Here is a 54,840-nt window from a genome sequence, read left to right as displayed (position 1 = left end):
GACCTGGACTTCGTCAATCCGCAGACCGGCCCGTTTTATGTGGAGGGTGCAGAACCGGGGGACACCCTCGCGCTGCACATCGTGGACCTCACTCCGGCCCGCTCCTACGGATCGTCCGCCACCATCCCGTTCTTCGGGGGCCTGACCAGCACGGAGCGCACTGCGACCCTGCAGGAGCCGCTGCCGGACATCACCTGGATCTACCACGTCGACACCGCACGGCGGACGGTCGGCTTCCAGGGACGGCTGGGCGACTTCGAGGTCGCACTCCCGCTCGAGCCGATGCTCGGCACCGTGGGGGTCGCTCCACCCGGCGGTGAGGTGCGCTCCTCCCTGGTGCCCGAGCGGTTCGGCGGCAACATGGATGCGCCCGACGTGAAGCCGGGCACCACCGTCTACCTCGGCGTCAACGTGGAGGGCGCCCTGTTCTCCGTCGGGGACGGACACTACCGTCAGGGCGAGGGAGAGGCGTGCGGCACGGCTGTCGAAGGTGCCATGCACTCGACGATCATCGTCGAGCTCATCAAGGGCGGTGCTCCCGCCTGGCCGCGGCTCGAGACCGACTACCACTGGATGGCGGTCGGGTCCTCGCGCCCCATGGAGGACTCCTGGCGCATCGGCCAGCTGGAGATGGTGCGGTGGTTCGGTGATCTCTTCGGGTTGCACCAGCTCGACGCCTATCAGCTCCTGACCCAGACGGCCCTCGCGCCGATCGCGAACGCCGTCGACGTCAACTACAGCGTGGTGGTCAAGGCGCCCAAGGCGCTCTTTCCTGCCGTCGACGCCTATGGCGGACTCCATGCCCACCTCCGCCGGCAGGGCGCCGAGCTCCGCTGAACCACCCGGGGCTGCGCCGGCAGGGCGGGCGCCGGGCCTTCCAGACCACCGAACCGAGCACCGAACCGACCACCGACCCTCACCGGAGGACTTCCATGGACCTGCACCTCGACGGCACCACCGCCCTCGTGACCGGCGGCACGAAGGGTATCGGCCGCGCCGTCGTCGAGTCGTTCGCGCGGGAAGGGGTGAATGTGGCCTTCTGCGCGCGGAATGCCGCAGAGGTGGCGGCGACCGAAGCGGCCTTCGCCTCATCCCCGGTGCGGGTCGCCGGGTACGTCGTCGACGTCGGTGACGGTCTTGCTCTTGCAGCGTGGGTGCAGACCGTGGCGATGGAGTTCGGAGGCATCGACGCCGTGGTCAGTAACGTCAGCGCCCTGGCCATTGAGGACACCGAGGAGAACTGGGAGGCGAGCCTGCGCGTCGACCTGATGGGGACGGTGCGCCTCGTGAAGGCGTCGCTCCCGCATCTCGCACGGAGTGCGACGCCGTCGATCACCGCGATCTCCAGCGTCTCCGGGCGCGAGGTGGACTTCGCCTCGGGGCCCTACGGGACCGTGAAGTCCGCGCTCATCGCCTACATGGCGGGGCTGGCCTTCCAGCTCGCGGAACAGGGTATCCGGGCCAACACCGTCTCGCCGGGCAACACCTACCACGAGGGCGGAGTTTGGGAGAGCATCGAGGGCGGGAACCCGGAGCTGTTCTCCACGGCGATGGGCCTCAACCCGACCGGCCGCATGGGCACGCCGCAGGAGGTGGCGGACGCCGTCGTCTTCCTCGCCAGCCCGCGGTCCAGCCGCACCACGGGAGCCAACCTCCTGATCGACGGCGGACTCACCCGCGGTATCCAGTTCTAGGAGGGACGTCCGGCGACGTCCGCCGCAGGGCGCCTGGCCCTGCGGCGGATGGAATGCTACTTGGCGAGGAAGCGGAGCAGGACCTCGTTGATCTCCGCACCGTGCGTCCAGAGCATGCCGTGCGGTGCATTCTCGACCTCCACGTACTCCGCGGAGGGCAGGCGCTTGGTGAATTCGCGGCCGGTCGCGTCGATCGGCAGGATGCGGTCGCCGGTGCCATGGACGATCAGCGACGGGACGGTCACCTTCTCGACGTCGGACCGGAAGTCGGTCAGCCAGGAGTCGACGACGGCGAAGGATGCGTACCAGGAGGCTCCGGCGGCGACGTTCCAGGCGTTGCGCAGTGCTTCCTCGCTCAGGCGGTTGCCGAGGAAGTCGTCGGTGTTGAAGAAGTCGTTGTAGAAGTTCGTGAACCAGGCATAGCGGTCCACGATGGCGGCGTCACGGATGCCGTCGAAGACGGTCGAGGGGACGCCGGAAGGGTTGTCCTCGGTCTGGAGGAGGAACGGCTCGAGCGAGGCGAGGAACGCGGCCTTGGCGACCCGGGCCTCTCCGTAGGTGCCGATGTAGCGGCCCACTTCACCGGTGCCCATCGAGAAGCCCACGAGGACGACGTCCTGCAGGTCGAGGGTCTCGAGCACCGTGTTGAGGTCGGCAGCGAAGGTGTCGTAGTCGTAGCCCGTGGTGGGCTTGCTCGACTTGCCGAAACCCCGGCGGTCGTAGGTGATGACGCGGTAACCGGCATCGAGGAGAGCTGCGGTCTGCTTCTCCCACGAGCCGCCGTCCAGCGGGTAGCCGTGGATCAGGACGACGGGCTGGCCCGTTCCGTGGTCCTCGTAGTAGAGCTCGATGTCCGTGGTGTTCTCGGTGCCGACTGCGATGAAGCCCATGACCATGTCCTTGTCTCGAAGTAAGAGAACGTTCGTTCTCTCTGGGTGATCCCATCGTATAGAACGATCGTTCTCCCTACAAGTAGAATGGGTGCATGGATATTTCCGAGGCCCGCTCCCGCATCGTGGCGACCGCCGACGAGCTCTACAACGCGAAGGGAATCCAGGCCGTCGGCATGGACGAGCTGCGCACGGCGGCAGGCGTCTCGCTGAAGAAGCTGTACCAGGAGTTCCCGTCGAAGGGCAGCATCGTCCTGGCGGTGCTCGAACGTCGGCACCGGTCCTGGACGGAAGGACTGGATGCGACGGTGCGGCAGGCCTCGACGCCGCGTGCACGGCTCCTCGCGATCTTCGACTTCCTTGCGCAGTGGTTCGACCAGGATTCCTTCCGCGGATGCGGCTTCATCAACAGCTTCGCGGAACTCGGAGCCGTCAGCCCGGACGTCGCGGAGTACGCCCGGAAGCACAAGGCATCCTTCCAGGACTACGTCGGACGCCTGGCGGAGGAGGCAGGGGCGCCGTCGTACCTCGCGGCGCAGCTGTCGATCCTTGCGGAGGGCGCGCAGACGACGGCGGCCATCGCCGGGACCCCGGAAGCGGCAGGGCAGGCGCGTCGGGCGGCCGAGGTGCTCATCGATGTGGCGCTGGGTGAAGGGGCCGGACGCGCGAGCTAGTTCACCAGGTCCTGGTACTCGGGGTGGTCCTCGATGAAGGCCGCCACGAACTCGCACTGCGGGACCACGGTGAGGTGCTGCGCACGGGCGTCGTCGAGCGCGTACCGGATCAGGGTGCTGCCGATGCCATGGCCCTCGACCTCTTCGTCGACCACCGTGTGCGTGAAGACGATGGTGTTCCCGGACCGTTCGTACGCCGCCATGCCTGCAGGGTCGCCGTCGAGGTTCGCGATGTAGCGGCTCTTCGCCTCGTTGTTCGTGACCTGGATCGCGCTGTTCTCGAAGCTCATGCTGTCACCTTCGCATTCACCACGAGAACGGGTCAACGCCCCGTCCCGGCGGTCCTGTGCTAGTCCCGCGACGCCGGTCTCGTAGCCTGTCCGGTCGTGCTGCCATCGAGCAGCCATGCGAGCGCTTCGGTCTCGGAGCAGAAATAGCGAGTGACGGTGGGGGAGCGGTGCGAGAACCCCGACATCACCTCGTCGACGACGTCCTCACCCACGACGGCGACCTTCGAGAACCCGCGGTAGGCAGCCATTCCTACGCGTGCCTCCGGGGTGATCCCGGTGATGCCGTGCATGTGGACCAGGAGCGGCAGTGCGGTGGGACCGTGGAATTCCGCCAGGGCGCGAGCGGCGGCAACGGCATGCGCATAGGTGATCTCGACGCCGCGCTTCCACCGAAGCCTCAGGATTCCCCTGTCGAGGTGCGCGCTGAATGGGTCCATCAAGGTCCTTTGCCGAGCATGAGCAGTAGCTTGACAGCGTAGCAAGGTGGACTTCCTGGTTCTGCCTCTTTTTCGGTTGTCCGATTCCACCCGTGCTCTTCGGGCTCCCGGCGCAATGCGGGCTGTAGCGTCTGATCCATGACACTGAGCATTCTGGTAACCGGCGCGAGCCGCGGGATCGGCGCCGCCATCGCCCATGAGCTGGCCGGACGGGGGCACCGCATCGCCGTGCATGCAGGACGTGATGCGACCGCGGCCCTGGCGGTCCGCGATGCCCTGCCGGGCGCAGGTCACTCCGTCGTCGTCGGCGATGTCGCCGATCCGGAGGAGTGCGTGCGGATCGTCGATGAAACCGTGCGGGAACTCGGTGGGGTCGACGTCCTCGTGAACAATGCGGGGATCTTCGAGGCGCATCCGGTTGCCCGGGCGTCCTTCGACGACTGGCAGCATGCCTGGCGCCGCACCCTCGCCGTCAACCTGCTGGGGCCGGCGAACCTGGCCTGGCTCGTGGCGCGCCACCTGCTGGACCGGCCCTCCGGCCCCGAGGGCGGTCGGCTGATCAGCGTGGGCTCCCGCGGCGCCTACCGGGGTGAGCCCCTCACCCCTGCCTACGGGGCGAGCAAGGCTGCGCTGCACTCCATGACCCAGTCGCTGGCCGTCGCGCTCGCACCCTCCGGCATCCTCTCGGCGGCGGTCGCGCCCGGCTTCGTCGAGACGGACATGGGACGGTCGGTGCTCGACAGTCCGGAGGGCGACGCTGTCCGGGCACAGAGTCCGTTCAACCGCGTGGCGACGCCGGAGGAGGTGGCGCAGACCGCGGCATGGCTCGCCACGGATGCTCCGCTCTGGGTCAGCGGCACCGTGGTCGACGTGAATGGGGCGTCCTACCTCCGCTGATGCTGTGCTGCACGTGAGGCATTGCCGATCGTGACGCACTGTGACGGGTGCATATGGACGCCGGCGCGGATGGGCATCTAGGCTCATTCCCAGAATCAAGAGTTCCAACGTCAAACCCTGGTTTGTTGGACGGCAACCCTCTCGCTGTAGCGGGGTGCCCCAGGTGAGGATTCGGCCCGGCATGCACCATGCGGGCAAGTATGGCGCTTCCCTCATGGCAGTGCCCTGACATGAGGATTTTCCATGCCCGCATCACCGCGCCATATCCGCTTCAATGCCTTCGACATGAACTGCGTGGGCCACCAGTCGCCGGGCCTGTGGCGGCACCCGGACGATCAGTCGTGGCGCTACAAGGACCTGCGGTACTGGGCCGACCTCGCCAAGACCCTGGAGAAGGGCCTGTTCGACGGCATCTTCATCGCCGACGTGCTCGGCACCTACGACGTCTACGGCGGTTCCAACGAGGCCACGCTGCGCCAGGGGACGCAGACCCCGGTCAACGATCCGTTCCTCCTCGTCTCCGCCATGGCCCTCGTCACGGAGCACCTCGGTTTCGGAGTCACGGCGGGCACCGCGTACGAGCACCCCTACCCGTTCGCACGCAGGCTCTCCACGCTCGACCACCTCACCAATGGCAGGGTCGGCTGGAACGTGGTCACCGGCTACCTTCCCTCCGCCGCGCGGAACATGGGCAACGAGGACCAGCTCGAGCACGATGAGCGCTACAACCACGCGGACGAGTACCTCGAGGTGCTCTACAAGCTGCTCGAGGGGTCCTGGGAGGACGACGCCGTGATCCGGGACCGTGAGGCCGGGGTCTTCACCGACCCGGCGAAGGTCCATGACATCAACCACGACGGCAAGTACTTCACCGTCCCGGGGATCCACCTTAGCGAGCCTTCGCCGCAGCGCACCCCGGTCATCTTCCAGGCGGGGGCCTCCTCCCGCGGTATCGCCTTTGCAGCAGGAAACGCCGAGGCGGTCTTCGTGGGTGCACCGTCGAAGGCGATCCTGAAGGACGTCGTGAAGAAGATCCGTGACGCCGTCGAGGCCGAGGGACGTGACCGCTACTCCGTGCGGATCTACACCCTGCTCACCGTCATCACGGACGAGACCGAGGAGAAGGCCCAGGCGAAGCACGCCGAGTACCAGAAGTACGTCAGCTACGAGGGAGCGCTCGTGCTCGTCTCCGGCTGGTTCGGCGTCGACCTGTCCGTCTACGCTCCCGATGAGCCGCTCGGCAACGTGAAGTCCAACGCCATCCACTCGGCCGTCGCCACCTTCCAGAAGGTGAACGACGACGGCAAACCCTGGACCGTGCGGGACATCGCCGAATGGGGCGGGATCGGTGGGCTTGGTCCGCGCATCGTCGGTTCAGGCGCTCAGGTTGCGGACGAGCTTCAGGCGTGGGTCGAGGAGACCGACGTCGACGGCTTCAACCTCGCGTACGCCATCACCCCCGGCTCCTTCGAGGACGTCATCGAGTACGTGGTCCCCGAGCTGCAGAAGCGTGGTGCCTATCCCACGGAGTACGTCGAGGGAACCCTGCGCAACAAGCTGTTCGGCAAGGGCGACCGTCTCCCCGAGGAGCACCGCGGAGCGCGCTACCGGCTCCAGTCCGTCCGCCCCTGACGCCGCACTGATCTGACACGGCCCGCCGGCTTCCCGGCGGCCGAACCTGCAGCGCGCCCATCCCATCGACGTTGCCTCACCGCGTCCTGCCCAAGGAACACCATGATCTCGCTTCGACACCTGACCAAGACCTACGGTCGTGGGCACGCTGCCGTCACCGTGCTCGACCACCTCGATTTCGAGGTGCCCACTGGCCGCATCGCTGCCGTCGTCGGGCCGAGCGGTGCAGGCAAGAGCACCCTCGCCCAGTGCATCAACCTGCTCGAACGTCCCACGTCGGGGGCCGTCGTCGTCAATGGCGAGGAGCTGTCGGGCCTGCCGGAGAAGCGTCTGCGTGAGGCGCGCCGCCGTATCGGCACGGTGTTCCAGTCCTCGAGCCTGCTCAGCCGCCGGACCGCCGCGGAGAACATCGCCCTGCCCCTCGAATACCTCGGCGTCACTCCTGGCGAGGCGCGGGCCCGTGTTGCCGAGTTACTGGACCGCGTGGGGCTGTCGGACAAGGCCGGCCACTACCCGTTCCAGCTCTCCGGCGGCCAGGCGCAGCGCGTGGGAATCGCTCGGGCGCTCGCGCTGCGGCCGTCCATCCTCCTGGCGGACGAGGCGACCTCGGGGCTCGATCCGGAGACCACCCGATCCGTCGTCGGCCTCATCCGTCAGCTGCGCAACGACCTCGACCTCACCGTCGTCTTCATCACCCACGAGATGGACACCGTGCGGCAGGTCGCCGACACGGTGGCGCGGCTGGACCACGGTCGCATCGTCGAGCAGGGCGACCTCGTGGAACTCCTGACCTCGCACGATTCCCTCCTCGGGCGGTCGCTGCAGCCCCGGCGCGGCCATGCCGGACCGGAGGCCGGAACCCGTACCTGGTACGTCACCTACGACTCGACCGATGTGCCCGGAGACTGGATCCAGCGGCTCACCGGGGACCTCGACGCCGTGGTGCACCTTCTGGGTGCCTCCGTCGAGACGGTCCACGGCGTCAACACCGGGAGCGCGACGCTCGGCATCGGAACCGACGACGACGTCCGGGTCCAGGGTGTGCTCGCACGCTACGGACTCAGCGGAACGCCCGACGGCGGTGGAGGCGGCCAGTCGCACCAGCTCCTTCCGGCCGCGGCCGTGCTGGAGGACGTGGCATGAGCGCACTCATTCTTCCCCGCACCGACGTCCCCTTCAACGACCTGCCGGCGCTGCTGCTGCCCGCCTATGGCGAGACCTTGACAATGGTCGGCATCGTCATGGCTGTCGTCATCGTCATCGGTACGCCCCTCGGAGTCCTCCTCCACAACGTCGCGCCCGGTGGCCTCTACGAACGCCCCGCACTCCACGCGGCACTGAGCTGGATCATCAGCATCGGACGATCGCTTCCGTTCCTGATCCTCATGGCGGCCATCGTTCCGTTCACCCGGTTCATCACCGGCACGAACATCGGCATCGCGGCCGCCGTGGTCCCGATGTCCCTGGCCGGTATCGCGTTCTTCACGCGTATCGTCGAGAACTCGCTGCGGTCCGTGCCGCCGTCCATGGTCCAGGTGGCCCGGGCCGCCGGCGGCTCCAACCTGCAGATCATGCGCACGGCGCAGTTCAGCGAGGCTGTCCCGGCAGTCATCGGCGGGCTCACCATCCAGGTGATCGCGATGATCGAGTACTCAGCCATCGCGGGCACCATCGGTGCCGGCGGTATCGGGTACGTGGCCGTCACCTACGGTTACCAGCGCTTCGACAACACCGTCATGCTTGCGACGATCGTGATCCTGGTGGTGACAGTCGCTCTCGTGCAGATCGTCGGAGACCGCCTCGTACGCTTCACGACTCCGCAGAAGCGTCTGCAGCGCGCCTGACGTTCCCGCGCGTCACCCCCCATCCTCTCCGTTTCTTTCATGCTCATCCCACCCCTGCGCTTCCCCGAGCGCGCCCAGAAAGGCATTGCCATGTCCGAAAACACCACTCCTGAGCCAACATCGACGACTTCCTCGCCAGCAGGTGCGGACCATGGATTCACCCTCCGCAAGCGGCGCAAGGCACCATGGATCGCAGGCGGGGCCGTCGCCGTCGTTGCCGCCGGCGCCTTCATTGCCGTGCCACTGCTGAACCCGTCCGAGTCTGCGGCGGAAACGGAAGGCGCAACCCTCCTCGTTGCGACCGCCGAGGGGAACCACGCGGAGCAGGCGCTCATCGAATTCATTGACCGGGACATCGCGCCGAAGTACGGCATCGACATCGAGTTCAAGGGATTGAGCGACAGCAACACCATCAACCGGGCCGTCAGCGAGGGCGAGGTCGCCGCGACGGTGTACCAGCACGAGCTGTGGCTCGGACAGGTGCTGGAGGCCAACCCGGACTTCCGCGAGACGGCAGTGGCGCCCGTCTTCCGTTGGGGATTCGGCATCTGGTCGGACAAGTACACGAGCGTGGACCAGATTCCCGATGGCGGCACCATCTCCCTCTACTCGGACCCGGCGAACGAGGCCCAGGGTCTCTGGCTGCTGGAGCGGGCAGGGCTGATCACGCTCAAGGAGGGCACCGACAAGTGGGAGGCGACGCAGGATGACATCGCCTCGAATCCGAAGAACCTGAAGTTCACCCTCCTCGACTTCGGCGCTCAGTCCAGGGCACTGCCGGACCTGGATGCTGCCGTCGGCTACACCGAGTACTACACGGCCGCCAAGATTCCGCTCGAGAAGCAGATCTTCGCGCCTCCGGCGCCCGACGAGTTCGCCGCACAACTCACGGTCGGCACCGATTACGTCGACACGGACAACATCAAGAAGCTCACCGAGGCGTTCGCCGACCCCGCTGTGCAGGAGTTCCTGCGCACGGATCCCTCGGTGAAGGACCTGCTGCTGCCTATCGAAGCCCCCTAAGCATCCACAGGCGGAACCGGGAATAGGCGTGCGCCGGTGGCTGAACGCTTGCCGGTAGGTGGCCAGCCCTCGGGCAAGGGGACTAGCGTCGAAAGCAAGACAGCCGACGACCTGAAGGAGTTCCCATGTCACGCGTAGCCATCATCGGTGGACACGGAAAAGTAGCTCTGCACCTGACGAAGATCCTCACGAGCCAGGGCCACCGGGTGAGCTCGATCTTCCGCAACCAGGACCACGCTTCCGACGTCGAGCAGGCGGGAGGTACGCCCGTCGTGGCAGACGTCGCGGAGCTGTCGGTGGAGCAGATGGCCGACCTCTTCCGGGGGCATGACGCCGTCGTGTGGTCCGCGGGTGCGGGCGGCAGCAGCCCCGAGGCCACGTACGCGGTCGATCGGGATGCAGCCATCCGGTCTATGGATGCAGCGACGGAAGCTTCGATCGGCCGCTACGTCATGGTTTCCTATCTCGGGGCCAGCAAGGACCACGGGGTGCCGAAGGACAACGGCTTCTTCCACTATGCGGAGGCGAAGGCGGCGGCGGACGAGCACCTGCGGAAGTCGGAACTCGCGTGGACCATCCTGGGACCTGGTTCCCTGACCATCGACCCTGGAACCGGCAAGATCGAGGTATCGGACAAGCCGCAGCGCGACTCCGTTCCCCGGGAGGATGTCGCCCACGTGGCTGCCGTCGTGCTCGGTGATCTCGGGACGGTGGACAAGACCATCCAGTTCAACAGCGGCGAGACGCCGATCGCGGAGGCCATCCAGGGGGCCTTGAGGTCGTAAGAACTACGAAAGGCGGCGCTCTCTGAGCGCCGCCTTTCGCGTGTCCGCTGGGTCAGCGCGGTGTCGCTTTTGCTAACTACGGTGCGCCTCGACGTGGATTCGGATACCAGCGTGTCCTAGATGCCGACTAGCCTTTAGATATCGACCTGCGTTCCGATCCGGACGTGCGTTCGAGCGCAGAGTCCGGGCGGGCCCTCGTGGAATTGGCCGGCTCGGTGCTGGGCTTTGGTCAGGTTTGGTCTGACCTCGCCTGCTCCGGCCAACCCCAGCCAGGACTGGCTGGGCCCGTCTGCTCGGGTCGGTTCCAGCCGGGGCTGGTGGACTCTGACTGTTCGGGCCAATTCCAATTAGGGGTGGCCGGTTCTGTATGTTCCGGTCGGTTCCAGCCAAGGCTCGCCGGCTTTGTCTGTTCGGGCCAATCCCAATTAGGGGTGGCCGGTTTTATGTGTTCCGGTCGGTTCCAACCAGGGATCGTGGGGGCCGGGCGGGATGGATCGTGGAGTGGTTCCTCCTGCAGGATTTCTCCACGTGCCAGCCCTTCGTCGAGTTGGTGGAGTTGGTGGTGGACGGCTTGTCCGGTGTTCCAGTAGGTGTTGGTGCGGGGTGTTCCTGCCCGGCCGGGGTGCCCGGGTGCGTGGAACCAGGGGACACCGTCTCGGGGTTGCACCTTCCAGTGGCCTTGGTGGATGAGGTGGTGGTGTCTCGAGCACAGCAGGACCCCGTTGGTGAGGCCGGTGGTGCCGCCGCGGGACCAGGGGTCGATGTGGTGGGCTTCGCACCAGGGGGCGGGGATAGAACAGTCCGGGAAGGCGCAGCCCTTGTCGCGGGCGACCAGGGCCCGGCGCAGGTGGGGCGGGAAGAGGCGTTGGGCTCGTCCGAGGTCCAGGACCTGACCCGCTCCGCCGAGGATGATCGGGATGATGTCCGCATCACAGGCGATCCGCCGGATGGTCCGGGCGGTGGCCTGCCCGGCGAAGATTCCCTGTCCGGGGTGCTGGGCGTGGCCGAGGAGGTCCTGGTAGTCGATGGTCACCATCACCTGGGGCCGGTGACCGCCGGTCGCGGGAAGACCGCCGGTGCTCAGGGCGATCCTGCACGCGCCGACCAGTCCCTCCAGCAGCAGCTGGGCCCTCGTCGCACCCTCCGGATCACCGATCACACCCGCACCCGAACCCCAGCGGGAGTCGTCGGTGGTGCCTGGCCCGGTATGCGATCCTTCGTCGGCGCCTGTACCCGTGCTGGTGCCTGACCCTGAGCCTGTGTCGTTGCTGGATCCTGCGCCGCTCGGGGCGGTGGTGGCGCTGTCGCAGCTATCGGTGCTAGCAGCAGCACCCGCAGCACTAGTGGAGCCGGGTTGTGTGCGGGGGTTGGTGGCGGTGTTCATGACGGTGGCGAGGTGTTCGAACTGCTCGTCGGTGGCGCCGATTTCCAGGACGTGCAGGCCGTGGCGGCGGCCCTTGAGGAACACGCCCTGCCTCGCGCGGAGGACCTTCTCTGATGGTTCCTGCCCGTCCTGATCGAGGACTCCTTCCCAGCGGTGGGCCAGGACCCGCAGGATGTCCTCGTCGGACTCCACCGCCTGCCGGGTGAGATGGGACTCCATGGAGTCGAGTTGCTCCGGGGTGGCGAAGGACTGGACCCGGTGCACGGCCTGGGACACGATCGTCGCGGCCCGCCCACTGACCTGGGCCGCCTTAGTCGCCGCACCGAGGGTTTCTAGTCGGGCCGGCAGCGGGGCTCCCGTAGGAGAGGTGCGGGGCAGCACCAGCTCCGCCAGCGCCAGCCGGCGGCGGGCCTCGGCACGGCTGATCCCCAAGGTGCCGCGCAGGAAATCCGCGCAATCCCTGAACCCATCCGCTGCCGCACCCGCCCCCGCACCCCACGCGGATGACAGGGCGCCGTGACGGTCGGACAATTCGGGATCCGAGGAAGCGGTGCCCGAGGAAGCGGGGCCGGAATCGGCCAGCGACGGGGCATCGGCGCGGACCGTCTGTTCCGCTCGGGCTAGCAGCGACCCAGCACCGGACGTACTGCCGGGATCAGGCTCGTCGACCCGGTAGTGCTCCTCCGCCAGGCGGGCGGCGAGTACCTGCAGATGATCCACGATCCTCGAGGCCTGTTCGACGTCGACGATGAGCTGCAGCGCCTCCGGCCGGGACAGAACGCCGCCCTGCAGGCTCACCTCCCGGGCACACTCCGCGAGGGCAACGCACGCCGACTCGACAGAGGTCGGGGTCTGCGGGGGACGCTCGAGCGGGGCGATGGCCATACCCCAAATTTATCGAACACACGTACTACTCCAGCGGCCCCGGGAGCCTATGTGGACAACTAGAGGACGCTCCTTCTCCTTTTAACAAGGGCATGTAAATCCCATACCTTACGAAGACCAGGGGCGACCTGCCCGGCATCGCTCGCCCGCACGAACCCGGGACGATCACCCGCACCGGCCCGTGCTACACCCCCACGAGCCCCGCGCTACGCGCCCGCGCCGGTCTCCGCCGTCGTCGTCCGCGGTGCATTGCCTGCCCGCCACACGAATTCCGGCACGGTCCCGTTGATCTCCCAGTCGCCGACGATCCTCGACTTGTAGATCACGGGGTTGTGCGACGAGATGGTGCGGGCGTTCCGCCAGTGCCGGTCGAGCTGGAGGCCCTTCCGGGTCGACGATGCGCCGAGAGCGTTGAAGATCGTCGAAGCAGCACGCTGGACCTGCTCCGTCACCACGATCTGCGCCTGTGAGGAAGCGAATTCCACCGCTACTGCGGCAGAGTCCGCCTCCTCGCGCGGGAGGTCGAGGTGCGCTTCGTAGGCCTCCTGCACCAGTTCGGCCACCCGGAGTGCAGCAGCCTCGGACGCGAACGCGAGAGCCGAGACTTCCCCCACCACCTGCTGCACCTGGATGTCCTCACTGGGCCTTGTTCCGTTTCCGTGACTGAAGGTACGGGTCCTCCCGCGCACCTCCGCAGCCACGTCCCGGACAGCTGCGCGGGCGATCCCCGCAAGCGTTGCGACATGCATGAGCTGGTAGACACCCGTGTCGTACGGCGGGTGGTCCGCCTCGATGATGACGTCCTCGGCCGGCACGACGACGTTCCGGAAGACGGACGTGCCGCTCGCGGTCAGGCGCTGACCGAACCCGTCCCAGTCATCGATGACCTCGACCCCGGGCGCGTCCCGCCGCACGAGGGCGATCACGTCGACGCCGTCGTCCGTGCGCGCACCCGTCTGAATCCAGTCGGCGTACAGGCTTCCGGTCGTGTAGTACTTTGTGCCGTCGACGCGGTAGTCCTCGCCGTCGCGCGTGATGGTGGTACTGACACCGCCGACGGCGACAGGTCCGGTCTCCGTCCACGCGTTGCCCAGCACCGCTCCTTCGGCGACGCGACGCAGCCAGACAGTATCGTTCGCGTAGAGCCGGTCCTCGACGAACGCGATGTGGGACCGAAGGGCCTGTGCGAGGTTCGACTCGGCGGCAGCGAGTTCGATGAGCAGCCGGAAGAACTGCGGCGCCGAGAGCCCGCCACCTCCGAGCTCGACGGGAACCCGCAGCGCGGTGAAGCCTGCATCGACGAGCTGACGCACCTGGCGGTGCAGCAGGATCCGCTCGTTCTCGCGCTCCGCGGCCCCGGCCGCGATCTCGTCGAACAGGGGTCGGAACCGTTCCGCGAGTCGGCCGTAGGTCACGGGTGCGGTCAGGGTTTCAGTGGTCATCGGTCAGCTCCTGCTGGATTCTGTGCGCACGGGGATGCGATGACCGCGAACCGGCCGTCGGTGGCGCAGGCGGTCATCGGTCGGCTCCTGCGTCACCCTGCGCGGTCGGGGCGCCGGGAACGACGACGGCGGACCGGCGCTCGGGCATCTCCGGAACGGCGGCGAGCAGCGCCCGCGTGTAGTCCGTGGTCGGGGTGGTGAAGATCGCCTCGGCGCTACCCGACTCGACCACGCGGCCGTCCTTGAGGACCAGGACGTCGTCGCTCACGTGGTGGATGACGCCGAGGTCATGGCTGATGAAGAGGTAGCTCAATCCGAGTTGCTCCTGGAGGTCCGCGAGCAGGTCGAGGACCTGCGCCTGGATCGAGACATCGAGGGCGGAAACGGGCTCGTCGAGCAGCAGGACACGTGGCTGGAGCGCGAGGGCACGGGCGATGGCCACGCGCTGGCGCTGCCCACCCGAGAGGGTGAGCGGCCGCCGCTCGATGAGGTCGAGCGGCAGGCCCACCTGCCCGAGGAGTTCGGCCGCCCGGTCCCTCCGCTCGCCCGGCGTTCCCACGGCACCGGCGTCCAGGGCGTCGGTGATGACCCGGCCCACGCTGAACCGCGGATCGAAGGAACTCAGCGGATCCTGGTTGACGAGCTGGATGTCGGGCCGGTGTGGGCGGCGGAGATCCTCGGTCACGGAAGCCGCAGCAGTCGCGCCCCGCGCTCGCCGGCCGCCGACGGACCCGGAGAGCCGGGAGGGCCGGCGCTCCCTGCTATCACTGCGATCGGCATGGACGCCGGCGGTGCCTTCGACGTGCCCCACCCACGGCAGCCCGCCCAGGGTGACCGTTCCGGCGTCGGGCTCGGTGAGGCCGAGCGCGATGCGCGCCGTCGTCGACTTCCCCGATCCCGATTCACCGACGATGCCCAGAGTCTTGCCCGCGGGCACCGTGAAGGAGACGTCGTCGACCACGGTGCGGCGCGTGCCGTCCGGGGACGCGTAGGTCTTGACGAGGTTGCGGGCCTCGAGGGCCGGGGCCGCGTCGGAGAATGCCGAGAGCCGCGTGGGCCGGGAGGTCACCGAGACCCGCGGCACGGCGGACAGCCGCGTGCCCTTGCCAGCAGCGGAGGGCACGGCATCGATCAGCTGGCGCGTGTACTCGTGGCGCGGGTTGCCCAGCACCTCGGACGCCCGACCGGATTCGACGATGCGCCCGTTCTGCATGACGGCGATCTCGTCCGCGAGATGGCTGACGACGGCGAGATCGTGCGAGATGAAGATGAGCCCACGGCCCTGCTCCTTCAGTCCGGCCAGCAGCTCGAGGATCTGCGCCTGGACCGTGGCGTCCAGTGCGGTGGTCGGTTCGTCGGCGATCACGAGCTGCGGGTTGAGCACCGTGGCCTGGGCGATCAGTGCACGCTGGCGCAGGCCACCGGACAGTTCGCCGGAGCGCTGGCGCGCACGGACCTCGGGGTCGGGGATTCCGGCGTCCCGCAGGGCGGCGTGGACCCGTTCCTGCCGCTCGGCCTTGCCGCGGACGCCGTGCGCCCGGAGTGCCTCGTCGATCTCCTGGCCCACCGTCCGCAGGGGGTCGAGGGACACGAGGGCGTCCTGCAGCACGTAGCCGATGTCCTTGCCGCGCAGTCCGCGCCACTGCCGTTCCGACAGGCGGGTCGCGTCGTGGCCGAGTACGTCGAGCCGGTCGGCGGTCACCCGGGCGTTGGCCGCATTGAGCCCGACGAGCGTGCGGGCCGTGACGGTCTTGCCGGAGCCCGACTCACCCACGAGGGCCAGCGCCTTGCCGGGCGCCAGGGCCAGCGAGACGTCGCGGACGACGTCGACCGTGCCGCGCGGCGTGGTGAAGGAGACGTTCAGGTTGTCGATGGCGAGCAGGGGCTGCTGCCCTGCGGTGCCGCTGGTGTTCTCAGTCATGTCAGACCTCTGCTTCGAGTCGGCGCTGCAGGTGGTGGCCCACCACGGTGGTGGTCAGCGCGGCCAGGGTGATGAAGATGCCGGGGAAGGCCGCGATCCACCAGGCGACCTGGAGGTAGTTGCGTCCGTCGGCGAGCATGGCGCCCCACTCCGCGGCGGGCGGCTGCGCGCCCAGTCCGAGGAAGCTCAGCGACGACGCCCAGACGATGGCCTGTCCGATGCCGAGGGTGACGAGGACGAAGAGGGGGCGCGCCACGTTGGGGACGATCGTGTGCCAGAGGATGTGGGACCGGGACCGGCCGAGCGACAGAGCTGTTTCCACATACGGAGCTGCCACGACCTGCAGGGTCTGGGTGCGGAGCATCCTTGCATAACCGGGGGCGGAACCGACCCCGACGGCGATGGCAGCGGTGACGACGCCGGTGCCGGATACCGCGATGACGATCAGGGCCAGGAGCAGGCCCGGGAAGGCGAACAGCACCTCGACGAAGCGGCAGATCGCCGAGTCCAGCCACTTGCCGGAGACACCGGCGGTGATGCCGAGCGCGCCACCGAGGATCAGCCCGATCGCCGTGGCGGCGAGGCCGAGCAGCAGCGACTGGCCCGTACCGGCGATGACGCGGGAGAAGACATCACGGCCGTTCTGGTCCGTGCCGAACAGATGGAGGGCGTTGGGTGACTGGAAGGCGTTGGCGGGGTCGATCTCGAAGGGATCCTGCCGCAGGAACACGAACGGAGCGAGTGCTGCGAGCACCAGGAAGGCGAGGAGCGCGGCGGCGATCCAGACACCGATCGGCGTGTTGCGGACCAGGCGTCCTGCACGCGAAGGGGCCGGTGCGGGCGACAAGGGAACGGCGGTGCCGCCCTCCGCCGTCGGAGTGGGGTCGAGGGTGAGGCTCATGCTGCTGATCCCTTCGGGTTCGTGCGGGGGTCGACCACGCGGTAGAGGAGGTCCACGGCGAGGTTCACGAGGATGTAGACCGCTGCGGTGATGAACACCACCGCGAGGGTGATGGGCAGGTCGCGGTTCACGATGGCGTCCACGAGGGACCTGCCGAGGCCCGGGCGGGCGAAGATGATCTCGGCGACGACGGCGGAACTGACGAGCGAGCCCACCGCCCAGGCTGAGAGCGTGAGGCCGGGGAGGATCGCGTGGCGCAGTGCGTGCGTGATCCGGACGGCCGTGTCGCTCAGGCCACGGGCCCGGGCGCTGAGGACGAACGGCTGCGCGAGGGCGTCATCGAAGGAGGACCGCGTCACCTGGGCGATGAACCCGGCGAGGGGGACTCCGAGCGACAGCGCCGGCAGCACGAGCGACTTGAATCCGTCATTCCCCGCTACCGGGAACCAGCCGAGGATGACGGCGAAGACGACAGCGAGCATGATGCCGACCCAGAACTGGGGGAGGGATGCGAAGAACACCTCGACCGCACGGCCGACGCCGTCGAGCACGCGCCCGCGGCCCACCGTCAGGAGGGTGAAGGCCAGTGCGATTGCCCATGCGAAGACCAGGGCGAGCCCGGCGAGCTGTAGCGTGGGAAGGATCTGCGGGCCGATGATCTCCACGACCGGGACCTTGAAGATGTAGGACACTCCGAAGTCCCCGGTGACGAGGTTGCCGAGGTAGCTGAAGTACTGGACGAGGACCGGCTGGTCCAGCCCGTACTCCGCCCGGACCGCCGCGACGGTCTCGGGCGACGGCGACGAGCCCGCGCCGCCGAGGATCGCGGTGACCGGATCACCGGGCGTGAGGCGGAGGACGAAGAACGTGAGGGTCACTGCGGCCCAGAGGACGAAGACACTGCCGGCGATCCGTCGGAGGATGACGTTGCCGGCACTGCCGACGGTCGCGGTGGTGCGGGGTGCCGCGCTGAGGGAATCGAGGGAGGAGGTGCTCATTCGGAATCGACCGCCGTGACGTCGTAGAGGTAGGGGAGGGAGAGGCTCGGCTCGAGGGCCAGGGAGGTGAAGCGGTCGCTACGGAGCGCCACCTGGCTGGCCTGGTTGTAGAGCGGGAGCTGGAGGGCGTTGTCGCTCACGATCTGCTGCGCCTGGTAGTAGAGGTCCTTGCGGACCTCCGGGTCGTCGGTCGCGAGTGCGTCGTTGAGGATGTCGTCGAGCTCCGGGTTGCGGAAGCCCGAGCCGTTGGGCACGAAGCCCGCCGACTCCGTGTACTCCGAGGAGAAGACGATGCGCAGCACGTCAGCGGTGTTGGTGTTCCAGTAGTCGGCGCGGAGGTCGTACTCGAAGTTGTTGCCGAGTTCGCTGACGCTGGCGCCGTCGCCGTTCTCGATCAGCACCTCGAACCCTGCCTTCTTCGCCGTCGCCTGGATCTGGGTGACCAGGGCCTGGTGCGCTGTGGGCCACCAGTCAGGTGTGTAGGGGAAGTGCACCGTGAGGCGCTGGCCGTCCTTCACGCGGTAGCCCTCGTCGTCGCGTTCGGTCCAGCCGGCCTCGTCGAGCAGGCGTGCCGCCTCCTCGGGGTCCGGATCGTAGACGTGCTCGAAGTCGGGGGAGTAGAAGCCGGTGGTGGAGCTGAGTGGTCCGCCGGCCCGCGTCACGGTGCCGAAGTACACGCTGTTGATGCCCGCGTCCACATAGGCGCTGCGCAGGAAGGCCTTGCGGACGTCGATGTCGTCGAACGGTGCGCGCGTGGTGTTCAGGATCAGGTTGGTCGGGTTCCCGGGCCGGTCCTGCAGGATGAGTTCGACGTTCGGATCGGCCTCGGCCTCGTCGAAGTGCACCGACGGCATGAGGTCGAGGGCGTCCACCTGGCCGGCACGGAGGAGTCCGTAGCGTGTGGAGTCCTCGGGGACGATCCGCCACTCGATCTTCTCGATGTGGGCCGGGCCCTGGTGCTTCGCATAGGGAGGAGCGGAGTTGTAGTCCTCGTTGCGGACGAGGCTGACCTTCGACTGCGGCACGTAGTCGACGATCTTGTAGGGGCCCGAGCCCACCGGCGCGTTGCAGTTCTCGGCCCGCGGGCGCTTGAGGGCCTCAGGTGACTCGATGCCGAGGAACGGCTGGGCGAGTACCTCGAGGAATGCCGCGTAGGGGCGGTTGAGCGTGACGACCGCGGTGGTCTCGTCGACCACCTCGGTGGAGGTGTAGGGCTTGAGGTAGCCGCCGGCCGTTCCGGACTGCGTGTCCGGGTCGACCATGTGGTCGAGGTTCGCCTTGACCGCCTCCGCAGTGAACTTCGTGCCGTCGGTGAACCAGACGTCGTCGCGCACCGTGAAGGTGTAGGTGAGGCCGTCGTCGGACACGGACCAGTCCGTGGCGAGCCACGGATGGATGGCGCCCTCGCTGTCCTGGGAGACCAGGGAGTCGAGGTAGTTCGCCGCGATCGAGGCCTGCGGCATGTCGCCGTCGACGTGGGGGTCGAGGCACGAGATGTCCTTGCCGGTGGCGAACACGAACGTGTCGTCCTCGCTGGCTGCCGCTGATCCTCCGCAGCCCGATGTGGTGAGGAGAAGGCCGGCCGCTGCCGCGAGCAACGCGAGGGTACGGGGTGTGCTGGGGCTTGCTGTTGTCACGCTGGGCTCCTGAATCATCGCCCGATGGAGGGCAGACAGGACAGCCAGCGATCACCCGGGCGTGCGGAAGCACGGGAGGGGAGACCAACGAAAGCGTGTAGCTTCTCCATCGGTCCTGGCAGTAGCACCGTTCCCCGTTGCTACACAGGGAGGGTTGCTGCGGCGTCGTCGATCCAGGTCTCTCGGCCGCTCGGGATGGTTATGGCTACAGCTAAGCGCACCGGGCATCGGCAACGCCAGTGGTCCCCGTCATATTCGGTCATGCGGGAGGTCAGGCGAGAGGTCGTGTGAGCGGTCATGCGGGAGGTCATAGGAGGACCGGCCGGACCGGCCGGACCGGCCGGACCGGCGACCGGCAGCTAGGCGCGACGCGCGAGTTCCATGAACATCGTCGAGTGCAGGCTGTCGACGTGCGCGTGGGCGATCGAGACCGCCTGAACCGCGTCGCGCCTCCGCAGCGCACGCACCAGGTCGATGTGGTCCTCGTTGGCGCGGTGCAGTGCGTCGATGGGGTACGGGACGAAGTGCTCGTACAGCTCGCCGAGGGCTGCCGAATACACGGCGGTGGCAGCACCGAGGTGGGACGCCGCGGCCACGGACCGGTGGAAGGCGTCGTCGGCCTGGTGGTATTCCGACCAGTTGGTGGCCTTCCCCATGCGCTGCGTCAGCGCCTCCAGCGCCTCCAGCTCGTCCTCCGTGGCGTTGACGGCGGCGAAGTGGGTGACCGCGCACTCGGCGAGGAGGCGCCGGTCCACCAGATCGTGGACGGCCGCGGCATCCGGCAGTCCCAGGGACAGCCTCTCCAGGGCGACGGCGGGAGGATCCGCCGCGACGAAGGTACCGCCGTCACGTCCACGCCGCCGGACGACGATCCCCTCGTCGGCAAGGCTCGCCATCGCCCGACGGGCTGTCATCGGACTGACCGAGAGCCCCAGGGCGATATCGGCCTGGTCCGGCAGCCGTTCGCCGGGTTGGATAAGGCCGAGCGAGATGGAGGTGGCGATGCGGGCGCGGACGGCATCGATGGCGCTGCGCCGTCCGTGACCGGGCGGCAGGCCGGGCGGCAGGGCAGAGGGCATAGGAGCCGGCAGTGCAGACGGCAGGGGAGACGACGCCGCCGTACCCGGCGGTTCCCGCACTTCAGCAGCCATGGTTTCACCCTAACGTCGTCCCGCCTTGATAATAGTTCAATGTGAGCTAATATTGCGTGAGCCCCGTCACTGCAAGCCAAGGCGACCCATGTCACAGCCCCTACCGCTCCTCGCGGTCCAGTCCGAACCGATCGCGATCGGCGAACCACTCTCGGTCTTCGCCACCCAGGTCTCCAATGCCCTCGCGGCGCATCCCGGAACCCGGCTCCTCGTCTACCCCGAACTGCACCTGTTCGGTGACGGCTACCCCGACCAGGCGCGCACGGAAGCGCTCCAGGAGTCTGCGCAGCCCCTCGACGGGCCCCTCGTGCGGGAGCTCGCACAGCTCGCCGGGGACCTCGGCGTGTGGCTCGTGCCCGGAAGCATCTGCGAGCGCGGGCCCGAGGGGCAGCTGTTCAACACCGCCCTCGTGTTCTCCCCGCAGGGCGAGCTCGAGGCGAGCTACCGCAAGATCTTCCCGTGGCGTCCCTTTGAGCCGTACGATCCCGGCGACGCCTTCGTCACCGTCGACCTCGAGGGCTACGGCCGGGCCGGTCTGTCCATCTGCTACGACGCGTGGTTCCCCGAAGTGACCCGCCAGCTCGCCTGGCTCGGCGCGGACGTGATCCTCAACGTCGTCAAGACCACCACGGAGGACCGCGAGCACGAGTTGGTCCTCGCCCGGGCCAACGCCATCGTCAACCAGGTGTTCATCGTCAGCGTCAACTGTGCCGGCCCCACCGGACGCGGTCAGAGCCTCATCGTGGACCCGGAGGGCGCGGTCCTCGAGTCTCTCGACGACGACGGTACCGGGATGATGGCGGCAACTCTCGACCTGTCGCGCATCGACTATGTGCGCACGCACGGCACCGCGGGGCTGAACCGCATGTGGTCCCAGTTCCGCGCCCATGAGACCCCGATCGAGCTGCCCATGTACTCCGGCCGCATCGATCCAGCCACCTGGACCCCCGCGTCCACTGCCCGTCAGGACTAGCCATGCAGACCTCGTCCCAGCTCACCCGCACCCTCCGGCTGCCCTCGCTCGTCCTGTTCGGGCTCGCCTACCTCACACCCCTGATCGTCCTGGCGATCTTCGGCGTCATTGCCGAGGCGACGGGCGGCGCATCGCCGTCGGCCTACCTCCTCGCCCTCCTCGCGATGCTCTTCACGGCGCACAGCTACGGACGCATGGCCGTCGCGTTCCCCGTCGCCGGCTCCGCCTACACCTACGTCCGGCGCACCATCGACGCCCGCATCGGGTTCCTGGTCGGATGGGCCATCCTGCTCGACTACCTCTTCCTGCCGATGGTCATCTGGCTGATCGGCGGGTCCTACCTCACCGCGCAGTTCCCGGGCACCCCGATCTGGGTGTGGATCCTGGCCTTCGTGCTCGTGACCACCGTGCTCAACGTCATCGGGATCCGGGTCGCCGAGAAGGCGAACTACCTCCTGATGGCGTTCCAGCTGCTCGTCATCGGCATCTTCGTGGCACTGACCATCGGGACCCTCGTCAGCACGTCGGGCGCCGGCGCGCTGGTGAGCTCGGCACCGTTCATCAACCCGACGGCGAACCTCGGTACCATCGCTGCCGGTGCGGCCATCGCCGCGTACTCCTTCCTCGGGTTCGACGCCGTCACGACCCTCACCGAGGAGACCGTGGAGCCGAAGAAGACGATGCCGCGCGCCATCATGCTCATCGCGCTGATCGGCGGAGCCATCTTCGTGTCCGTCTCCTACGTGACCCAGCTGATCCGCCCCGGTGGCACGTTCGAGGACTCGGCCTCACTCGCCTCCGACATCGCCCTGCAGATCGGCGGCCAGCTCTTCGGCGCGGTCTTCCTCGCGGGCCTCGTCGTCGCGCAGTTCGCCTCCGGTCTCGCAGCCCAAGCGAGCGCATCCCGCCTGCTCTACGCGATGGGGCGCGACGCCGTGCTGCCGCGGAAGGTGTTCGGCTACCTCCACGACCGCTTCCGCACGCCGGTGATCAACCTCGTCATCACGGGCATCGTGGGACTCGTGGCGGTCTTCCTCGACGTCGCCACGTCCACCTCGTTCATCAACTTCGGTGCCTTCACCGCGTTCACCCTGGTCAACGTGTCCGTCATCGCCTACTACCTGCGCGAGAAGCGGACCGGGCGCAGCCTGAACCCCTTCTCCTACCTGGTGATCCCCGCCGTCGGCGCCGTGGTCGACGCCTTTCTGCTCACCCAGCTCGACCCCACGGCGATCACGCTCGGCCTCGTCTGGCTCGCGATCGGCATCGTCGTGCTCGCCGTCATCACACGCGGCTTCCGCTCCGCGCCGCCCGAACTGGCGTCGGTGGAGAAGGAAGTCGTTTCATAGGAGGTATGCGCATCACCCTCGGGCAGCTCGCGTCCGGCCCGGACACCGCAGCGAACCTCGCCCGGATGGAGGAGGTCGCTGCCGCGGCGGCCGACGCCGGCTCCAACCTCGCGGTCTTCCCCGAGTACGCGAGCTACGAGAAGAGCCGGGTGGACAGGTCGTTCGTCACGGCCGCGGAACCGCTCGACGGCGACGTGGTCCGGTCGCTCGCGGCGATGGCCCGTCGGCACGCGATCAGGGTGGTGGCAGGGGTGATCGAGACCTCCGAGGACCACGAGCGTGCCTACAACACCATCGTCGCGCTGGACCCCACCGGCTCCCTGGTCGCGGCCTACCGCAAGATCCATCTCTTCGACAGCCAGGGCTTCCATGAGTCCCGGCACATCAAACCGGCGCCCGACGTCGGACCCGTCACCTTCTCCCTGGACGGCACCGTCGTCGGACTGCTCACCTGCTACGACCTGCGGTTCCCGGGAGTGGCGCGGGCGCTGGCGGACGCGGGAGCGCAGGTGGTCCTGGCGCCGTCGTCGTGGGTGCCGGGACCGGGCAAGACGGACCAGTGGGAGGTGCTGCTCCGTGCGCGTGCACTGGACAACGGCGTATTCGTCGCGGGTGTGTCCCAGGCCGAACCGGTGTCGATCGGCCGAAGTATGGTGGCCGGCCCCCTGGGGGAGGTGCTGGGCTCGTGCGGTCCGGCGGAGGACGTCCTGACCGTGGACCTGCACCTTCCGGCGGTCGCGGACGCCCGCCGGCAGTTCCCCCTGGCGAGCCAGCGTCGCGTGGAGGGGTGATCCGGGTGCCGCGCTGACGCGGCTGCACGGTGCCCTGTTAGAGGCCGTCGGCCGCGTGGAAGGTGCGCAGGGCCTCGACGACGAGCTTGTGGTCCTCGAGCTGCGGCAGTCCGGACACCGTCACAGTGGCCACGGGTCCCACGCCCCGGACGTACAGCGGGAACGAGCCCCCATGGGCGGCATGCGTCGAGGTGTCGAACATCGGGTTGTCCTCGGCGTGGCCGCCGTTGCGTCGTGCACGCAGGCCGACGAGCAGCGACGGCACGAAGTAGCGCGCCGCCGTGCGGCCCTTCGCATCGAGCCAGTAGTCGTTGTCGGGGGTGGCGCCGTCGAGCGCGGCGCGGAAGAGGATGTGGTTCGGCTTGCAGATGCTGATCGCGATCGGCAGGTTGCGGCTAACGCCGAGCTGGACGAGGAGCTGCCCGAGCGCCACGGCGTCGTCGTTGGTGAAGCGGGTGAACTGGAGCTCCGCGACCTCCGCCTCGACCGTCGAGATGAGCGTCTCGAGTGCTGCGGCAGGCTGGTCGTCCCCGCCGTCCGGATCGAACGGGGCGAGGATCGCTGCGGAAGCTTCATTGCTCATTCGCCTAGGGTACGTCGTTGACGTCCCTCGGTGGAATCCGCTTCGGCCGTACAGCGACATGACCGTGACAGGTACCATTCCGCGCGCTGCATGGGGCCGGGCGATCTACTTCCTGGTCCGGCGGCTCCCGCCGTGCCAGTCCTCCTGCAGCCCGGCCTCGTCTTCCGCCATGCCGAAGCTGCGCAGCTGGGGGCGCTCCCGCAGGCTCCTCTTGAGCTCGGCGAAACCGGGGAACTGCGCCAGGCCCAGCACGTGGTCCCAGAGTTCGACGGCCTGATCGGGATCGGGCAGGCGGCTGATCACGGGACCGAAGAAGGCCACGCCCTCCGGCGGCTCGAAATGGATGATCGGCGTCCCGACGTCCTTGCCCGTCAGGGACAGGGCCTCGTCCGTCTCCGCCTGGAGGGCGGCGTCGAGCGAGGAGTCCTCCAGGGCGTCGGCGAGGTGTTCGGGCAGCCCGGCCTCCGCGAGGACCGGCACCAGGAAGTCCGCAGTCCCGCGGTGGCCGCCGTCGGAGTCATCCTTCTGCGTGTCGAAGATCCGGGTGCCGAGCCGCTCGTAGAGGCGCCCGACGGCGTCGGGCCCGTGCTCCTCCCGGGTGCGTGCGGCGACGCGCAGCAGGCGCAGGCCCGCGGTATGCCCGGCTTCGTAGCCGGCGGGGAAGTGGGTGTCGTAGTCGATGGCGGCGTTGAGCAGGCGGAGCGAGATGAAGCGCCACTCCACCGAGTAGTCGCGCTGCTCCGACACCATGCGCACCCACTTGCTGGTCATCCACGCGAAGGGGCAGACGGGGTCGAAGTAGAACCGGATATCGGGGGAGGTCATGACTTCACGCTAGGGATGCTGCACGCCGGGGGTCAAGGACTCACAGTCCGGGCACGCAGGGACCGGTGCCGAGCAGTGCGAGGCCGGCGCGGTCTCCGTCGCCGAAGGAGGTCTGCCCGATGTTGTCCGCGTACATGAGCTGATGAGGGTCATCGACGTGATCGAGCCCGACGACGTGCCCGAGCTCGTGCATGATGGTCGCCTTCAGGTACGCGCGGCCGTCCGGGTACTGCAGGGTCTCGGCGGCATCGGGTGCATCGAGCTGCACCTGCCCGCCCACGTACACCAGTGGGTGTCCCGGTATCTGGGCGTAGTCGCTGCCGCCGAGGCCGGCCACGTCACCCTCGAGTCCCGGGATTTCGCTGGGGCCCGTCCATGTGATGAGTACCGGGACCCACCTCTTGCCGTACAGCTCCGGCTGGTACAGGTCGCGGTCCTCAGTGGGCGCCTCCGTCGTGGTGCCGTCGTCCACGAACTGCAGTCCTGTGGCGGCCGAGACCTCCGCGACGGCTTCTTGGACGAGTCTCTCCGACCCCGCCGGGGCGTTGTCCGGCCGGACGACGTAGTGCACGGGGCGGCAGGGGTCGTACGCCACCCACTCCTGGTCCTCGACCGGCGACTCCATCAGCTTGAACGCGTTCGACGCCGGTGCGGGCGGCGGAACCCCGAGTGGGACGTCGCCGGCCTCGACGCCCCGGGGCGGCACCTCGGCGCCGGGCAGGTACGGCAGGGCGGCGGGCAGCACGTAGCGGTCGAACAGCGTCGGCGTCAGGTACAGGAGGACGAGGAGCGCGAGCGCGCCTACGGTCCCGAACCGCAGCCTTGCCCTCGGCCGGCGGCGCTTCTTCGGTGCCGGACCGGGGCGCCAGGGCGGGGGAGTAGAGGCCTGACGGAGGGCGTCGTCGAGCGACCATTCCGGGATCCTGCCCGACGGCGACCGGCGCACGCCGTTCATCCGGGCGTCGCGGCCCTCATGGAACCACTCGCGATCCCTTGCGCCCATCGACCCGAGCCCTCCCCCTAAATGATCCTCGTTCATCCTGCTGTACGCGCCGGGACGGTTTGCCCGATTCCGGGTGACCTTGGGCAAAGCTGCGCGAAGGCTGATGCGGGTGCGGTGCGTGCCGGCAGGCTCGGTGACGGCGGTTCGGCGGCGGGTGGCTCGGGTGCTCGGCGCGGCGGCGGTTCGGCGGCCCGGAGTGCCGTCGACCAGGGCTTGGTGGACCGGGTGCGGCGTCGTGCACGCGTTTCACCGACAGATTGCTCCGATGACGGCGTGTTGGAGCGCGACACGCGCTTCAAAGCGAAACGCGTGCAGGAAGCCGCGCAGGCCCCGCCGTCGATCCCGGTTCTCGCCTGTGCGCGTGCCGCAGACCGGATTTTCCTGCCGCAACAGGCGCTTCCAAGCGAGCATTTGGGCGCAAAGCCGCACATGGCATGCCTTCGTTCCCGGCTTTTGCAGACGTACGGCTCGAGGACCGGCGTGTTCCGCCGCGACACGCGTTTGGGGCGTCAAAACTAGAGAACGACGGCGACTCAGCCCGCAACGACGACGGCCCCGCCCACTGCGAAAGCAGCGAGCGAGGCCGGTCTGGCAGGACCTACGGCGCTAAGGCGCTCCGGCAGCCGTCAGTGGGCGCACACCGAAAGTCCTTCCTGCAAGACCCGCCCGGCGAGCGGGGACGCACCGGGCAGCCCGTCGGCGATGCGCTCCCTCAATCGTGCCGCGGCCTCAGGCGACCGCACAGACTGCTGCAGCAGCGCGGTCCACAACTGCTCGACGGTGTCGCACCTGGTGCTGCTGCCCGTGCGTCCCGCGAGGATCCAGGAGTCGCCACTCACCCGCACGACGGGCCCGCCGGGCAGCCCGGTGGTGATCGAGTTCACCAGTTGCGCCACGACCAGCAGGTCCCGCGTGGTCCGCACCGGTCCGAGCGCCGGATCGGCGACGACCGTCCGGCCGCACGCCCCACACATCAGGAGCCCTTGACGCCGGTCGTCACGGCATCACGTCGCCGGAGTTCGGGCCGAGGGTCTGGCCGACGAACAGGTTGCCGCCCGGATCGCTGGCGAGGAGCAGGGCCGTCGGAGCCACCTCGGCCGGCACGCCGAACCGCCGCAGGGGCAACTCCGCACGCTTCGCCACCTTCCAGTCCTCGGAGATCCCGTCGACGAGCGGTGTCTCGATCGGTCCAGGGGCGATGCAGTTGGCCAGGACGTTGTCGGCGGAGACCTCGAGGGCCAGGGCCTTGGTCATCCCGATCACCCCGGCCTTCGCCGCGCTGTAGTGGCCGAGTCCCGTGCCGCCCTTGATGCCCAGCTGCGAGGAGATGTTGATGATCCGCCCCCATCGCTGTTGCCGCATCGAACCGACCACTTCCCGGCAGCAGAGGAACACCCCGGTGAGGTCCACCGAGATGGTCTCCGACCAGAGCTCCAGCGACATGTCCTCGATCGGGGACTCGGTGAGCAGCCCGGCGCTGTTGACCAGGATGTCGATGGTCCCGACCCGGTCGCGGGCGGCCGCGAAGGCGCTCCTCACGCTGTCCTCCCGCGCGACGTCGATCTCGATGACCCCGGGCCCGGGGGCGCGGTCCAGCACCACCACCGTGTCCCCCTGTGCGGCGAACCCGTCGGCGATCGCCGCCCCGATCCCGCTGGCGCCTCCGGTCACGACGACGGTGCGGGGACCGCCGGCACCCCGGGGACCGCCCGTTCCAGCCGCCGTCATGCGCGCATCTTGATGGTCAGGCCGCCGTCCACGATGAGCGACTGCCCGGTGATGTACCGGGAAGCGTCCGAGGTCAGGAACCCGATCACGTCGGCCACCTCCTCCGGCCGGCCCACGCGCCCCCACGGGATGTCCTTGCCGGCCCGCTCGAGGCCCTCGGGGCCCAGTGAGTTGACCGGGTCGAGGGACTGGGGTGTCTCGATCAGGCCGGGGATCACCGCGTTGGCGCGGATCTGCCGCGGCCCCAGTTCCGACGCGACGCTCCGGATCAGCCCGAGGACACCCGCCTTGGCCGAGGCGTAGTGCGCGTGTTCCTCCCACCCGTACACGCCACCGGCGATGGAGGATACGGCGACGAGCGCACCCGGTCCGTCCATCCGCTGCGACGCGGACCGCAGCGTACGGAGCACGCCGGTCAGGTCGACGTCGAGCATGGCCGTCCAGAGATCGTCCGTCAGCTCGTTCAGCGGAGCGTTGCGGAGGATACCCGCGTTCGCGATGGCGTAGTCCAGGCGTCCGTACTCATCCAGGGCGCGCTGTGCGAACGCATCCACCGAAGGAGTGGAGCGGACGTCGACCTCGTGGATGACGGCCTCGCCGCCGGCGGCCCGCACACCGGAGAGGGTCTCCTCCGGGTCGTGCGGGTCGCCGGGGAAGGTGCCGATGACGGTCCGGACGTTCCGGCCGGCGTAGTGGACGGCGAGGGCGCGGCCGATACCGCTGGCGGCACCCGTAACGATGGCTACCTCAGACTGTGGCATGGGGCTCCTCGAGGGCGACGGCCGCGACGGGCCGGGCCGCGATCATCAGGACGCCGGAGAGCAGGGTGCCGACGGCGCCGACCCACAGGGCCGCCGCACCGGTGCCTGCCGCAGCGGCGACGATGGTGAACAGGGCGCCGCCGATGATCGTCCCCGGTTGGCTCATGGCGCCGATGAAGGCAAGGCCCGTGGCCCGGCAGCTGACGGGGTAGCACTCGGCCATGAAGTACTGGATGGCGGCGTAGGGGCCCACCAGGAAGAACAGGCCGGTGCCGTAGGTGAGGATGATCAGGAACGGGCTGGAGACGAGGGGGCTCAGCATCACGGCGAAGGACAGGCCCGAGATGATCCAGCCCACGATGATGGTCCTCTTCCGGCCCACCTTGTCACCGATCCAGCCGTGGAAGACGTAGCCGAAGTAGGCGAGCATGTTGATGACGATCAGTAGCAGGAAGGCGTCGGTCAGCTCGACGCCCTTGGCGTTGGCGAGCACCGAGGTGCCGAGGACGCTGAAGATCGCGATGCCGAAGAAGTTCAGGATCCAGGCGAGTGAGAAGACGATCGTGTTGCGGCGGAACTCGCCTTCCCAGATGCGCTTGAGCGGCGACACCGAGGAGTGCTCGACGCCGTAGGCGGCGGCGAGTGCGTGGGCTTCGTCGCTCTTGCCGCCCTTCTCCAGTTCGGTGAGGCGCTGGTGCAACTCGAACTGCGGCGTCTCCTTCAGCTTCTTGCTGATGAGCAGGACGATGATGATCGCCGGGATCGTGGCCATGAGGTAGAGCGCGCGCCAGCCCAGGAGGGGCAGGAACGCCAGTCCGAGGGCACTCGCGAGGAGGAAGCCCAGCGGCCAGCCGCCCTGGATGAAGGAGTAGTGGAAGCCGGGACGCTTGCGCTTCCGCTCGTCCTCGGTGACCTGGTAGACCTCGTTCATGTAGGTCGCATTCACGGCCTGCTCCGAGAAGCCCAGTCCGCCGAAGGACCGGACGAGGACCAGGAGCGCGTTGCTGGCGAAGCCGAGGGTCGCCGGGATGAGGGCGGTGATGCCGGAGATGACGGCGGTCCCGCCGACGGTCAGCATCATGCCCTTCTTGCGGCCGAGGCGGTCGATCACCGGTCCGATGCCGAAGCAGACGATGGCCGTTCCGACCGCGATCCAGGTGTTGACGGCGTACGCTTCCGGCGCCGTCCAGCCGAACTCGTCCTGCATGGCGGGCAGCAGGGTGCCGAACAGTCCGTAGTCGAAGACCGCGACGGTCCAGGCGCAGAGGGCGAGGACGGTCGCCGTGCTGGTCTTCTTCTTCGAGAACACGGGGAAATTGCGTTGCTCGTTACTCGTCGGTGTCGAAAGGTCGACACCCGCCTCTTTGGTGGACATCAGTTCGATTCCTTTCGGGGATTGCGTGCCAGGAACGAGTCGGCGATCTGGTCGAAGGTGTGCCAGGTGACTCCCTCATGGGAGTTGAAGTGCTGAATGAGGCGCTCGAGCATGAGCAGGACCTGCGGCCGACCCGAGACGTCCGGGTGGATCGTCATGGTGTAGACGGCGGAGTCCATCTCGGCGTAGACCCAGTCGAACTGGTCCCGCCACATCTGCTCGATGTCCCGGGGGTTGACGAAGCCGTGGGAGTTCGGTGAGGCCTTGATGAACATCATGGGAGGGAGGTCGTCGAGGTACCAGTTGGCCGGGATCTCCACGAGGTCGGTCTCCTGCCCGCGGACGAGGGGCTTCATCCAGGACTCGGCGGGCTGGGTGTAGTCGATCTTCGTCCAGCTGTCGCCGACCCTCACGTAGTAGGGCTCGAAGTCGTTGTGCATGAGCGAGTGGTCGTACTTGATGCCGCGCTCGAGCAGGATCTCGTTGGTGATGGGCGAGAACTCCCACCATGGGGCCACATAGCCGGTAGGACGCCGGCCCGAGACCTTCTCGATGAGGTCGATCGACCTGTCGAGGATCGCCGTCTCCTGCTCGCGGGTCATGGCAATCGGGTTCTCGTGCGAATAGCCGTGGACGCCGATCTCGTGGCCGGCGTCGACGATCATCCGGGTGAGGTCCGGGAAGGTCTCGATCGAGTGGCCCGGGACGAACCAGGTGGAGGGGAGGGAGTACTTCTCGAAGAGGCGCAGGATCCGGGGACCGCCGACCTCCCCGCTGAAGAGCCCGCGGGAGATGTCGCAGGGGGAGTCCTCGCCGCCGTACGAGCCGAGCATGCCGGCAACGGCATCGACGTCGACGCCGAAGGCGATCTGGATATCTTTTGTCATGGGTACGGCCTTTCCTGGTGGGGATGGGGGACGGGTGGTCGGTCAGGGGTTTCCGCGCTTGCGGACGTGGCGGGCGACGTCGTCGGGCGGCAGTCCGAGCGCGAGCAGCGCATGCAGGAGGGTGCGTGCCTGGGACGGGCGGAGCAGCCCGGACGGGACGGCGCCTGCGTCCTCGAGCGTCCTGCCACCGCCGGCGCCGTAGACGCCGCGGACCGGTCCCGCATGGACGCGGGTGCTGGTGACGACGACGACGCCGTCACGCACCGCCGTGCGCACGGCGTCGCAGAGCTCGGCATTGGCATTCCCGAGCCCGGTGGCCTCGAGGACGATCCCGCGGGCCCCAGCGTCCAGGGCGGCGGCGAAGAGGGTGGCGTCCGCACCCGGATAGGAGGGGACGATGTCCACCCGGACGGAGCTGCCGATCGGGGGGACGTCGAGGGGCTCCGGCCGCGTCGGCGCCGGGCCGAGCGTAATGGTCCCGGTGCCCGCGACCGACCCTGCCGCTCCGAGGTCCGGGTTGTTGAAGGCGCGCAGGCGCGTCGTCTCCGTCTTCCGGGTGCCGGGCAGCGGGAACACCTCGCCGTCGAACACGATCAGGGCGCCCCTGCCCCGCGCGTCAGGTGACGCCGCGAGGGCGATGGCGGCCCGCAGGTTGGCAGGGCCGTCCGGATCCTCGCTGTCGGCCGCCCGCTGGGCCCCCGTGAACACGACCGGGCGGGGGTCGTCGTGGAGGAGGTCGGCCAGGTAGCCCGTCTCCTCCATGGTGTCGGTGCCGTGCGTGACGACGACGCCGAGAGTGTCCGGGGATGCCAGGGCGGTGCGGATGGCGGTGCAGACCGAGAGCATGTCGTCGAAGGTGAGGAGGTAGGAGCCCTTCTGCATGAGGTCCACGACGTCCACGGCGAAGGCGTTCTGCCCGGCTGATGCGAGCACGGTGCTGCCCGCATCGGCGGCGACGGTCGCGCCGGCTGAGGATTCGGCGCGGGAGGCGATCGTGCCGCCGGTCGCCAGCAGCACGACCTGCCCGGTTGTGGTTCCCATGCTGTCCTCCCTTACCCAATCGTTTGGGTAGTCGCCACGGGGTCCAAGGTCCCGATCAGGGACGAGGAGTTGTGTGGGGCTACCTACCAAGGAGCGAAAGCGGACCCAAACGTTTGGGTTTGCTGAGGAAAACCCTAGGATGTGAGGTGGGTCTCGTCAATGGACTGCTCAAGAGTTCACGAACGCGAAACACACCCGGAACTGGAAGGAAAGGGGGCAGCCGTGAAGGCACCAGGCAAGGGACGTGCAGCGGTGACTCTGAAGGACCTCGCTGCAGAGCTGGGGATCCACGTCTCCACCGTGTCGCGGGTGCTGCATTCGAACACCGACGTGGCTCGCGGGGCGGCGTCGACGGAGACTGCGAAGAAGGTGCGGGACCTCGCAAAGCTGCGGGGCTACTCGCCCGACCCGCACGCCACGAGCCTTCGTACCCGCAGGACGCGGGCCATCGGGGTGATCGTGCCGCGGCTCTCCGACCTCGTCCTCGCGACCATGTACGAGGGGGTCGAGGAGGCTGCCGCCGAGAGCAACCACTCGACCTTCGTGATGAACTCCCACGACGATCTGGACGAGCAGCGGCGGAAAGCCGAGATCATGCTGGCGCGCCGGGTCGACGGGCTGATCCTGGGGGACGTTCACGCCGGCAGCAGCCTGGTCGACGACCTCACCGCCCGCCACGTGCCGTTCGTCCTCATGAACCGCCGCTACCCGGGATTCCCCTCCTCCACCTGCGACGACACGGCGGGTGGGCGCCTGGTCGCGGACCACCTCTGGAGCACCGGGCACCGATCCGTCGCTATCCTCGCGGGCGAGCCCTATGCCAGCACGGGAGTGGACCGGACGGCAGGGTTCGTCGAGCGGTGGCACGAACTGGGCGGCGAGGTGCCGAGAGACCGCATCCTGTACTGCCGCTTCGACACGGAGGGTGGCCGGGAGGCGGGCGACAAGCTGCTGGCCCTCCGGGGGAACATGCCGACGGCGGTGTTCGCCGTCAATGACTTCGCGGCCATCGGTGCGATGGGGGCCTTCCGTGCCGCCGGACTCGTCGTCGGCCAGGACATCGCCGTCGTCGGGTTCAATGACACGTCCCTCGCCGCGCAGCTCCCCATTCCGCTGACCTCGGTGCGTTCACCCATGGTCGAGATCGGGCGGGCCGCCGTGGGCATGCTGCGGCGAGTGATGAACGGCGAGGAGGTCGACTCCGTGCGCCATGCCCCCGAGCTGTTCGTGCGTGAGAGCAGCGCATCGGCCCGCGTCGGGGTTCTGGCGTCCAGCCACTCCGGTCAGTCGGCGAGCAGCTCCCTGATCCCTTCGTCGATGAATGCCTGATCGGCGGGGTTGAAGGGAGCCAGATGGCCCCAGATGGTCGGGATGGGCCTGGTGATGGCACCCGGTATGCGGGCGGCTTCGTACTCGCTGTCGATGGGCGGGAAGTACCGGTCCGTCTCGGCGTTCATGATGATCGTCCTCGCACGGATCGCTCCGAGCGCGGCGTCGAAGTCGCCACCGAAGGCGGGATGGTCGCCGAGGTCGTTGTGCATCCAGGTCCGGATCTGCGCGAGGAGGTCATTGGCGTCGCACTTCAGGAAGAACGGTTCCCAGAAGATCTCGATGAACTCCTCCGGGCTGGCGGCGCCGAACCCGCGGTACACCTCCTCGCGGTAGAACGGCTCGGAGAAACCCCAGCCGGCGTAGATCGACGCGAAGGTCCTCAGTCCCCGCACCGGGGGTTTGTCCCCGTAGAAGCCGTCATTCCAGTCGGAATCCCCGGTGATCGCACGGATGAGGGCGTGCAGGAACACCTGGTTGTAGTGCCCAGTGCGGGCCGACCCGGAGATGGGGGCTATCGCCTCGACCATCTCGGGGTGCAGCGCGGCCCAGGCGTAGGTCTGGGCGGCGCCCATGGACCAGCTGGACACCAGGCGGATCTTCTCGATCCCGAACTCCTCGGTCACCAGCCGGTACTGGGCATTGATGTTGTCGTACACGGTGACCCGTGGAAACGTGCCCCGGCCGAACGGGGGAGGTGTGTTGCTCGGCGAGGAGGAGACGGCCGCCCCGAAGTGGTTCGGCACGATGATGAAGTACTCGCTCGGTTTCAGGGCGCGGTCCTCGCCGGTCATCCACGTCGCCGTATCGGTGGGTGTGGCGGTGAACCAGGTGGGACACACCACCACGTTGTCCTTCGCCTCGTTCAGCTTCCCCAGCGTCGTGTAGCCGAGTTGTGCCGAGGGAAGGACGGAGCCCTTCTGGAGGCTGAAATCCCCCAGGTCGAAAAGCCTATGCTCCATTGCATTGCTCCCTTCGCTGAGGCTCCGTCAGTGGAGCCCAGCCCGATCGTACAGACGGCGGGCCACCCGGTACAGAGCGGGAGTGCGGCGAGGTCGGACGGCCCTCACTCCCGGACGGCACTCACTCCCGGACGGCCCGGCGGATCCTCGCCGCGTCCGCCCGCGCGGCGATCGCCTGCTCCATGGTCACGGCCTCGAAGTGCGTCACCGTCCCCGGTGCGCTGCGGGCGACGAGGTCCATGTCCGCGCTGATGACTGTGGCGACCATGGCGTACCCGCCGCCGGAGACGGCGTCGCGGTGCAGCACGATCGGTTCCTTGCCGCCGGGGATCTGGATCGAGCCGATCGCATAGCCTGCGTCCACGATGTTGGACGGGTCCGACCCTGCACCGAAGGGCTGGGTGCGCGGCTTCCACGCGATGTCCGGGCCCGAGTAGCGCAGGCCGGTGCGGTCCGCCACGGGCGTGAGTTTCCATGCGGCGCTGAGCAGGGTCTCCATGCCCTCGGCCGTGAGCCGGTGGTCGTACAGGCCCGACAGGATACGGACGGTGACCTCCTTCGCGTAAACCGGGCGCAGGTCCTCCGGGATCGAATCCCGGCCGGCTCCCGACGACGGCCCGACCTCGCCCACAGGGACCGTGTCCCCGGGCTTCAGGGTGCGGCCCTGCAGGCCGCCGAGCGCGCCGAGGGCGTAGGTGCTGCGGCTCCCGAGGACCACGGGGACGTCGATGCCGCCCTGGACGGCGATGTAGTAGCGCGTGCCGCCCGAGAGCATCCCGAAGGACACCTCGTCCCCCGCAGCGAGTGACAGCCGGGTCCACTGCTCCGCCGTCGTGCCGTTGACCTTTACCTGGACGGGCGCACCCGTGACGGCGAGGACGGCGTCGGTGTCGGTGGTGAACTTCGGGCCGAGGTAAGCGCATTCGAGGACGGCGTCCGTCGGGGCGTTGCCCACCAGGGCGTTCGCCATCGAGGCGGACAGCTGGTCCATGGCGCCGCCCTGCGGGATGCCGACGTTGTAGTAGCCGAGCCGGCCCTGGTCCTGGACCGAGGTGGCGAGGCCGGGTTCGAGGATATTAAAGGCCATTGAGCTTCTCCAGAAGGTCCCGGTTGTGGGCGGTGGGATCGGTCAGGGCCTTCTGCAGGTCGAAGGTGACCGGGGCCTGACGGTAGGTGAACGTGCCGGCGTCGACCTCGGCCTGGATGGCGCGGTATTCGTCCTCGTCGACGGGCCGGAACTTCACGATGTCCCCGGGCCGGAAGAAGATCATGAAGTCCGAGAAGTCGCTCAGTTTCTGCGCCGGGTCGAAGATAGGCGCCGCGGCGATCCCGAACATCTGATAGCCGCCCGCGCCCCGCACGGAGTAGATACAGGCGAAGCAGCCGCCGTGGCCGACGGTCAGCGGCGGCGTGTCCGTGCGCGGGCTCAGGTACTTCGGGACCTCGAGCTGGTCCTCCTGCGGGACGATCTGGAACATGAAGGGCAGCCCGGCGACGAAGCCGACCATGGACACCAGCCAGGGGGACTCGTGGTGCTTGCTGATGAACTCCTGCGGGGATGCGAGGCCGTTCTCCTCTGCGGCGAAGTCCAGGTCCGTCCCCTCCGGGCGCTGGTGGCCCTTGCGGAAGCGGGCGCCGGTTTCGCGCGTGTAGGGGTCGTCGTACCAGACGGGGATCTCGATGATGCGGGTCTCCAGTGTCTGCTCGCTGAGCTGGGCCACTTCCTCCTCGACCTCGCGGACGAGCGCCTCCAGTCGGTCCGGCGGCACCGTGTCGGGGTCGAAGCGCAGCAGGAGGGAGGCGTTCGCCGGGCAGATGTCCACGACACCGTCGATGGCCCGCGCGGTCAGCCGTGTCGCCATGGCGTTCGCCTTGAAGTTGGCGGCCAGGCTCATGCTCTCGGCGATCTCGACGAAGAGGAACTCGTCGCCGCCCCAGGTGTAGCGGGCGGCGTCCAGCTGCTGGGAAACGGAGGTCATGACTGGGCTCCGAGGAGGTCGGGGGTGGACTCGAGGAACTTCGAGTGGTGGGTGACGTCCCGTACTTCAGGCCGCTGGAGGACGGTCGACAGGAGCGGGAGGGTGGTCTTGACGCCCTCAATCCGCACCTCCCCGAGTGCGCGCACCGATCGCTGGATGGCCTCGGCCCGGGTCTCGTCCCACACCACCAGCTTGGCGAGCAGCGAGTCGTAGTAGGGTGCAACGGCGGATCCGGCGACGACGCCGGAATCGATTCTCACGCCGGGGCCTCCCGGCCACTCCAGGCGCTGCAGCGTGCCGGGGCTCGGCATGAAGTTCTGCGACGGATCCTCGGCGTTGATCCGGAATTCGAAGGCGTGGCCCCGGAAGGTGATGTCCTCCTGGCGGAGCCGCAGCCTGCCGGTGGCCGCCACGAGCAGTTGCTCCCGGATGAGGTCGAGGCCGGTCACCATCTCCGTGACCGGATGCTCCACCTGGAGCCGGGTGTTCATCTCGATGAAGGCCGCCCGCTCCTGGTCCGCGTCGTAGAGGAACTCGATGGTCCCGAGACCGGAGTAGCCGCACTGGAGTCCGAGCTCGATCGACGAGGCGAGGATGGTCTCGCGGACGTCGTCGGGCAGGGACGGAGCGGGGGCCTCCTCGATGATCTTCTGCTGGCGACGCTGCAGGGAGCAGTCCCGGTCACCGAGGTGGATGACGCGGTCACCGTCGCCGAGGATCTGCACCTCGACGTGCCGTGCGCGCTGGACGAAGTGCTCCAGGTACACGGCGGGGTCGCCGAATGCCGCCTTCGCCTCCGCGCGGGCGACGTCGACCGTTGCGACAAGGTCCTCCTCCCGAGTCACGAGCCGGATGCCCCGCCCGCCGCCACCGGAGGACGCCTTGACGACCAGCGGATAGCCGACGGCGTAGGCGATGGGCAGGGGGTCGACGTCGGGGTCCAGGGCGCCGTGGCTCCCCGGCAGCGTGGGCACGCCCGCGTCCTCCGCAGCCTGCCGTGCGCGGGACTTGTTGCCCATCAGTTCGATGGCGTCGGCTGAGGGGCCCACCCAGGTGATCCCAGCGGCGGCGACAGCTCGGGCGAACCCCGCGTTCTCGGACAGGAAACCGTAGCCCGGGTGGACGGCGTCGGCCCCGGATGCTTCCACGGCGGCGAGCACCGCGGCGGTGTCGAGGTAGCTCTTCGCCGCCGACGCCGGTCCGATCACCCGGACGTCGTCGGCGAGGGACGCCGCGTAGGAGTCGCGGTCCGGTTCGCTCGCCGCGAGGACCGTTTGAAGTCCCAACTCCCGTGCCGCGCGGATGACCCGTACGGCGATCTCCCCACGGTTGGCGATCAGCACCCGTTCCATCGCTAGCCCTCCGACACCGTAGCGATGACGTCGCCGGGATTCACGGTCCCGGAGTCCTCGACCGCGAAGCTGTCCAGGGTGCCGGAGACCTCGCTGCGGATCTCGGAGAACTGCTTCATAATTTCCACGACGCCGATGGTCTGGCCCGCCTCGATGGAGTCTCCTTCGTTCGCGAAGGGTTCCTTGTCCGGTCCGGGCTTGCGGTAGAAGATGCCTGGCAGTGGGGAGACGATGTCGGCCACGGGGAGTCCTTTCGGGAGGTTGGGTCAGTAGCTGTCGAGGGCGGAGCGGACTGCTGCCGCCACGGCGGGTGAGTTGGGCGCATCCGAGTGGACGCAGATGCTGTCGAACGGGATGGTGAGCAGGGTGCCGTCCGAGGCCTCGACCTGCCCGTCGGAGAGCGCGCGCGTCACGCGGCGAGCGGCCGCTTCCGGATCCGTCGGTTCCGGGCGGCGCTGGATCAGTAGTTCGCCGGCGGGTCCGTAGTTAAGGTCCACGTACAGTTCGGCGACGAACGGTATGCCGAGTTCCTCGCAGACGGACTGGTGGGCCGTGCCGGCGATGCCGTAGATGGGGACGTCGAAGAGCCGGGCCACGCGAGCCGCACTCCGCATCAGCTCCGGGTCCCGGGCCAGCATGCCGTACAGGGAGCCGTGGGGCTTGATGTGGTTGAGGGGCGCTTCCTCCCGCCGCAGGAAGGCGCTGAGGGCTCCGACCTGGTAGAGGATGATGTGCTCCACCTCGGCGGGGGAGAGCTTCATCTCGCGGCGGCCGAAGCCCACGAGATCCGGCAGTCCGGGGTGCGCGCCGATCCGGACGCCTTTCCCGTGGGCCGCGGCGACGGTGTCGGCCATGGCGTCCGGGTCACCCGAGTGGAAGCCGCAGGCCACATTGATGGCGTCCACGGTGTCCAGCAGTGCGAGGTCGTTGCCGAAGGAGTGGAGGCCGAGGGATTCGCCCATGTCCGAGTTGATCATCGGCGTCGCACGCCGCGCTCCGGGGTCCGTCATGGACCAACCATAGTGATCAGCCTGCTGACGATCTAGGGGTTGCGCCCCTCCTTCTGCGACGCGGGAGGACAGCTGCGTCTGCTTTCCGGCCCGGCAGGTCCTGTGTGTGCAGGATCAGCACGCGCTGGAGTGCGCCCGCCAACGACGACGGCCCCGCCCGCTGCCGGAGCAGTGGACGGGGCCGAGGGCCGGAACCGGACCTAGGAGGTCTCGATGTCCTTCGTCCCGTAGTCGAACCGGATGGTCACCGAGGTATCGGAGAGCAGGTGCAGTTCATGGTTGTCGCCGTCGCGCACCCCGAACCGGCCGTAGTTCTCGTCCCAGGAGCCATTGACGAGGATCTTGAACTGGTAGTTGCCGGCGGGCAGCTGGAGGGTTTGCTTCCAGATGTTCTCCGTCGGCTCCCACACGAACTGCAGTTCGCGGAGGTCCGTACTCCAGTGGCCTGCCTCACCGAACAGGGGGTCGAAGTTCCCCGAGAGGCCGACCGACTGCGGCTGGTCCTGCCACGCCTCGTCGGCGGCAGTGTCCGTCGGCGCGTGCTCGGGGGCGGTGTCCGAGACCTCGAGGGTCGGCGTGACATCGGGCGGAGTCGGGTCCTCGGCTCCCGACGAGGATGCAGGGCCGGACGGCGCCAGGTCCGCCATCGTCTCCGAGACCTCGGCCGTCTCGGGTGCGCGCTCGGCCTGATCGACCTGCGCCTCTTCACCGAGGGACTCGGGCGCCTGCGGTGCGTGTGCGGGGGCCTCGGCCTGCTCGGGGACCGGAGCGCCGCTGATCATCGCGTTCACGAACTGCTCGGGATCGGTGAAGGCGTGAACGGCGCGGACGCCCTCCTCCGTGGCGGTCCAGCCGCTGCGGCCCTTGACGAGCCAGCCGGCCTTCACGAGCTTCGCCGTCGCCGTCGTCAGGGCCTTGTAGCCGCGGGGGACACCGCCGCCGAGGAGTTCGGCTTCCTTGTCGTCGAAGGGAACCTTCGCCACGGCCTGGGACAGCAGTTCGCTGGGTGCGACGGCGGTTCCGGACTTCTGGTTGTCGGCCAGGAGGGCGAGGGTGGCGCGGAGTCGTTCGTTGGTGCGGTTCCGGGGGGCGATGGCGGTCTCCTTCGTGGGCGTGCTGGGGCGTTCTGCCGTCCATCATCACCGAATCTGCGTGCGCACGGTAGTTATTTCCGGGAACGGATTGCTGTCCGGGCAGGCCTTCGGTGCTGGCGCGATGGACGGCAGCACCCTGATTTTATCGGAGGCTGGGAATTTCCGGTGTGTATGACGAGAAGCCGCGGCGACATTGCGCGCCCCGACCCGTCCCGCCGGATCCTGTCAGGCCAGGGGCGGGATGATCCGAGTGGCGGCCAGTTCGTCGAAGAGCTCGAGGAATCGGTCCTCCGTGTCGAGGCAGTCGGCGAATCCGTGCTGCCGGGCCTTGATGGTCGAGGTGACGTTGTCGAAGCCCGAGCGGAAGAGGAAGTCGCCGAAGGACCAGCCCACGAGGTCCTCGTAGGGAGTGGGGACGAGGCCGTACTTCGTCACCAGCCGCTGCCAGAGGTCCTGGTGCTGCGGCATCGCCTCGGACAGCGGGACCGGCTGCGGTTCGGCGTAGTCCATTCCGAAGTGGCGGGCGAAGACCGGCCACAGGTGTCGCCACCGGATCTGGTCGCCGTTGGTGATGTTATAGACCTCGGCGGCGGCTCGCGGCTCCAAACCCGCCCAGACGGTCGCGCGGGCCAGCAGCGACGCGTCGGTCACCTGGTAGAGGGCGTCGTAGGCGGCGTGGGTGCCGGGGAAGCGCAGGGGCTGGTCGAGTTCCCGGCAGATGCTCGCGTAGACGGCGATGACCATGAGGATGTTCATCGGGTTGCCGACGGCGTACCCCACCACACCCTCCGGGCGCAGCATCGTCGCACCGAAGCCGTGCTTTGCTGCGGCAGCGCGGAGGATGTCCTCCTGCTCGTAGTAGAAGTTGGGCTGGATGAGCCGCGGATCGCGTTCCTTCGCGGGGGTGTTGAAGTAGCCCAGGTGGGCGCCGTAGGCCTTCCCACCTTGGTAGAGGGTGACGTGACGAAGGGGTGCGCCGGCTGCCTCGAGGCCTTCCAAGGTATTGACCAGCAGGGCACTGTTGACCTCGATCTGCTCCCTGGTGGTGGGCCGCTCGATGTAGGCGCCGAACACCAGGTGGGTCGTGTCCCGGGCGCTTTCCAGTCCGGTCCGCGCTGCTTCCGGGTCGAGCAGGTCCACGGACAGGTGCTCCCACCGGGCACCGGCAACCGGTCGACGGCTCAGTCCGCGGACCGGGGTCCCTCTGCTGAGGTATTCGTCCGCGACATGCCGGCCGATGACTCCACCCGCACCGGCCACCAGCACGACACTCGACGCGTCCGTTTCGGCGGAAGGCGCCGTCGGGTTGGTGTTCGCATTAGTCACGGGAGTGCTCCTTCGACGTCGGGATCGGTACCAGTGGCAGCGGCGGGGATTCCGGCTTTCCGGTCGACGTCAACAATATCCAGAGGGCGCGCTCGCCAGGCGGGGTGCGTTCGGGATGCTGTCTAGTCGGCCGGTGGTGTAGTGGGTCGGCCAAAGCGTGCATCCCGTGGTCCGGCCGCCTCGTGCTCGCCGGTCGGTCGATGACTCGGTGCTAGGCTCCGCCGGATGACGCCTCCAGCGCGCACCTCCCCGGTCCGGACCCTCGCACGCGTCGTGCTCGGAGCGTTTCTCCTCTTCGCCGGGACCGCGCATCTGACGGTGGCGCGGTCGGAGTTCACCGCGCAGGTCCCTTCCTGGCTGCCGCTGGATGCTGACGTCGTGGTGGTGGCATTTGGCATCGTCGAACTGGTGCTCGGCGCGGCGCTGGTGGCCCTCGGGCGGCACCAAGTGCTGGTCGGCTGGGTCGTCGCGGCCTTCTTCGTCGCCATCTTCCCCGGCAACGTCGCCCAGTACGTCGACGCCGTGAGCGCGTTCGGACTGGACACTGATGCCGCCCGCCTCATCCGCCTGTTCTTCCAGCCCGTGCTGATGCTGTGGGCGCTGTGGTCCACAGCCGCCTGGCGGGACCGGCGGTTGCTCCGGCGCTGACGCTTCTGCTTCGGCTCGGGCAGCTGACAGGGATCAGCGGGCGACGGCGATCGGGTAGAGGTCCGTGCCCTCGAGCATCACTGACTCGATCTTCGCCGCGAGTGGCCCGTCCACCTCGGACGCCGACTTCGCATCGATCCACCGCTGGTCAGCCTGGAAGGCAGCCCAGTTCGCCTTCGGATCGCCGTCGTGCTCGAGGATGTAGACGAGGACGTCGTCGGTCCCGACGGGGGTCCAGTAGCCGAGGCTCTTCATGTTGTGCTCGGTGAAGAGGCCGATCGTGTTGTCCCGGAAGCGTGTCATCAGGGCGTCCATCTTGCCCGGGTTGGCGGTATAGGTGCGGAGTTCGTAGGTCATGTGGTGCTCCCTGTGAGGACGACGATATGGGGGCAGTGGTGGCAACCACGGCCCCGCCCAGCATAGGCACAGCGGCCGACGGTGATCAGTTCAGCTACGCGCCACCGGCGGCCGGGCTCGTCGAGATCCTGCTGTTCTCCTGTGCTTTTCCTTCAGAGTCATGCACCGGAGCTCTCCTAGGCTTATTTCGCAGGCATATGGGGGAGAGAACGTGGAAGCAGGACAGGGTGCTGCGGAGCAGGCTCAGCGAATAGGTGAGCGGGTCTCCCGGTTGGAGGGCGAGATCGAGCGGCTGGAAGTCGAACTCGAGCAGGCGCGGAAGGCGCAGCAGGCATGGCTTGCCGGAGCTGAGGGCGAAGCGCGGGTAGGCGAGCAACTGCTCCAGCTGGAGCTTCAGGGCTGGAGGATGCTTCACGACGTGCACTGGCCCGGAAGACCGAAGGCGAACCTCGATCACATCGCTGTCGGGCCGGGGGGCGTCCTGGTCATCGATGCCAAGAACTGGTCGGGCGACGTGCGCATGCGCGATAGCGAGCTGTACCAGAACGGCTACATACGTAAACGCGAGACAGTGTCGGCGCTCGAGCAGTGCGCAGCAGTGGCGGCGTTGCTGGAGCCGCAGCATCGGAGCACGGCACAGGCATGGATCTGCCTGGTGGGACAACCGGACCTTGTCGGGGCGACCAATGTCGGAGTGACCGTCGTGGGCATCGACGCGCTGGTTGACGCAGTGCGTGCGCTACCGTCGGTCCTCGAGGATGAGTTCGTCAGAGCAATTCATGAGTACCTGAAGGGCCTGTTGGCCGGGCCCGTGAGTCCGGCGGCGGCGACAACTGCCCTGCTTGATCGTCCGCAGGGCGAGTCGTCACTGCTCATAGCTCGGCGTGCGGCCGCAGCTTACTCTGCTTCTGATGGTCGACCTCGAGCGGCACCTCGAATGCCCGCCGCCACGCCTTCGAATCGACGACGTCGAAAGAACGAGCCCAGCTGTCTCGGTGCCATGTGGCGTCTTGTGCTGCTGGCCCTGGTGCTATGGATCGGGGCAGGAGCGCTACAACACGTCGTGGTGTCCTCGTCCACGCCGCCCGTGCAACCGTCGCCATCACCCAGCATCGTGCACCCCGATCTGCCTGGATAGCCGGCTGAGTAGAGCATTATCAGGTGCAAAAGTGCCCCGGGCGTCGATTGCAGAAGGACTGCCAGTCGTTGTCGCACGGGGGCCGAAGATAGCTGAGGCCCTGCGATTCCTGTGGCTGGGCTTAGAATGCCACCGCTACTCGAAGAAGTCCTCGTCAACCTCGACGACGGTGTATGTCTTAGCTACCTGCACACCGACGGAATGACGGATCATTAGATCGGTGAGTTGCTTGCCGTCGATCAAAATGATGCGCGTCGGAATGGCTCGGGCATAGTCGAGGGCTTGGGTTGAGAATCGGCTTGTCGTGATGAACACTCCCCGAGTCGCCCCACGCCCTGCGAGTGCGCCAACGAATGATTGGATGGCTTCGCGCCCAACCGTTGACTCCGCCGCGTAACGCTTGGCCTGAATGTATATCTGATCGAGACCGAGCGCGTCCTGATCTATGACTCCGTCAACGCCACCGTCACCTGTTCCCCCAATTCGTCGGCCACGGTTCTCCGCGCCGCCGTAGCCCATTGCGAGGAGCAGCTTCACGACAGCCTCCTCGAAGAAGTCCGGGTGACGATCCTGGAGGCGCTTCAGCAAATCGGTCGCGACATCCGCTCTCAGAAGCTCGATACCGCTCTCGATCTGCTCAGTCGGATCGAGTTCGGATTCCTCATCAGTCCGCCTTTGAACCGCGTTGTTTGTTGCGACATTCTGACGCCTTGGCTCATAGTCGTTGTACGCAGGTATTGCTCGAAGTGTTTCCTTCGTGATGTTTCCTCCGTTGGCAGCGAGTAGCTGCCGGCCGACATCGGTGATGATGAAGCGTCCGCGCTCAGGTTTGGCCACCGCGGTAGCTCGTGTCAGGTCGGACATCGCCCACCCGATCCGATTCTCGGCGCTCGGCTGCCCCGAGGCGAGGAGGATGGCGCGCTGATCCTCCGGAATGGCTTCCTGATCGAGCACGTCGGCGATCAGTTCGCGTCTAGTTCTTGTTCTACCGTCAGAGAGAACCCTAAGCACTGGCCGCATGAACTCGTGCCACTTCGGCATCGGTTCGATCATCGATTCGTTGTCTGACATAAGGGTCACCCTGCTCGTTGGGGAGGCTGGTACTAAATCGCGCTTTCAAAGACCCTATTGGATGCGGTAATCCTTGGAAGCCGATAAGTCGTCAGGATGTGATGGTCGAAGAGCTACTTGCCTGGGCCGTCCGAGGGTGACGAATCGTCGTCGTGCTCCTTGATGACCTTGCCGTCGTGGACCCTCTTGAGCTCGATGCCCTCGAGGTAGCTGGGCACGGGTGGGTCGAGGTCTTCGTCGCTTGTCATGGTCTCGATCCTAGGCGTGTGGGAGCAGCTACTTCTTCTGCGCGGTCCGCCAGACGTAGTCCCATCCCGCCGCGAGCGCGGCGGCCCGGCAATGACCATGTTCCACTTGCCCCGGGATCAGAATGGGTCCGCCACGGATGCGGTTCATGCCGTCGAACAGAGGTACTTGGGACTTCGGAAGCGATCCGCTGCCACGGCGAACGTTCTCTCTGTGCGGACGGAGGAGTGCGTGCAACTAGAACGGACACGATGTGGTTACCTCAGGCCGCGTGGGGCACATCACACAAGAAAGAGCCATCCTTCCGCCGGGCCTGGCAGAACTACTCCGTAGTCTTCTGCCGTGGCACACGTCCACCTGACCCGACGGGAACCGATGTTGATCATCACGCTGAACGGCCACCGCGGGGGCCGCGCCGCCCGCGTCGGGCAATGACCCCCTCGACGACCGCCGCGTCGGCACTGGTGGTCATCCCCGCCTTCGGTTCGCCGGAGCTGACCGATGCGGTGGTGCGTGATCTGGTCCGCGACGGAAGCGACCTCGACCCGGCCCTGCGCATCGTGGTGGTCGACAACGCCGGTGACTACGTGCTCCCCGAGGGGAACATCGAGGTCCACCGCCCGGGGCGCAACCTGCGGTGGATCGGCGCCGCCAACTGGGCCCTGCAGACGGCGTTGCGCGATGGCCATGCGGTCTGCGTGGTGCTGAACAACGACATCCGGCTGTCACCCGGGTTCCTCGACGGACTGCTCGCGCCCTTCTCCACAGCGGACGACATCGCGCTCGCGGCGGCCTGCTACGACGATTTCTGGCTCCACCAGCGGGCCTCCGCGATCCCGGGTACCGCCGCGGAATACGTCCCGCGCGACGTGCTGCGCGACGTCGACTTCTGTGACGGCACCGCGATAGCGCTCGCCGTGCCCTCCGTCGTCGAACTGGGGGGCCTGGACGAGGTCACCTTCCCGCGGCACGGCTACGGCGCGGACATCGACCTGGCGATCCGCGCGCGGGCGGCCGGCCTGCGGTGCGTGGTCACGGAGGGCGCCTACGTCTCACACCTGCGGCGGCAGACGATGAATCGGACCGGTCAGAGCTCCGAGGGCAACCGGGCGGAGATCCTCCACGGACTGGACGCCAAGTGGGGCGACGGGTGGCGGGCGGACGTCGGGCTCGGCCCGGACTCGTTCCCCGCCCACAACACCGGGAGCGGCGCGTCCTGGTACCTGACGGCTCCGGCATGGTGAGCACTCCCGGACGGTCTCCGGGGCGGATTGTCTACGCCGGTTTCGCGACGCGCCACCACAGCGGCGGCGTGCACGTGATGACCCAGCACGTCCGGTTGCTGCGCGAGCGCGGCCACGAGGCCTGGTTGTGGCTGCCCGACGCGGACGACCGCACCGACTGGATCGCCGACGACGTGCCGATGCTGTTCGGCGCCACGACTGCGATCGGCGCCGACGACCTCCTGGTGCTGCCGGAGACGCCGACCGTCCAGGGCCGCGATCCGGCACCCGGAGCGCGCAAGGTCATCTTCAACCAGAACCACTTCTACACCTTCGCTGCCGGTGCTCCCGGTGAGGACTTCCCCGGGTGGTCACCGGCGCCCGCGATCTGGGTGGTGTCCGAGGAGAGCCGCGACGTGCTGTCCGCCGCGCTGCCCGGCCTGCCGGTGAGCGTGGTGCCCAACCCGGTCGACGGCGAGCTGTTCGCCCCCGGCGCCGCCGGGCAGCTCCGGGTGAGCTGGTTCCCCAGGAAGCGGCCGCGGGAGGCCTCGCTGCTGAAGCGGCTGCTGGCCGGCGAGCCACGGCTCTCGGGGGTGGAGCTGGTGGAACTGGTCCATGCCCCGAGGGCGGAGGTGGCCGCCACCCTGGCAGGCTCGGCGGTCTTCGTCGCCCTCGGGCACACCGAGAGCTACGGTCTACCGGTCGCCGAGGCACTGGCGTCGGGCTGCCTGGTTGTCGGGTACGACGGCGGCGGCGGGCACGAGCTGTTCGAGGCACCCGGCGCGTGGCGGGTCCCGGACCAGCGACCGCTGCTGATCCGTGACCAGGTGGCGTCCCTGATCCAGGACCTCGACGCCCTGGCGCCGGTCCGCGCAGCGAACCGCCGCTGGGTGCTCGACCGCTACCCGTTCGCCCGGACCGGAGCGGCACTGGAGGAGGCGGTCGCGGCCGCGCGGGCCAGGCCGGGCGCAGACGCCGTGGCCGTGCATCCGGCCGCCTGGCTCGACACCCTCGGCCCGAACTTCACAGCGTATGCGTGAGGATTCAGTGGGCACCCTTCACGACGTTGACGAGGTCCTCGCCGGCCACGTAGCGGCGCACCTGCGCGTTGACCAGCGCGAAGGCTCGCGGGCCGGACTGCGCGATGGAGCCGGCGGCGTGCGGGGTGATGATCAGGTTCGGTGCGTTCCACAGCGGGTGGTCAGCAGGCAGGGGCTCCGGCTCCATCACGTCCAAGGCGGCGCGCAGCCGCCCGGACGTCAGTTCCGCGAGCAGTGCCGAGGTGTCCACGACCTTGCCGCGCGCCACGTTGACCAGCAGGGCGCCGTCGGGCATCCGGGACAGGAACTCCGCGTCGACGAGACCTGTCGTGGCCTCCGTGAGCGGAACGGTCAGCACCACCACGTCGGCCTCGGGCAGCAGGCCCGGCAGCTCCGAGGTGGCGTGGATGCCGTCACGTGCCGTGTGCGCCACGAGCACGGGAACGGCATCGAAGCTCCGCAGGCGGCGCGCGGTCTGCTCTCCGAGGTCGCCGGCGCCGATGATCAGCACGCGCTTGTCGCGCAGGTCGTCGGCCTCCATCGGGTCCCACCGGCCCTGTCGCTGCGCTTCACCGAAGTGGGGCAGCCGGCGCAGCGTGGCCAGGACGACGGCCAGGACCAGTTCGGCGACGGCCGGACCGTGTACGCCACGGGCGCTGCACAGAGTCACACCGTCCGGGACGTGCTCGAGAATGTCCTCCACGCCGGCACTCGTCAGCTGAGTGACCTCGAGCTTCGGCATGGCGGCGAACTTCCCGGGGAGGTTGGTGGACTCCTCGACCTGCGGCACCCAGAAGACGGTCTCCGCCAGGCGCTCGGGCTTCTCGCCCTCGCCGTCCCAGACGATCACCTCGACCTCGTCGGGCAGGGCTCCGAGGAAATCACGGGCATTCGAGTCGGGCACGCAGACGACAGTCATTCTGTCAGTGTAAACATCCCCCTGACGAGGCAGGGCTATGGTGTCAGCAGGACTTCTACAGAACTGAGAAATTCATCCACGGTGGCCGGAAACACCCGTGCCCGATGGATCAGTCGCGCCCGTTGGGGCGGCTTCGAAGGCAGAACCGAACTTCTACAGGAGACTCGTCATGGCCATCACACAGCTCACCTACCCCCACCAGGAGCCGGAGCTCACCGGCGAGGACATCCGGCTCCGCAACTGGGCCAGGAACTCCCGGCTGGGCCTGCCCGGCTCGGTCGTCGCGCCGGCCACCGAGGCGGAGCTATGCGACTTCCTGTCCACCAGCGACGGCCGGGTCCGGATGATCGGGAGCCGGATGTCGCCCGGCAGGATGATCGAGGTCGCGGACGGGGCCGGCACGCTCCTGGACCTGAGCAGGCTGAGCGGCCTGATCTCCAGCACCGAGGACACCGCGACCTTCGCCGGCTCGACCTCCCTGGCCGAGGTGTACGCGTTCCTCACCGCGCGGGGGCAGATGCTGGACGCCTCTCCCGGAGTGATCGCCGAGCAGACGCTGGCCGGTGCGCTGTCCACCGGAACCCACGGCCAAGGCCTGCAGCAGAGCTCGATCGCCGGCGCCGCGCTGGCGATCCGCATGGTGCTGGCCGACGGCACGGTCGCGGAGTTCGACCATGACCACCCGGACTTCCCCGCCGTCCAGCTCGGTCTCGGTTCACTGGGCGTGATCACCGCCGTGACACTGCGTGCACGGGAGTCGATGATCTACACCTGCGTGAAGAAGGCCGTCGACGCGGGCACACTCGAGACGGACCTGGAGACCTGGAACCGGGAGAACATCCTGGTCAAGGCGTGGTGGTTCCCCCAGGAGAACCAGGTCCAGGTCTGGACCGCCAACGAGGCGTCCGACGACGAGGTGTCGCGGTACCGGGCCGGCGGCAGTCAGCTCGTGGAGTACGCGACGACCGATACGTCCATGAACAGCACGATCGAGGCAACGCTGCAGCACCTCCGCGACGACAGCAAGGGCGTCGCCGACAACGGCAAGTCGCTCCGCACGGTGTCGCGCTTCCGGGACTTCACCGACGTCACGGGTGACATCTACCAGGTGTTCTGCAAGGGGATCGCGACCCCCCAAATCAACGTGGAGATCGGCATCCCGCTCGCGCAGGCCGGAGCGGTCATCAGGAAGATCAAGGACTGGCACGCGGAGACCCGCCCCCGCATGCACTACCCGGTGATCCTGCGCTGCACCGGCGCGTCCGAGGGATGGCTGAGCCCGTCGAACGGCCAGGACACCTGCTACTTCGGCTTCGTGGTCTACTACGCGGCCGACGGTTCGCTGTCCGAGGAGGGCGACAGCTTCCTCCGGGCCGTGGAGCGGGCCCTGGCCGAGGAGGGCGGCCGGCCCCACTGGGGCAAGTACTTCGACGAGTCCCTCTACGACTGGCCGGCGCTCTACCCCCAGTGGGAAGCCTTCCGCCGGGTGCGCGAGACGCTGGACCCGGAGCACCGCTTCGCCAATGCCTTCACCGATGCGCTCCTCGACTGACCCGACCCCGCTACTACGACAGGAGCACCACCGATGAACGCCTGGGTGACCTTGCTGACTCAACCCGACTACCTGATCGGGGTCCGGACGCTGCGGGCCTCGCTGGCGGCCTCCGGCAGCACCGCCCCCCTCGTCGTCATGGTGACCGAGGGGATCGACGAGCAGGCCCGGCGCGTCCTGCAGGACGACGGATGCCTCCTGCGCGAGGTCGCACCGTTGCGGCCGGCCGGGGGATCGGCGGACAGCTACGCCAACTCCCGGTTCGCGGAGGTGTGGACCAAGCTGGCAGTCTGGGGCCTCACCGAGTTCGAGCGCGTCGTCTTCCTGGACGCCGACATGCTGGTGACCCGCAACATGGACGAGCTGTTCTCGCTGGACCTGGCCGACGGCGCCATCGCCGCCTGCCACGCCTGCCGGTGCAACCCCAACCGGATTGCGAGCTATCCGCCGAGCTGGCGGCCCGAGACCTGCTTCTACACGCACTGCCGGGGCGGGGACCACGTCACTGAACCGGATGCGACGGACAACTACCTGAACGGCGGCTTCCTCGTGCTGTCGCCCGACGAGGCCGTCCTCGCCGAGATGGTGGGGCGGCTGGCAGGCGTGGAGGATTTGTCGCACTACCCGTTCGCCGAACAGGACTTCCTCAACGAGTTCTACCGCGACCGCTGGCAGCCGTTGCCCTACGTCTACAACGCGCTGAAGACCCTGCAGCACCAGCACCCGTCGGTGTGGGATCCGGCGTCGGTGAAGAACATTCACTACATCATCGACAAGCCGTGGGCGAAGCCGCTCGACCCCACAGACCGGTACGTCGAGGTGAACCGGCTGTGGTGGGAGATGGCCGACACTCTAAGCGCACCCGTCGGCTCCTGACTTTGCAGGCGAAGGTGCTCGCTTCCGACCCCGTTATGAGGTACGGAATCGAGCGTGACGGCGTGCGGTTTGAAATTGGCCCGCACGTCGCACAGGGTGTGGAAAGCCTCTACAACTGCCCAACCCGATGCCGCCAGAGTACGCGCAATCTGCGCCGCTAATTGCGTCTTGCCGTGACCGCCGACAGCATAAATGACCCGCACTGGCATCCGCGCAGTCCCGAAACTTAGCTTGCCAGTTCAGCGAGCTCGCTGAACTGGCCCACCAGATGGACCATCTCGTATTATGTTGCCAAAGGCCGAGTAGGAAAATTGCGGGCAATCAACGGCGGCACTTGTTGGCAACAATGGATGACGCGGACGTAACCGAACGGAGGGTCGCCTAGAAGGTTCAACATGTACTGATTACCATTCTTGACGGCAATACATGGCCATTATCACTTCGATTATGCTAAATCATTCAGTTTCTGTTCTTGCCGGTAGTAAATTAGGGCAATTTTCTCAATAAATGTTGGGATTGCCGCCATCGGTCTTAACTTATTGTGAATTTGTTGCACCCTAAACGAGTGACTCTACGCGGCACATCGGTGATCCGTTTCGTGCCTAGTCAACGAACACTCCGATAATCATCTTTGCCCCCGCTAAGTAAAGATTCTCTGATTTCGCGTATTGACCCTAATCGCTGCCGTGAGGCTTCGTCACCTGCGGCTGCTAGCGTCTCGTGAAGTTTCACAGATTCATGTGCAGCGGAGAGTCCAGCCTCCACGTGCCTTCGACTCAAACGGCAGATCTCTGCCATGGTCCCTAGTGATGTTGCGAGGTTGGGGAGGTATGCGGGGTTTCCGGTCTCGGGGTTGGCCAGCGTCCGAAAAGTGTTGATGGCTTCCTGAGTGGGGGCGAATGCATCCTGGTGCCGGCCCAATTGCGCCAGCCGGTTACCGAGGTTGTTCAGTGACATTGCGAGGTTGGGGAGGTATGCGGGGTTTCCGGTCTCGGGGTTGGCCAAAGTCCGAAAAGTGTTGATGGCTTCCTGGGTGGGGGCCAATGCATCCTGGTGCCGGCCCAATTGCGCCAGCCGGTTACCGAGGTTGTTCAGCGATCCGGCGAAGTCCCGAAGGTAGGCGGCGGGGTTTCCGGTCTCGGGGTTAGCCAAAACGCGACGAACGTTGGCGGCTTCCTGGGTGGGGGCCAGGGCGTCTCGGTGCCGCCCCAATTGCGCTAGGCGAATCCCAAAGTTGTTCAATGATCCTGCGAGGTTCGGGAGGTAGGCGGCGGGGTTCCCGGTTTCGGGGTCGGCCAGGGTTCGATAGATGTCGGCGGCTTCCTGGGTGGGAGCCAGTGCGTCGTGGTGTCGGCCCAGGTCCGCCAGCCGATTACCGAGGTTGTTCAGTGACATTGCGAGGTCGGGGAGGTAGGCGGCCGGGTTTCCGGTCGTAGGATCGGACAGCATCCGGTAGGTCTCGGTGGCCTTCTGGGTTGGAGCCAGCGCGTCTTGGTGCCGGCCCAATTGCGCCAAGCGAATCCCAATGTTATTCAGCGATCCCGCAAAATACGGGAGGTAGGCGGCCGGGTTTCCGGTCGCAGGATCGGACAGCATCCGGTAGTTATCGGTGGCCTTCTCGGTTGGAGCCAGCGCGTCTTGGTGCCGGCCCAAATCCGCCAATAGGGCACCGAGGTTGTTCAGTGACATCGCAAGGTCGGGGAGGTAGGCGGCGGGGTGTCCGGTCTCGGGGTCGGCCAGCATCCGAAGAATGTCGGCGGCTTCCTGGGTAGGGGCCAGTGCGTCTTGGTGCCGGCCTAGGTCCGCCAATAGGGCACCGAGGTTGTTCAGTGACATCGCGAGGTCGGGGAGGTAGGCGGCGGGGCGTCCGGTCTCGGGGTCGGCCAGCATCCGAAGAGTGTCGGCGGCTTCCTGGGTAGGGGCCAGTGCGTCCTGACGTCGGCCCACGTTGTGGTACCTGTAGCCCAGCTCCGCTAGTAGCTTGGCGTGTTCGGCGGTGTTCGTGCTCGCGTTCGGGACAAGCGCCATCCGACGCTCTGAAACGACGACGGCAGCTTCATCGAAGTCGAGGTTCATTCCTGGAGGAAGCTGTCCAGCGATGAGATTAAGGAGATCGTTATCGCCGTCAGCCAATGAAGCAAGACGGGCCGTGGTCGCGCCACCGCCGGCAAGCACTAGAGCTGGGTTCTGGTCAAGGATCGGACGCAATGCCTGAGGAAGTAGATGGGGCCAACGTGATGCTGCTTCCACCAACCCTATAACTGCGGGCCGGAGGTATGTGGGCATGGAAGAGGGGCGGTTGGGCTGCAAAAATTGGTTTGACAGGAGCAAGCGGCTCAAAGCAGAAACGGCCCATGGGTCAGCGAAATCGGATTCTGGTTCACTTCCAGGAATGGTGAGCGCAATGTAATCTTCGGCCAAGCGGTCAGGAGCCATCGCGTCGAGCACCATCTCCGGCCTCATTGTGGGATAGGCAACCTTATGATCCCGCAATAGCTGATCCGCTTCAGAGTCAGATGTTGCGATTCCGGTGGCCTGGACTACCTGTATGCCCTCGGAGTAGGGCACGGCTTGGGTGAGTGCCGCTACCATGCTGGCATGTCTTATCTGCTGCGGCGTGGAGGTAATCTTGCCCGAGCTCGCGAGCTGCTCCCACCCTTTCAGCTCCCGATCCAGCAAGTAGGTTGACAGCGCCGCACGGTCAGATGGTAATTCCGATCCACGGGCTGTTGCATCAACTGCGACCAAGGCCGCCATGTATAGGGTCAACGCATGCTCCCCGCCAAGTGCTGATGCGTACTCAGGGATTAATACGGAGGATGGATCGGTCAGACCAAGGTACGGGGAAAATGCTGTCACTGCCGCGTTAAATGCGTGGTGGGCGTCCAATCCTTCACGGGCCAGTCCGTCGGCTAAAGGTGGCAGCTTGACTTCGTCGACCTCGTCAATCCCCGCGTCAAGTAGTGCGCCTTCCACTGATTTCCACCAGCCCTGAACTCCCCGTGCCACCAGCAGGACCCGGACCGGGCCAGGGAGATTGATATGTGCGTCCAGTATGGCGAGCAAGTCCGCGATGGGCCAGCGGTCCGCATAGTCGATAAGCACCAGCAGTCCGGCGCTGTCTCGAGATGTAGCGGTATCTGCGGCAGTCATGGTGCCTCCCAGACGGGGGGCCTCGCGGTGGTGGGCTTCCACCACCGCCCACCCAGACTGGGCCATGTCGAAGGCTAATCGAGCTGCGAGCCGTGTCTTTCCCTGCCCGCCCATAGCGCGGACGACTCTCACCGCGGTTCCGGCCGGTTCCGACGCCCAATTCCTCAATTCCTCAAGCTCGTTCTTGCGGCCAATGAAATTGACTATTTCGTAACGGGCAGCCAGCAGGCGGCTCGGAAACCTGCGAGCTGTAGTTTCTGATAGCTCCGCTGGTCCCGTGCCAGCTGGCCGCAACCGATATTGCGGATCGCCTCGATACGTCCAGGCGTAGAGGTCGCCGTTTTTAACAGCGAACACATCACCGGCACCCCCGTGCACCGTCTGGAGGCCACTGGTGTCATCCGCGGGTTCCTCCAAGGTTGCAGGGGCGCTCCGATTGAAGAGAGGGGTCCTCGTCATCAGTTATCGCTCAGCTTCGCTTCGGGGCTTGACCGCCGGTCCACGTTCATAGTTCCGTTCTGAACCCCGAAAGCATCCCCTTGCTGTGCGTGAATCACCTGTACCCCCGGCACCGGGTCGCTCGTGGGTTTCGCTGTTTGAAGGCCCGCTACGCCTAAAACAATCCCGACCACGGACAGCACGAAGCCCCAAATTCCCAGCGCACTGGCAAGGCCTTCAGGATTTTTTGCTGCAAGCATCACCATCACCACGGCACATACGACAACAACTATCGACACAAAAATCAGGAGACGACTGAGCATGTTGACATGCTCTCATCTGTTGTCCATGCGATCCAGAGGAGAGGAAAGGATCTGTATCACTCTGGGAAAAACGGTGAAACGAGAACGTAAGGAGTACTGCGGCACGATGCAGGCGTGGCCGGTTCCCACGTCTACTCCCAAAGCCATGCGCGCGTAGTTCTAGATGCCTCGTCTTCGCTGTCTTGCATCCAGGGGATGATCCGCAAGCTATACTCGCATCCCAGACCAGCAGCAAACCCTATTATCTGGATGGCAGTCCAGGCGGCAGTGGCACCCACGGCTTAGCGGGTAGCCTCCGCCTCGAGTGGAGTAGTTCCTCTATCATCTGTCCTAAGCTGGCGTGGCATCAGGAACCGTCTTCGGTGCTGAACTGAGAAAGTTGATCAATTTTGCCGATAAAGAAACAACCGCTCGCTGAGAAACTTAGTGCTAGGACGAGGGTTCGACAGTTAGGAGGGGTCTTAATTTCAGCACAGCCAAATCTTGCAGACGAAGCTGAGGCACTAGCGCAGGCTGCTTATGACATGCCTGCCGCCCAACTGGCATCAGAGATTAGGGCGTTGGTGAGGAAAGCTGAGCCTTTCGTAGGTTCGAACGGTGTATGGGGAGCTCTCGACGATCTAAAGACGCTGGTGGAACAGCTGGACTAGTCGTGCCGCGTAAGGTGGTCGGTGGACTAACTGAGGATTCGCAGCAGATGGAGCAAATGAGTGATACCACAACGAATCGCAACCTCATCTGTCAGGTCAAGGCATCCTCATAAAATGCTACAAGATCAAGGCAACAATCTACTCATCGCCGCAGAGGGCATGAACTAGCGCTTGAATACCAAGTCACGCGTTTGTCTACTGTGGCGGTGAATCGAGAGCGACAGTTAGAGTTTTAGGTTCTACACGCAGAGGGGTGGGGGCTCCCCCGGGGGGGAGAAAACCCCCCTCCTCCCCACTTTCCCCTTCCTTTTCCTTTTTTTTTTTCTTCTTTTTTTTTTTTTTTTTTTTTCCCC

53 protein-coding genes and 2 riboswitches (1 of these 55 only partly in view) are annotated in these 54,840 nt (G+C 67.2%); of the genes, 20 read left to right on the top strand and 33 right to left on the bottom strand.

Going from position 1 to position 54,840, the window contains the following annotated elements:
* Both ACX80J_RS14985 and ACX80J_RS14980 read left to right on the top strand, forming a co-directional pair.
* A protein-coding gene (locus ACX80J_RS14985) for an acetamidase/formamidase family protein (protein WP_459344881.1) crosses the window boundary here: on the top strand, positions 1-837 show its 3' portion. It extends 165 nt beyond the left edge of the window; the window shows 837 of its 1,002 coding nt (coding positions 166-1,002); its start codon lies off the left edge, out of view; it ends in the stop codon at positions 835-837.
* 95 nt (positions 838-932) lie between these two features.
* Positions 933-1,694 (top strand): SDR family NAD(P)-dependent oxidoreductase, encoded by a 762-nt coding sequence (locus ACX80J_RS14980; protein ID WP_459348328.1) that lies wholly within the window; start codon positions 933-935, stop codon positions 1,692-1,694.
* 56 nt (positions 1,695-1,750) lie between these two features.
* On the opposite strand, the gene ACX80J_RS14975 is transcribed toward ACX80J_RS14980, so the two are convergent.
* On the bottom strand, positions 1,751-2,584 hold the full coding sequence (locus tag ACX80J_RS14975; protein WP_459348327.1) for an alpha/beta fold hydrolase: 834 nt from the start codon (positions 2,582-2,584) through the stop codon (positions 1,751-1,753).
* 95 nt (positions 2,585-2,679) lie between these two features.
* On the opposite strand from ACX80J_RS14975, the gene ACX80J_RS14970 reads away from it, so the two are divergent.
* Entirely contained in the window at positions 2,680-3,258 is a 579-nt protein-coding gene (locus ACX80J_RS14970) for a TetR/AcrR family transcriptional regulator (RefSeq protein ID WP_459348326.1), read from the top strand.
* Here ACX80J_RS14970 and ACX80J_RS14965 read toward each other — a convergent pair.
* Both ACX80J_RS14965 and ACX80J_RS14960 read right to left on the bottom strand, forming a co-directional pair.
* A complete protein-coding gene (locus ACX80J_RS14965) occupies positions 3,255-3,548 on the bottom strand; it encodes a GNAT family N-acetyltransferase (RefSeq protein ID WP_459344885.1) in 294 nt (97 codons plus the stop codon). The two genes, ACX80J_RS14970 and ACX80J_RS14965, sit on opposite strands and share 4 nt — an antisense overlap.
* A gap of 59 nt (positions 3,549-3,607) precedes the next feature.
* A complete protein-coding gene (locus ACX80J_RS14960) occupies positions 3,608-3,985 on the bottom strand; it encodes a DUF7793 family protein (protein ID WP_459344886.1) in 378 nt (125 codons plus the stop codon).
* A 138-nt stretch (positions 3,986-4,123) separates the two neighbouring features.
* On the opposite strand from ACX80J_RS14960, the gene ACX80J_RS14955 reads away from it, so the two are divergent.
* The 6 genes from ACX80J_RS14955 to ACX80J_RS14930 all read left to right on the top strand — a co-directional run bounded on the left by ACX80J_RS14955 (position 4,124) and on the right by ACX80J_RS14930 (position 10,166).
* Positions 4,124-4,882 (top strand): SDR family NAD(P)-dependent oxidoreductase, encoded by a 759-nt coding sequence (locus ACX80J_RS14955; RefSeq protein ID WP_459344887.1) that lies wholly within the window; start codon positions 4,124-4,126, stop codon positions 4,880-4,882.
* A 93-nt stretch (positions 4,883-4,975) separates the two neighbouring features.
* Positions 4,976-5,089: riboswitch (SAM riboswitch) on the top strand.
* 36 nt (positions 5,090-5,125) lie between these two features.
* Positions 5,126-6,514, top strand: a complete 1,389-nt coding sequence (locus ACX80J_RS14950) for an LLM class flavin-dependent oxidoreductase (protein ID WP_459348325.1) — start codon at positions 5,126-5,128, stop codon at positions 6,512-6,514.
* A gap of 102 nt (positions 6,515-6,616) precedes the next feature.
* On the top strand, positions 6,617-7,657 hold the full coding sequence (locus ACX80J_RS14945) for a methionine ABC transporter ATP-binding protein (protein WP_459348324.1): 1,041 nt from the start codon (positions 6,617-6,619) through the stop codon (positions 7,655-7,657).
* Positions 7,654-8,358 (top strand): methionine ABC transporter permease, encoded by a 705-nt coding sequence (locus tag ACX80J_RS14940; protein WP_459348323.1) that lies wholly within the window; start codon positions 7,654-7,656, stop codon positions 8,356-8,358. The genes ACX80J_RS14945 and ACX80J_RS14940 overlap by 4 nt, the downstream gene beginning before the upstream one ends.
* A 90-nt stretch (positions 8,359-8,448) precedes the next feature.
* On the top strand, positions 8,449-9,381 hold the full coding sequence (locus ACX80J_RS14935; protein ID WP_459348322.1) for a MetQ/NlpA family ABC transporter substrate-binding protein: 933 nt from the start codon (positions 8,449-8,451) through the stop codon (positions 9,379-9,381).
* Positions 9,382-9,506: 125 nt separating this feature from the next.
* Entirely contained in the window at positions 9,507-10,166 is a 660-nt protein-coding gene (locus ACX80J_RS14930) for an SDR family oxidoreductase (protein ID WP_459348321.1), read from the top strand.
* Positions 10,167-10,395: 229 nt separating this feature from the next.
* Here ACX80J_RS14930 and ACX80J_RS14925 read toward each other — a convergent pair whose 3' ends face one another.
* The 7 genes from ACX80J_RS14925 to ACX80J_RS14895 all read right to left on the bottom strand — a co-directional run bounded on the left by ACX80J_RS14925 (position 10,396) and on the right by ACX80J_RS14895 (position 20,485).
* Positions 10,396-12,435: an HNH endonuclease signature motif containing protein gene (locus tag ACX80J_RS14925; protein ID WP_459348320.1), complete on the bottom strand. Its 2,040-nt coding sequence runs from the start codon at positions 12,433-12,435 to the stop codon at positions 10,396-10,398.
* A gap of 206 nt (positions 12,436-12,641) precedes the next feature.
* Positions 12,642-13,877 carry an acyl-CoA dehydrogenase family protein gene (locus ACX80J_RS14920; RefSeq protein ID WP_459348319.1) on the bottom strand — a complete coding sequence of 412 codons (1,236 nt, stop codon included), beginning with the start codon at positions 13,875-13,877 and terminating at the stop codon, positions 12,642-12,644.
* Between the two features lie 73 nt (positions 13,878-13,950).
* Entirely contained in the window at positions 13,951-15,798 is a 1,848-nt protein-coding gene (locus ACX80J_RS14915) for a dipeptide ABC transporter ATP-binding protein (RefSeq protein WP_459348318.1), read from the bottom strand.
* 1 nt (position 15,799) lies between these two features.
* The gene (locus ACX80J_RS14910) at positions 15,800-16,699 is read right to left on the bottom strand and encodes an ABC transporter permease (protein WP_459348317.1); all 900 of its coding nucleotides are present in this window, start codon (positions 16,697-16,699) and stop codon (positions 15,800-15,802) included.
* Positions 16,696-17,697 carry an ABC transporter permease gene (locus tag ACX80J_RS14905; protein ID WP_459348316.1) on the bottom strand — a complete coding sequence of 334 codons (1,002 nt, stop codon included), beginning with the start codon at positions 17,695-17,697 and terminating at the stop codon, positions 16,696-16,698. The genes ACX80J_RS14910 and ACX80J_RS14905 overlap by 4 nt, the downstream gene beginning before the upstream one ends.
* Positions 17,694-19,334, bottom strand: a complete 1,641-nt coding sequence (locus ACX80J_RS14900; protein WP_459348315.1) for an ABC transporter substrate-binding protein — start codon at positions 19,332-19,334, stop codon at positions 17,694-17,696. Before ACX80J_RS14900 ends, ACX80J_RS14905 begins: the two co-directional genes overlap by 4 nt.
* 103 nt (positions 19,335-19,437) lie before the next feature.
* A riboswitch (SAM riboswitch) is annotated at positions 19,438-19,536 on the bottom strand.
* A 157-nt stretch (positions 19,537-19,693) separates the two neighbouring features.
* A complete protein-coding gene (locus ACX80J_RS14895; protein WP_459344899.1) occupies positions 19,694-20,485 on the bottom strand; it encodes a FadR/GntR family transcriptional regulator in 792 nt (263 codons plus the stop codon).
* A gap of 88 nt (positions 20,486-20,573) precedes the next feature.
* On the opposite strand from ACX80J_RS14895, the gene ACX80J_RS14890 reads away from it, so the two are divergent.
* From ACX80J_RS14890 to ACX80J_RS14880, 3 genes are read left to right on the top strand one after another with little or no spacing between them, the layout of a single operon-like run.
* Entirely contained in the window at positions 20,574-21,458 is an 885-nt protein-coding gene (locus ACX80J_RS14890) for a carbon-nitrogen hydrolase family protein (protein ID WP_459348314.1), read from the top strand.
* Between the two features lie 2 nt (positions 21,459-21,460).
* Positions 21,461-22,807: an APC family permease gene (locus tag ACX80J_RS14885; RefSeq protein ID WP_459348313.1), complete on the top strand. Its 1,347-nt coding sequence runs from the start codon at positions 21,461-21,463 to the stop codon at positions 22,805-22,807.
* A gap of 5 nt (positions 22,808-22,812) precedes the next feature.
* Positions 22,813-23,598, top strand: a complete 786-nt coding sequence (locus ACX80J_RS14880; protein WP_459348312.1) for a carbon-nitrogen hydrolase family protein — start codon at positions 22,813-22,815, stop codon at positions 23,596-23,598.
* 37 nt (positions 23,599-23,635) lie between these two features.
* Here the strand turns inward: ACX80J_RS14880 and ACX80J_RS14875 are convergent, their stop codons facing one another.
* The 3 genes from ACX80J_RS14875 to ACX80J_RS14865 all read right to left on the bottom strand — a co-directional run bounded on the left by ACX80J_RS14875 (position 23,636) and on the right by ACX80J_RS14865 (position 26,009).
* Positions 23,636-24,181, bottom strand: coding sequence for a heme-degrading domain-containing protein (locus ACX80J_RS14875; protein WP_459348311.1), 546 nt, complete (start codon positions 24,179-24,181; stop codon positions 23,636-23,638).
* 105 nt (positions 24,182-24,286) lie between these two features.
* Entirely contained in the window at positions 24,287-25,006 is a 720-nt protein-coding gene (locus tag ACX80J_RS14870; protein ID WP_459348310.1) for a mycothiol-dependent nitroreductase Rv2466c family protein, read from the bottom strand.
* Between the two features lie 40 nt (positions 25,007-25,046).
* Positions 25,047-26,009 carry a matrixin family metalloprotease gene (locus ACX80J_RS14865; protein WP_459348309.1) on the bottom strand — a complete coding sequence of 321 codons (963 nt, stop codon included), beginning with the start codon at positions 26,007-26,009 and terminating at the stop codon, positions 25,047-25,049.
* Between the two features lie 273 nt (positions 26,010-26,282).
* On the opposite strand from ACX80J_RS14865, the gene ACX80J_RS14860 reads away from it, so the two are divergent.
* Positions 26,283-26,528 (top strand): hypothetical protein, encoded by a 246-nt coding sequence (locus tag ACX80J_RS14860; RefSeq protein WP_459348308.1) that lies wholly within the window; start codon positions 26,283-26,285, stop codon positions 26,526-26,528.
* Between the two features lie 107 nt (positions 26,529-26,635).
* Here ACX80J_RS14860 and ACX80J_RS14855 read toward each other — a convergent pair whose 3' ends face one another.
* From ACX80J_RS14855 to ACX80J_RS14830, 6 genes are read right to left on the bottom strand one after another with little or no spacing between them, the layout of a single operon-like run.
* Positions 26,636-26,983, bottom strand: a complete 348-nt coding sequence (locus ACX80J_RS14855; protein WP_459348307.1) for a hypothetical protein — start codon at positions 26,981-26,983, stop codon at positions 26,636-26,638.
* Positions 26,984-27,005: 22 nt separating this feature from the next.
* Complete coding sequence (locus ACX80J_RS14850) at positions 27,006-27,737, bottom strand: SDR family NAD(P)-dependent oxidoreductase (protein WP_459348306.1); 732 nt, start codon at positions 27,735-27,737, stop codon at positions 27,006-27,008.
* Positions 27,734-28,498, bottom strand: coding sequence for an SDR family NAD(P)-dependent oxidoreductase (locus tag ACX80J_RS14845; RefSeq protein WP_459348305.1), 765 nt, complete (start codon positions 28,496-28,498; stop codon positions 27,734-27,736). The genes ACX80J_RS14850 and ACX80J_RS14845 overlap by 4 nt, the downstream gene beginning before the upstream one ends.
* Positions 28,485-29,873, bottom strand: coding sequence for an MFS transporter (locus ACX80J_RS14840; protein WP_459344909.1), 1,389 nt, complete (start codon positions 29,871-29,873; stop codon positions 28,485-28,487). Before ACX80J_RS14840 ends, ACX80J_RS14845 begins: the two co-directional genes overlap by 14 nt.
* A complete protein-coding gene (locus ACX80J_RS14835) occupies positions 29,873-30,760 on the bottom strand; it encodes a polysaccharide deacetylase family protein (RefSeq protein ID WP_459348304.1) in 888 nt (295 codons plus the stop codon). The genes ACX80J_RS14840 and ACX80J_RS14835 overlap by 1 nt, the downstream gene beginning before the upstream one ends.
* A gap of 42 nt (positions 30,761-30,802) precedes the next feature.
* Positions 30,803-31,801: an asparaginase gene (locus tag ACX80J_RS14830; protein WP_459348303.1), complete on the bottom strand. Its 999-nt coding sequence runs from the start codon at positions 31,799-31,801 to the stop codon at positions 30,803-30,805.
* 222 nt (positions 31,802-32,023) lie between these two features.
* Between ACX80J_RS14830 and ACX80J_RS14825 the strand changes: the two genes are divergently transcribed.
* Positions 32,024-33,130, top strand: coding sequence for a LacI family DNA-binding transcriptional regulator (locus ACX80J_RS14825; RefSeq protein WP_459348302.1), 1,107 nt, complete (start codon positions 32,024-32,026; stop codon positions 33,128-33,130).
* On the opposite strand, the gene ACX80J_RS14820 is transcribed toward ACX80J_RS14825, so the two are convergent.
* From ACX80J_RS14820 to ACX80J_RS14785, 8 genes are all read right to left on the bottom strand, one after another.
* Positions 33,085-34,092, bottom strand: coding sequence for an alpha/beta fold hydrolase (locus ACX80J_RS14820; protein ID WP_459348301.1), 1,008 nt, complete (start codon positions 34,090-34,092; stop codon positions 33,085-33,087). The genes ACX80J_RS14825 and ACX80J_RS14820 overlap by 46 nt on opposite strands.
* 121 nt (positions 34,093-34,213) lie before the next feature.
* A complete protein-coding gene (locus ACX80J_RS14815; protein WP_459348300.1) occupies positions 34,214-35,179 on the bottom strand; it encodes a 5-oxoprolinase subunit C family protein in 966 nt (321 codons plus the stop codon).
* Complete coding sequence (locus ACX80J_RS14810; protein ID WP_459348299.1) at positions 35,169-36,071, bottom strand: 5-oxoprolinase subunit B family protein; 903 nt, start codon at positions 36,069-36,071, stop codon at positions 35,169-35,171. Before ACX80J_RS14810 ends, ACX80J_RS14815 begins: the two co-directional genes overlap by 11 nt.
* Positions 36,068-37,423, bottom strand: coding sequence for an acetyl-CoA carboxylase biotin carboxylase subunit (locus tag ACX80J_RS14805; RefSeq protein ID WP_459348298.1), 1,356 nt, complete (start codon positions 37,421-37,423; stop codon positions 36,068-36,070). Before ACX80J_RS14805 ends, ACX80J_RS14810 begins: the two co-directional genes overlap by 4 nt.
* A 2-nt stretch (positions 37,424-37,425) precedes the next feature.
* The gene (locus tag ACX80J_RS14800) at positions 37,426-37,665 is read right to left on the bottom strand and encodes an acetyl-CoA carboxylase (RefSeq protein ID WP_459348297.1); all 240 of its coding nucleotides are present in this window, start codon (positions 37,663-37,665) and stop codon (positions 37,426-37,428) included.
* A gap of 24 nt (positions 37,666-37,689) precedes the next feature.
* Positions 37,690-38,433: a 5-oxoprolinase subunit PxpA gene (pxpA, locus tag ACX80J_RS14795; RefSeq protein ID WP_459348296.1), complete on the bottom strand. Its 744-nt coding sequence runs from the start codon at positions 38,431-38,433 to the stop codon at positions 37,690-37,692.
* A gap of 200 nt (positions 38,434-38,633) precedes the next feature.
* Complete coding sequence (locus ACX80J_RS14790) at positions 38,634-39,416, bottom strand: pullulanase X25 domain-containing protein (RefSeq protein WP_459348295.1); 783 nt, start codon at positions 39,414-39,416, stop codon at positions 38,634-38,636.
* 336 nt (positions 39,417-39,752) lie between these two features.
* The gene (locus ACX80J_RS14785; RefSeq protein ID WP_459348294.1) at positions 39,753-40,853 is read right to left on the bottom strand and encodes an SDR family oxidoreductase; all 1,101 of its coding nucleotides are present in this window, start codon (positions 40,851-40,853) and stop codon (positions 39,753-39,755) included.
* 225 nt (positions 40,854-41,078) lie between these two features.
* On the opposite strand from ACX80J_RS14785, the gene ACX80J_RS14780 reads away from it, so the two are divergent.
* The gene (locus ACX80J_RS14780; RefSeq protein WP_459348293.1) at positions 41,079-41,501 is read left to right on the top strand and encodes a DoxX family protein; all 423 of its coding nucleotides are present in this window, start codon (positions 41,079-41,081) and stop codon (positions 41,499-41,501) included.
* 33 nt (positions 41,502-41,534) lie between these two features.
* Here the strand turns inward: ACX80J_RS14780 and ACX80J_RS14775 are convergent, their stop codons facing one another.
* On the bottom strand, positions 41,535-41,858 hold the full coding sequence (locus ACX80J_RS14775) for an NIPSNAP family protein (RefSeq protein ID WP_459348292.1): 324 nt from the start codon (positions 41,856-41,858) through the stop codon (positions 41,535-41,537).
* A gap of 211 nt (positions 41,859-42,069) precedes the next feature.
* On the opposite strand from ACX80J_RS14775, the gene ACX80J_RS14770 reads away from it, so the two are divergent.
* Complete coding sequence (locus tag ACX80J_RS14770) at positions 42,070-42,996, top strand: nuclease-related domain-containing protein (protein WP_459348291.1); 927 nt, start codon at positions 42,070-42,072, stop codon at positions 42,994-42,996.
* A 135-nt stretch (positions 42,997-43,131) separates the two neighbouring features.
* Here the strand turns inward: ACX80J_RS14770 and ACX80J_RS14765 are convergent, their stop codons facing one another.
* Together ACX80J_RS14765 and ACX80J_RS14760 are read right to left on the bottom strand one after the other, a co-directional pair.
* Positions 43,132-44,067 (bottom strand): restriction endonuclease, encoded by a 936-nt coding sequence (locus ACX80J_RS14765; RefSeq protein WP_459348290.1) that lies wholly within the window; start codon positions 44,065-44,067, stop codon positions 43,132-43,134.
* 113 nt (positions 44,068-44,180) lie between these two features.
* On the bottom strand, positions 44,181-44,315 hold the full coding sequence (locus ACX80J_RS14760; RefSeq protein ID WP_459348289.1) for a hypothetical protein: 135 nt from the start codon (positions 44,313-44,315) through the stop codon (positions 44,181-44,183).
* A 429-nt stretch (positions 44,316-44,744) separates the two neighbouring features.
* On the opposite strand from ACX80J_RS14760, the gene ACX80J_RS14755 reads away from it, so the two are divergent.
* Together ACX80J_RS14755 and ACX80J_RS14750 are read left to right on the top strand one after the other, a co-directional pair.
* Complete coding sequence (locus tag ACX80J_RS14755; RefSeq protein WP_459348288.1) at positions 44,745-45,557, top strand: glycosyltransferase family protein; 813 nt, start codon at positions 44,745-44,747, stop codon at positions 45,555-45,557.
* Positions 45,551-46,576, top strand: a complete 1,026-nt coding sequence (locus ACX80J_RS14750; protein WP_459348287.1) for a glycosyltransferase — start codon at positions 45,551-45,553, stop codon at positions 46,574-46,576. The genes ACX80J_RS14755 and ACX80J_RS14750 overlap by 7 nt, the downstream gene beginning before the upstream one ends.
* A 4-nt stretch (positions 46,577-46,580) precedes the next feature.
* Here the strand turns inward: ACX80J_RS14750 and ACX80J_RS14745 are convergent, their stop codons facing one another.
* Positions 46,581-47,495 (bottom strand): 2-hydroxyacid dehydrogenase, encoded by a 915-nt coding sequence (locus tag ACX80J_RS14745; RefSeq protein ID WP_459348286.1) that lies wholly within the window; start codon positions 47,493-47,495, stop codon positions 46,581-46,583.
* Between the two features lie 169 nt (positions 47,496-47,664).
* On the opposite strand from ACX80J_RS14745, the gene ACX80J_RS14740 reads away from it, so the two are divergent.
* Together ACX80J_RS14740 and ACX80J_RS14735 are read left to right on the top strand one after the other, a co-directional pair.
* Positions 47,665-49,047 (top strand): D-arabinono-1,4-lactone oxidase, encoded by a 1,383-nt coding sequence (locus ACX80J_RS14740; protein ID WP_459348285.1) that lies wholly within the window; start codon positions 47,665-47,667, stop codon positions 49,045-49,047.
* A gap of 33 nt (positions 49,048-49,080) precedes the next feature.
* Positions 49,081-49,923 carry a glycosyltransferase family 8 protein gene (locus ACX80J_RS14735; protein ID WP_459348284.1) on the top strand — a complete coding sequence of 281 codons (843 nt, stop codon included), beginning with the start codon at positions 49,081-49,083 and terminating at the stop codon, positions 49,921-49,923.
* Positions 49,924-50,529: 606 nt separating this feature from the next.
* Here the strand turns inward: ACX80J_RS14735 and ACX80J_RS14730 are convergent.
* Both ACX80J_RS14730 and ACX80J_RS14725 read right to left on the bottom strand, forming a co-directional pair.
* A complete protein-coding gene (locus ACX80J_RS14730; RefSeq protein WP_459348283.1) occupies positions 50,530-53,076 on the bottom strand; it encodes a tetratricopeptide repeat protein in 2,547 nt (848 codons plus the stop codon).
* Between the two features lie 458 nt (positions 53,077-53,534).
* Entirely contained in the window at positions 53,535-53,837 is a 303-nt protein-coding gene (locus tag ACX80J_RS14725; protein WP_459348282.1) for a hypothetical protein, read from the bottom strand.
* Positions 53,838-54,840 lie beyond the last annotated feature (1,003 nt).

It is taken from the genome of Arthrobacter rhamnosi, assembly GCF_054510975.1.
The sequence above is the reverse complement of the archived record's forward strand: the minus strand, read 5'-3'. Positions and strand labels throughout refer to the sequence as shown.

What these genes read in the sequence shown, in the direction of transcription:
- ACX80J_RS14810 (WP_459348299.1), bottom strand. Translation starts at nt 36,071, where the DNA reads ATGACCTCCGTTTCCCAGCAGCTGGACGCCGCCCGCTACACCTGGGGC.
- ACX80J_RS14835 (WP_459348304.1), bottom strand. Translation starts at nt 30,760, where the DNA reads ATGACAAAAGATATCCAGATCGCCTTCGGCGTCGACGTCGATGCCGTT.
- ACX80J_RS14970 (WP_459348326.1), top strand. Translation starts at nt 2,680, where the DNA reads ATGGATATTTCCGAGGCCCGCTCCCGCATCGTGGCGACCGCCGACGAG.
- ACX80J_RS14885 (WP_459348313.1), top strand. Translation starts at nt 21,461, where the DNA reads ATGCAGACCTCGTCCCAGCTCACCCGCACCCTCCGGCTGCCCTCGCTC.
- pxpA (WP_459348296.1), bottom strand. Translation starts at nt 38,433, where the DNA reads ATGACGGACCCCGGAGCGCGGCGTGCGACGCCGATGATCAACTCGGAC.
- ACX80J_RS14725 (WP_459348282.1), bottom strand. Translation starts at nt 53,837, where the DNA reads ATGCTCAGTCGTCTCCTGATTTTTGTGTCGATAGTTGTTGTCGTATGT.
- ACX80J_RS14830 (WP_459348303.1), bottom strand. Translation starts at nt 31,801, where the DNA reads ATGGGAACCACAACCGGGCAGGTCGTGCTGCTGGCGACCGGCGGCACG.
- ACX80J_RS14775 (WP_459348292.1), bottom strand. Translation starts at nt 41,858, where the DNA reads ATGACCTACGAACTCCGCACCTATACCGCCAACCCGGGCAAGATGGAC.
- ACX80J_RS14750 (WP_459348287.1), top strand. Translation starts at nt 45,551, where the DNA reads ATGGTGAGCACTCCCGGACGGTCTCCGGGGCGGATTGTCTACGCCGGT.
- ACX80J_RS14805 (WP_459348298.1), bottom strand. Translation starts at nt 37,423, where the DNA reads ATGGAACGGGTGCTGATCGCCAACCGTGGGGAGATCGCCGTACGGGTC.
- ACX80J_RS14915 (WP_459348318.1), bottom strand. Translation starts at nt 15,798, where the DNA reads ATGACTGAGAACACCAGCGGCACCGCAGGGCAGCAGCCCCTGCTCGCC.
- ACX80J_RS14940 (WP_459348323.1), top strand. Translation starts at nt 7,654, where the DNA reads ATGAGCGCACTCATTCTTCCCCGCACCGACGTCCCCTTCAACGACCTG.
- ACX80J_RS14930 (WP_459348321.1), top strand. Translation starts at nt 9,507, where the DNA reads ATGTCACGCGTAGCCATCATCGGTGGACACGGAAAAGTAGCTCTGCAC.
- ACX80J_RS14820 (WP_459348301.1), bottom strand. Translation starts at nt 34,092, where the DNA reads ATGGAGCATAGGCTTTTCGACCTGGGGGATTTCAGCCTCCAGAAGGGC.
- ACX80J_RS14965 (WP_459344885.1), bottom strand. Translation starts at nt 3,548, where the DNA reads ATGAGCTTCGAGAACAGCGCGATCCAGGTCACGAACAACGAGGCGAAG.
- ACX80J_RS14920 (WP_459348319.1), bottom strand. Translation starts at nt 13,877, where the DNA reads ATGACCACTGAAACCCTGACCGCACCCGTGACCTACGGCCGACTCGCG.
- ACX80J_RS14895 (WP_459344899.1), bottom strand. Translation starts at nt 20,485, where the DNA reads ATGGCTGCTGAAGTGCGGGAACCGCCGGGTACGGCGGCGTCGTCTCCC.
- ACX80J_RS14910 (WP_459348317.1), bottom strand. Translation starts at nt 16,699, where the DNA reads ATGAGCCTCACCCTCGACCCCACTCCGACGGCGGAGGGCGGCACCGCC.
- ACX80J_RS14880 (WP_459348312.1), top strand. Translation starts at nt 22,813, where the DNA reads ATGCGCATCACCCTCGGGCAGCTCGCGTCCGGCCCGGACACCGCAGCG.
- ACX80J_RS14870 (WP_459348310.1), bottom strand. Translation starts at nt 25,006, where the DNA reads ATGACCTCCCCCGATATCCGGTTCTACTTCGACCCCGTCTGCCCCTTC.
- ACX80J_RS14960 (WP_459344886.1), bottom strand. Translation starts at nt 3,985, where the DNA reads ATGGACCCATTCAGCGCGCACCTCGACAGGGGAATCCTGAGGCTTCGG.
- ACX80J_RS14905 (WP_459348316.1), bottom strand. Translation starts at nt 17,697, where the DNA reads ATGAGCACCTCCTCCCTCGATTCCCTCAGCGCGGCACCCCGCACCACC.
- ACX80J_RS14730 (WP_459348283.1), bottom strand. Translation starts at nt 53,076, where the DNA reads ATGACTGCCGCAGATACCGCTACATCTCGAGACAGCGCCGGACTGCTG.
- ACX80J_RS14980 (WP_459348328.1), top strand. Translation starts at nt 933, where the DNA reads ATGGACCTGCACCTCGACGGCACCACCGCCCTCGTGACCGGCGGCACG.
- ACX80J_RS14925 (WP_459348320.1), bottom strand. Translation starts at nt 12,435, where the DNA reads ATGGCCATCGCCCCGCTCGAGCGTCCCCCGCAGACCCCGACCTCTGTC.
- ACX80J_RS14975 (WP_459348327.1), bottom strand. Translation starts at nt 2,584, where the DNA reads ATGGGCTTCATCGCAGTCGGCACCGAGAACACCACGGACATCGAGCTC.
- ACX80J_RS14875 (WP_459348311.1), bottom strand. Translation starts at nt 24,181, where the DNA reads ATGAGCAATGAAGCTTCCGCAGCGATCCTCGCCCCGTTCGATCCGGAC.
- ACX80J_RS14845 (WP_459348305.1), bottom strand. Translation starts at nt 28,498, where the DNA reads ATGCCACAGTCTGAGGTAGCCATCGTTACGGGTGCCGCCAGCGGTATC.
- ACX80J_RS14890 (WP_459348314.1), top strand. Translation starts at nt 20,574, where the DNA reads ATGTCACAGCCCCTACCGCTCCTCGCGGTCCAGTCCGAACCGATCGCG.
- ACX80J_RS14935 (WP_459348322.1), top strand. Translation starts at nt 8,449, where the DNA reads ATGTCCGAAAACACCACTCCTGAGCCAACATCGACGACTTCCTCGCCA.
- ACX80J_RS14840 (WP_459344909.1), bottom strand. Translation starts at nt 29,873, where the DNA reads ATGTCCACCAAAGAGGCGGGTGTCGACCTTTCGACACCGACGAGTAAC.
- ACX80J_RS14780 (WP_459348293.1), top strand. Translation starts at nt 41,079, where the DNA reads ATGACGCCTCCAGCGCGCACCTCCCCGGTCCGGACCCTCGCACGCGTC.
- ACX80J_RS14855 (WP_459348307.1), bottom strand. Translation starts at nt 26,983, where the DNA reads ATGTGTGGGGCGTGCGGCCGGACGGTCGTCGCCGATCCGGCGCTCGGA.
- ACX80J_RS14850 (WP_459348306.1), bottom strand. Translation starts at nt 27,737, where the DNA reads ATGACGGCGGCTGGAACGGGCGGTCCCCGGGGTGCCGGCGGTCCCCGC.
- ACX80J_RS14765 (WP_459348290.1), bottom strand. Translation starts at nt 44,067, where the DNA reads ATGTCAGACAACGAATCGATGATCGAACCGATGCCGAAGTGGCACGAG.
- ACX80J_RS14955 (WP_459344887.1), top strand. Translation starts at nt 4,124, where the DNA reads ATGACACTGAGCATTCTGGTAACCGGCGCGAGCCGCGGGATCGGCGCC.
- ACX80J_RS14950 (WP_459348325.1), top strand. Translation starts at nt 5,126, where the DNA reads ATGCCCGCATCACCGCGCCATATCCGCTTCAATGCCTTCGACATGAAC.
- ACX80J_RS14745 (WP_459348286.1), bottom strand. Translation starts at nt 47,495, where the DNA reads ATGACTGTCGTCTGCGTGCCCGACTCGAATGCCCGTGATTTCCTCGGA.
- ACX80J_RS14865 (WP_459348309.1), bottom strand. Translation starts at nt 26,009, where the DNA reads ATGGGCGCAAGGGATCGCGAGTGGTTCCATGAGGGCCGCGACGCCCGG.
- ACX80J_RS14760 (WP_459348289.1), bottom strand. Translation starts at nt 44,315, where the DNA reads ATGACAAGCGACGAAGACCTCGACCCACCCGTGCCCAGCTACCTCGAG.
- ACX80J_RS14815 (WP_459348300.1), bottom strand. Translation starts at nt 35,179, where the DNA reads ATGGCCTTTAATATCCTCGAACCCGGCCTCGCCACCTCGGTCCAGGAC.
- ACX80J_RS14735 (WP_459348284.1), top strand. Translation starts at nt 49,081, where the DNA reads ATGAACGCCTGGGTGACCTTGCTGACTCAACCCGACTACCTGATCGGG.
- ACX80J_RS14755 (WP_459348288.1), top strand. Translation starts at nt 44,745, where the DNA reads ATGACCCCCTCGACGACCGCCGCGTCGGCACTGGTGGTCATCCCCGCC.
- ACX80J_RS14945 (WP_459348324.1), top strand. Translation starts at nt 6,617, where the DNA reads ATGATCTCGCTTCGACACCTGACCAAGACCTACGGTCGTGGGCACGCT.
- ACX80J_RS14740 (WP_459348285.1), top strand. Translation starts at nt 47,665, where the DNA reads ATGGCCATCACACAGCTCACCTACCCCCACCAGGAGCCGGAGCTCACC.